We start from the raw sequence: 56,933 nt of genomic DNA on the forward strand, positions 1-56,933 counted from the left end.
CGGGCCGGTGCGCCGCAGCACGTCCCACAGCCCTTCGGCGTCCTTGGCCTGCCGCTCCGGCACGAGGGACTGCAGCTCGCCCTCGGTGCGTTCGACGGCGTCGGGGTCGAGCAGGTCGGCCAGGTCGGTGGCGCCCTGCTCGCCGAGCAGCTCGGCCAGCAGCGCGGGGTCCAGCGAGAGCGCTGCGGCACGTCGTTCCGCCAGGGGGGCGTCGCCGTCGTACAGGAACTGCGCGGTGTAGCCGAACAGCAGCGACCGGGCGAAGGGTGACGGTTCGGAGGTCGTCACCTCGACCAGCCGCACGCGCCCGGTGGCGAGGTCGGCCATGAGGGTGCGCAGGGCGGCCACGTCGAAGTCGTCCTGGAGGCACTCGCGGGCCGCCTCGAGCATGATCGGGAACTCGGGGTGCGCCGAGGCCACCTGCAACAGCTGGGCGGCTCGTTGGCGCTGCTGCCACAGCGGCGACCGGCGGTCCGGTCGACGGCGGGGGAGCAGCAGGGCGCGCGCGGCCGCCTCGCGGAACCGCGCGGAGAACAGCACCGACGAGCCCAGCTCGGCGCGGACGGCGTCGGCGACGTCGTCCGGCTCCAGCAGGAGGTCCTCGGTGGTGAGCGCCGGTGCCTGGTGGCCGGGGGACTCGATGTCCCAGGGCGAGTCCCCGGGAAGCCGCAGCACGATCCCGTCGTCGCCCGGCATGGCGGCCACGTCGGCGCCGAGGCGCTCGCGCAGCCGCGCGGCCACGACGAGGGCCCACGGGGTGTGCACCCGGGCGCCGAGCGGCGAGTGGACCACGACCCGCCAGTCCCCGAGCTCGTCGCGGAACGTCTCGACGACGACGGTGCGGTCGTCCGGCAGCCGGCCGGTGGCGGTGCGCTGCTCGGTCAGGTACTCGGCGAGGTTGTCGGCGGCCCAGGCGTCCAGCCCGGCGGCGCGCAGGTGGGCGCGGCCGGGCTGCGGGCCCTCGACGAGCGCGTCGTCGGCCTCGCGGACGAAGGCGCCCACGGCGAACCCGAGCGGGACCGGCCGGCCGGGGGCGTCGCCCTTCCAGAAGGGCAGCCTGCCGGGCAGGCCCGGGGCGGGGGTGACCACGACGCGGTCGGGGGTGATGTCCTCGATACGCCAGGTCGACGAGCCGAGCGTGAACGTGTCGCCGACCCGCGACTCGTAGACCATCTCCTCGTCCAGCTCGCCGACCCGCTTGCCGCCGCGTCCGCCGTCGTCCCCGGCGAGGAAGACCCCGTAGAGGCCGCGGTCGGGGATGGTCCCGCCGCTGGTGACGGCGAGCCGCTGGGCGCCGGGCCTGGCGGAGAGCCGCCCGGTGGCGCGGTCCCAGACGATCCGTGCGCGCAGCTCGCCGAAGTCCTCGCTCGGGTACCGTCCGGCGAGCATGTCGAGGACGGCGTGCCAGGTGGCGTCCCCGAGCCCGGCGTAGGGCGCCGAGCGACGGACGAGGGCCAGCAGGTCGTCGCTGTGCCACTCGTCCATCGCGAGCGTGGCGACCACCTGCTGCGCCAGGACGTCCAGGGGGTTCGACACCACGTGGAGCGGCTCGATCTCGCCGCTGCGCATGCGCTGGGTGACCACGGTCGCCGGGACGAGCTCCCCGCGGAAGGTGGGCAGCACCACGCCGTGGGAGACCGCGCCCACCTGGTGCCCGGCCCGGCCGATACGTTGCAGACCGCTGGCCACCGACGGCGGGGAGCCGACCTGGACCGCCAGGTCGATCGCGCCCATGTCGATGCCGAGCTCGAGCGACGACGTCGCGACGACGGCGGGCAGCCGGCCCGCCTTCAGCTCCGACTCGGTCCGGGTGCGCTCGGCCCGGCTCATGGACCCGTGGTGGGAGCGAGCCAGGACGGGAGCGTCCTCGGGCGGGGCGGCCGCCGTGCCGGACTGCCCGGGTGCCTGCGCGGCCTGGGCGGCACCCGGGTCGGCGACGGCGAGGCCCTGGCGTTCGGCCCAGGTCTCGTTGATCCGCGCGGTCAGGCGCTCCGCCCCGCGCCGGGAGTTGGTGAACACGAGGGTCGAACGGTGCGCGGCGATCAGGTCGACGACCCGGTCGGTGACGTGCGGCCAGACCGACGCCTGCCGCTGCGGTGCGGCCGCCGGGCCGGACAGGTCGGGCTCCTCGTCGCGGCCCAGGTCCGTCAGGTCGGGGACGGGGACGGCGACCTGCAGGTCCCAGCGCTTGTCGGCCGGTGGTTGCACCACCGCGACCTCGCGCCCACCCTCGGCCGGCGGGCGGCTGCCCGCGAGGAAGGCGGCGACCTCGTCGACCGGGCGGACGGTGGCCGAGAGCCCGACGCGCTGCGCGGGCTTCTCGAGCAGGGCGTCGAGCCGTTCCAGCGTGACGGCGAGGTGCGCGCCACGCTTGGTCCCCGCCACGGCGTGGATCTCGTCGACGATCACCGTCTCGACCCCGGCCAGTCCGGACCGGGCGGCCGAGGTCAGGACCAGGAACAGCGACTCCGGAGTGGTGATCAGCACGTCCGGCGGCCGGGTCGCGAACGCCCTGCGCTCGGAGGCAGGCGTGTCGCCCGTCCGCATGCCGACGCGCAGCTCGTGGGCGGTGGCGCCGTCCCGCGCGGCGGTCTGCCGGATGCCGGCCAGCGGGGTGCGCAGGTTGCGCTGCACGTCTGCGGCGAGGGCCTTGAGGGGCGAGACGTACAGCACCCGGCAGCGTCGGGCCGGGTCCCGCGGCGGCGGGGCGGAGGTGAGCCGGTCGATCGCCCAGAGGAACGCGGCGAGCGTCTTGCCGGAGCCGGTCGGTGCGACCACGAGAGCGTGCCGGTCGGCCCCGATCGCCGCCCACGCGCCGGACTGCGCCGCGGTGGGCCGCTCGAACGCGTCGGTGAACCACGCCCGGGTGGCGGGCGTGAACGCGGCGAGCGGGTCGTCCGGGGTCGGGGCCACCGCCCCATCCTGCACCGGGGCACCGACAGGCGCCTGCCGCCGTCGGGCCGGGTCGTGGCACCCTGGGAGAGTGCGCTACTCGGACTTCACCCAGCTCGTCGACGAGGTCTTCGGTCGCGCCCTCGGCCGGACCCTGGTGAGCGAGCAGGTCCTGCCCCGGCTCGGGGGCCGCACCCCGGCCGAGGCGCTCGACGCCGGTGCGGAGCCGCGCGACGTGTGGCACGCGCTGTGCGACGCGCTCGACGTGCCGGAGGGTCGCCGCTGGGGCACCGACCGGAACCGGCAGGCACCACCGCCGCGTTGATCGCGGCCGACCCGCTCCGACACGCCGTCGGTGGTCGACCACTCGAACAGATGTTCGGCTAGAGTGTGACCACAGCAGGACTCTCGCGGCCGTCGTCCACAGGGCGACAGGGTGCCGCGGGGCGTTGTCGGTGGCGCCGGGTACGGTCGTCGACAACATGAGCAGCAAGCCGAAGGCGCGCGGCCGCGCCCAGAACACGAAGGTGACGAACATGCCAGCACCGGAAGACCGTGACAAGGCCCTCGAAGCCGCGCTCGCCCAGATCGACCGCAACTTCGGCAAGGGTTCCGTCATGCGGCTCGGTCAGGAGGGGCGCGCCCCGGTGGACATCATCCCCACCGGGTCCATCGCGCTCGACGTCGCGCTCGGGATCGGCGGGCTGCCGCGCGGCCGCGTGGTCGAGGTTTACGGCCCCGAGTCCTCCGGCAAGACGACCATCGCGCTGCACGCGGTGGCGAACGCCCAGAAGAACGGCGGCATCGCGGCGTTCATCGACGCCGAGCACGCCCTGGACCCGGACTACGCCAAGAAGCTCGGTGTCGACACCGACGCTCTCCTCGTCTCCCAGCCGGACACCGGCGAGCAGGCGCTGGAGATCACCGACATGCTGATCCGTTCCGGTGCGATCGACATCATCGTCATCGACTCCGTCGCGGCCCTGGTGCCCAAGGCCGAGATCGAGGGCGAGATGGGTGACAGCCACGTGGGCCTGCAGGCACGGCTCATGTCGCAGGCGCTGCGCAAGATCGCCGGCGCGCTGAGCCAGTCGGGCACCACCGCGATCTTCATCAACCAGCTCCGCGAGAAGATCGGTGTGTTCTTCGGCTCCCCGGAGACGACCACCGGTGGCAAGGCGTTGAAGTTCTACGCCTCGGTGCGGATGGACATCCGCCGGATCGAGACCCTCAAGGAGGGGACCGACGCGGTCGGCAACCGCACGCGGGTCAAGGTCGTCAAGAACAAGATGGCGCCGCCGTTCAAGCAGGCCGAGTTCGACATCCTGTACGGCGTCGGGATCTCCCGCGAGGGTGGTCTGATCGACATGGGCGTCGAGCACGGGTTCGTGCGCAAGTCCGGGTCGTGGTTCACCTACGACGGTGACCAGCTCGGCCAGGGCAAGGAGAACGCCCGGTCGTTCCTGCGGGACAACCCCGACCTCGCCGACGAGCTGGAGAAGAAGATCAAGGAGAAGCTCGGCGTCGGAGCCAAGGTCGACGTACCGGCGGAGAGCGACGACGCCGTGCCGGCGCCGGGCGGCCCGTCCTCGGCGGTCGCGGCAGCCTCCGCGGACGAGGGCAAGGTCTCGGCCAAGGCGAAGGCGACCGCTCGGTCCACGGCTGCCAAGACCAAGAAGGCGCCGTTCTGACGGGCGCCCGCTGATGACAGCAGGACGGGGCGGTCGCGGCGAGGGGAAGCGCCGCGGCCGCCCGAGCGTGGGCGAACGCCTCGAGGCCGGGGAGATCGGCACCGAGGAGGCGGTCGAGCTCGCCCGCGAGACGGTGCTGCGCACCTTGACGGCAGCTCCCAAGAGCCGCGCAGAGCTGGCCCGCTCCCTCGCACGCAAGGGGTATCCGGAGCATGTCGTCACCCCGGTGCTCGACCGGTTCGAGGAGGTCCGGCTCGTCGACGACGCCGAGTACGCGGACATGATCGTGCGGACCCGGCACACCGAGCGCGGCCAGGCCCGCCGGGCGATCTCGGCTGAGCTCTACCGGCGGGGGATCGACGCGGACACGGCAGCCGAGGCGCTCGAGCAGATCGACGGCGACGACGAGCGCGAGGCAGCTGCCGAGCTGGCCCGCAAGCACGTCGCGCGCACGCGCGGCCTCGACCGGGACAAGCGGGTCCGGCGGGCCGTCGGAGCGTTGAGTCGCAAGGGACACAGCCCGTCGGTGGCGTTCGCTGCCGTCAAGGATGCGCTCGCCGCCGAGGGGGAGGGCTCCGACGGCGAGGACGACCACCTCGACCTCGACGACTGAGGATCAGAGCGACGACAGCGGAGGGGCCCGGGTGATCCGTCACCCGGGCCCCTCCGCAGTGCTGTCCGTCGAGCGAGGTCAGGGCGCGGAGGCGCTCTGGTCGCGACCGATGTTGTGGGGAACCGCCACCACGGCGTTCGGGTCCAGCTTGTCGGCCCGCTGTCCACGTTCCGCCAGCCGGCGGTCGACGATGATAGCCACCCGCGTCAGCGTGAAGTTGACGATGAGGTAGATGGAGAGCACCACCACGAACAGCGGGAACCGGTACTGGTCACCGAAGAACGAGTAGTTGAGCTGCATCATGCGCAGCAGCTCCTGATACCCCACGATGAAACCTAGGGACGTGTCCTTGAGGAGCACGACGAACTGGCTGATCAGGCTCGGGAGCATCAGTCGCAGCACCTGCGGGAGCTGCACGATCCGCAGCGTCTGCCAGCGGGTCAGCCCGACGGCGGTCCCGGCCTCGACCTGCCCCTTCGGCAGTGCGGCCAGGCCTGCTCGGATGATCTCCGCCACGATCGCCGCGTTGTACAGCACCAGACCGAAGATGACCGCTTCGAAGGCCGTCAGGCCCAGTGCGAGCTGCCCGAAGAACATCATCAACAGCACCGGCAGGCCCCGGAGGAGCTCGATGACGGCGGTCGCCAGTCCACTGACCAGCCGCAGCCGACTGGTGCGCAGCACCGCCAGGATGATCGCGAGGGCGAAGGCCAACGGTGCAGCGGTCGCCGCAGCCCGGAGGGTGGCGCCGAGCCCGACGACGAGGAGGGAACGCCAGACGTCAGCCGCGGACTGGCCCTTGGGCGGGTCGCTGAAGACCTCCCAGCGCGAGTCGAAGAGGCCGCGGTCGACCATGCCCTTGAACACCCAGGCGAGCACGGCAAGGAGCAGGATCGCCACTCCGATGGATGCGATCCTTTCGATGCGTCGGGTCCTGGGGCCGGGGGCGTCGTAGAGGACGGAGCCGCTCATCGGCTGAACACCACCTTTCGCTCGATGTACCCCGCGAGCGTGCCGGCGGGGATGGTGATGAGCAGGTAGAAGAACGCGACACCGAGAAGCATCCAGAGCACGTCGGCGGGGTAGTCGCGTGCCAGGCCACGCCCGGTGGCGGTGAGCTCCACGACGGCGAACCCGGCGGCGACCGACGTGTTCTTGGTCAGGGCGATGAGGACGTTGATCAGCGGTGGCACGACGGTCCGCAGCGCCTGGGGGAGCACCACGAGGGACAACGTCTGGGTGCTGCCGAGGCCGATCGCACGGGCCGCTTCGGCCTGCCCGACGCTCACGCTGTTGATGCCGGACCGTACCGCCTCGCAGACGAAGGCCGACGTGTAGACGGTCAGCGCGATGATCGCGGGCACCCGGCCCAGCGGGAGGATGTAGCCCATCGAGGGGAGGATGAAGACGAAGAAGATGAAGACGAGCGTCAGCGGGGTGTTGCGGCCGATCTCGACGATCGTCGCCCCGACGATCCGCAACGACTTCAGCGGTGAGACGCGGAACGTCGCGAGGATCGTCCCGAACACGAGGGACAGCACTCCCGAGACGACGGCCAGGAAGAGCGTCGTCGTGAAGCCGTCCCAAAATCTCGGCAGTGCTTCGATCACCGAGTCCATGGAGAGTTCCTGCACTTCCTGTGACGGGTGCGGGGAGGGACGGCAGTCCCTCCCCGCACCACGAGGGGACGACGCGCTAGTGGGCGCGTCACCGATCTGTCAACGGTCGAGCGCTCAGTAGCGGTCGACGGTCGGCGGCTCGGGGGTGTCGAGGACCTCTCCGGCGGTCGACTCCCACGCGGCGGCCCAGCGGCCGTCCTCGTAGGCGGCCTCGAGAGTGTCGTTGATGAAGGTGCGGAAGTCGTCGTCGCCCTTGGCCAGACCGATGCCGTACGGCTCCTCGGTGAACAGGTCGCCCACGATCTGGAAGTCGTCCGGGCTCTCGGCGACGTACCCGGCCAGGATGACGTTGTCGGTGGTCACCGCGTCGACCTGCCCGTTGCGCAGCGGGTCGAGGCAGTCGGTGTAGGCGCCGAACGTCACCAGCTCGGCGTCGGGGTAGTTCTGCTCGATGTTGCCGGCCGGCGTCGATCCGTCCACCGAGCAGACCGTCTTGCCGGCCAGGTCGTCCGGGCCGCTGATCTCGGTCTCGTCGGTGCGCACCAGCAGCGACTGCCCGGCCTCGTAGTACGGCCCGGCGAAGTCGATGACCTCCTTGCGCTCATCGTTGATCGTGTAGGTCGCGACGACGATGTCGACCTGGCCCTCCTGGATGAAGGGCTCACGGTTGGCCGAGACGGTCTCGACCCAGTTGATGTCGTCCTCGGCGATCCCGAGCTCGGCGGCGACCAGCTTGCCGATCTCCACGTCGAACCCGACCGGGGTCCCGTCGGGGCCGACCAGGCCGAACAGCGGCTGGTCGAACTTGGTGCCGATGGTGATCGAGCCGGCGTCGGCGAGCTCGGCCATGGTCGAGCCCTCGGGGAAGTCCGCGGCCTCGACGTCGGCCGGCTCTGTGGTCGTCTCGCCGTCGTCGCCGCAGGCGGACAGGGTCAGGGCGGCCACGGCGGCGAGAGCCACCAGCCCGGTGGAACGTCTACGCATGATTTCTCCTTCGTCGGGGCGTCCGGCTCGTGACCGGCGCACAGGGGTTACCGGTGGGTCAGTGGGTGAGGATCTTGGACAGGAAGTCCTGGGCCCGCTCGCTCTCGGGGTCGGTGAAGAACTTCTCGGGCTCGGCCTCCTCGACGATCTGCCCGGCGTCCATGAACACGACGCGGTGCGCTGCCTTGCGCGCGAAGCCCATCTCGTGGGTGACGACCACCATCGTCATGCCCTCGCTGGCGAGCTGGACCATGACGTCGAGGACCTCGTTGATCATCTCCGGGTCCAGCGCCGAGGTCGGCTCGTCGAAGAGCATGACCTTGGGCCGCATGGCCAGCGCGCGGGCGATCGCCACGCGCTGCTGCTGCCCGCCCGAGAGCTGGGCGGGCATCTTGCGGGCCTGGTTGGCCACGCCCACGCGCTCCAGCAGGGTCATCGCCTCCTCCTTGGCCGCCGCCGTCTTGGTGCCGCGCACCTTGACCGGGCCGAGGGTGACGTTCTCGAGCACGGTCTTGTGCGCGAAGAGGTTGAAGGACTGGAAGACCATGCCGACGTCGGCACGGAGCTGGGCCAGGCCCTTGCCCTCCTCGGGCAGCCGCTGCCCGTCGATGAGGATCTCGCCGTCGTCGATGGTCTCCAGCCGGTTGATCGCGCGGCAGAGCGTCGACTTGCCGGATCCCGACGGGCCGATGACGACGAGCACCTCGCCGCGGCGCACGGTCAGGTCGATGTCCTGCAGGACGTGCAGCTCGCCGAAGTGCTTGTTGACGCCCTTGAGCTCGACGAGCGGGTCTCCCAGGGAGCCTGCTGCTGCCGTCGATCCGCTGTGTTCCATTCCTTGAACCTAACCAGTCGTTGTTACACGGGCCAGCACCTTGCGCCCCAGGTCGGCAACGAATCGGTAACGACCCTTCCGTACCTGTCCCGGAGGTGGCGACGCTGCGTTCCGGGCCCCGGGGCTCGGGTCGTACCCTAGAGGGCGATGTCCACCACCATGCCTACCCCGAGCGCCACCGACTCGCCCGACCGTGCCGGGACCGATGCGCGCACCTACGTCGTGCGCACCCTCGGCTGCCAGATGAACGTGCACGACTCCGAGCACATGGCCGGGATGCTCGAGCAGGCCGGCTACAGCCGTGCCAGCGCCTCCGACGACGCCGCGAGCAACGCCGACGTCGTCGTCATCAACACGTGCGCGGTGCGCGAGAACGCCGCCACGCGGCTGTACGGCAACCTCGGTCAGCTCGCGAGCCTCAAGGCGCAGCGGCCGGGCATGCAGATCGCCGTCGGCGGCTGCCTGGCCCAGAAGGACCGGGGCGAGATCGTGGCGAAGGCGCCCTGGGTGGACGTCGTCTTCGGGACGCACAACCTTGACGCCCTGCCCGTCCTGCTGGAGCGCGCCCGGCACAACGAGGCCGCCCAGGTGGAGATCGCGGAGTCGCTGCAGGTCTTCCCCTCCACGCTGCCCACCCGGCGCGAGTCGGTCTACGCCGGTTGGGTCTCCATCTCGGTCGGCTGCAACAACACGTGCACCTTCTGCATCGTGCCGCACCTGCGCGGCAAGGAGCGCGACCGCCGGCCCGGCGAGATCCTCGCCGAGGTCCAGGCGCTCGTCGACGCCGGCGCGGTCGAGGTGACGCTGCTCGGCCAGAACGTCAACAGCTACGGCGTGGAGTTCGGCGACCGCGGTGCGTTCGCCAAGCTGCTGCGCGCCTGCGGGCAGATCGACGGGCTCGAGCGGGTCCGCTTCACCTCCCCGCACCCGGCTGCGTTCACCGACGACGTGATCGCTGCGATGGCCGAGACCGGCAACGTCATGCCGCAGCTGCACATGCCGCTGCAGTCCGGGTCGGACCGCGTGCTGCGCGCCATGCGCCGCAGCTACCGGTCCAGCAAGTTCCTCGGGATCCTGGAGCGGGTGCGTGCCGTGATGCCCGACGCCGCGATCACGACGGACATCATCGTCGGCTTCCCCGGCGAGACCGAGGACGACTTCGCCGAGACGCTGCGTGTCGTGGAGGCCTCGCGCTTCAGCTCGGCCTTCATGTTCCAGTACTCGCCGCGGCCCGGCACCCCGGCCGCCACGATGGACGGCCAGCTCCCCAAGGAAGTCGTCCAGGAGCGGTTCGAGCGGCTCCTCGCCCTGCAGGAGCGCATCAGCTCCGAGGAGTCCGCCGCCCAGGTCGGCCGCACGCTCGAGGTGCTCGTCGCCGAGGGCTCCGGCAAGAAGGACGGCGCGACGCACCGCCTCAGCGGGCGTGCCCGGGACAACCGCCTGGTGCACCTCGCGCTGCCGTCCGGTGTGCTGGCCGACGGCGGCACTCTGCCCGACCAGCCTGTCGGTCTCGACGACCCGCGGCTGGCCGAGGCCGCGGACCTCGACCCGCGGCTGCCCCGCCCCGGCGACATGGTCACCGTGGAGGTCACGCGCTCGGCGCCGCACCACCTCATCGCGGACTCGGCCGTCGACGGTGGCACCTACGCCGTCCGCCGCACCCGCTCGGGCGACGCCTGGGTGCAGCGGGAGAGGACCCGGCTCGGAGGTGGGGACGACCAGTACGGCCACGGCGCGCCCGCACCCGACGGTCCCGTCGTCCTCGGCATGCCGCGCGTCGGCACACCGGGGTAGGGCGCACCGGGTCAGGGCACGTCAGGAGGCGGGGTCGCTGAGCGGGCCCACGCTCGCGAAGAACTGCGACGCCGTGACCAGCCCGCACGAGACCGTCTCCGCGAGCTGCACGTCGGTGGCCCCGTGCTCCAGGTCGACCGACACCTCCGTGTACAGCGCGAGGCCGCTGCCCTCCGGACGGGTGTAGACCTTGGGCCAGATCCGCTCGCGGTTCCAGTCGTTGCAGGCCTGCAGGACAGCGGCTCGCGCGGTGTCCGGCACGGTGCCGGCCCAGCGCCCGCGCACCTGGAGGATCTCGGAGTCGTCGCCGAGCAGCAGGAACCAGAACCGGTTGCCGTCCCACGTGCCGGTGATGTCGCCGTCGTCGTCGGTACGGAACCGGTACCCGCGGCGTGCCAGGTCGTTGCCGACCCTCGCCAGCGTCACCGGCGTGGGGACCTCGGCGCGGATGCCAGGCTGCCCGGCGCGACCCCGGCGGCGGGCGACCTGCAGCACCGCGGCGGTGGCGCGCCGCAGCGGGCCGCTCACGGCGCGCTCCGCAGCGGGTCGGCGAAGACCTCGTCGAGATGCTCGAAGAACATGGCTGCCGTGGACAGCCCGCACTGCAGGTGCTGCCCGAGCTGGTCGTCGTTCGCCCCGTGCTCGACGCTGACGGTCACCTCCGCGCACACGACGACGGCGCCGTCGTCGCGCACGCGGGCGTAGGTCTTGGGCCAGATCCGCTCGGCGTTCCACTCGTTGCACACGTCGAGGACCTCCCCGAGCCGCTCGATGGTCGCCTCACGGTGCCACTGCCCGCGGACCTGGAGCACCTCGCCGTCCGGCCCGAGCGGGAGGAAATGGAACAGCCGGCCGTGCCACAACCCGCCGAGGTCGCCGTCCGTGTCGACGAAGTACGTGAACCCGGACCGGTCGAGCCAGGCGCTGATCCGTTCGCGGGACACCGGGGCGGGCAGCGCGCCGACGGCGTCTCCGACAGGTCCGGCCAGCAGGACGTTCTGGACGTCGGTGCGCAGCCGGTCCGGTTCGCCGCCGTCGGGAGCGGAGGACGTGGTCGACCTGGCGGCCCGACGTGATCCGAAGAACCTCACAGCACCCACGCTACACGCCCGGGTACCGTGGGGCGGTGTCCGTCCGAGCAGTGGTCCTGCCCGCCACCGTCCTGCTCGTGCCCGGAGCCGGGGGGACCGGGTCGGGGCTACCCTCGGTGCGATCGGCGGTGCTGGCTCAGCTCGGCCGGTGCACCGCGGCCGACGGGAGGCCGCCCGTCCGCTGGGGTGTGCTCGGCCCCTCCCCACGGACTCGCACCGGCCGCCGTCGCCCCTCCCTGGCGGCCGCCGGTATCGCCGACCGGTGGCTCCCGCTGCTGCGCGACGGGTGGGACCCGACCGCTGGTCCCGCAGAGCACACAGAGCCTGGCGGGGTGGCGACGTCGGTGGCCCAGCTGATGCTGGCCGAGGCCGTCGGCCCGGGGGCCGCGCGGGAGGCCGTCGTCGTCGAGCTGGCAGCCACCGTCGACGAGGCGGCCCGGCGGGCCGCGGCGGACGTCCTGGCGTCCTGCGACGCCGTCGTCGTGGCAGGCGGGGACCCCCTCGACGCGCAGGCCGGTCCGACACGCTGCGCGCCCGGCGTCGAGCAGATGCTGGCTGTGCTCGCCGAGCGGTCGGGGTGGGTGGCCACGACGCGATCGGTCGAGACGGCCGGTCCGCACCTGCCCGTCCGGTACGACGTCGTCACGTGGGGAGCCCCGGCACCGGGCCCGCGGACCGGTCGGTCCCCCGCTCAGAACGCGGTGTCCGCGAACCAGCCGACACCCGTCAGCAGCAGCCAGAAGCGGACCGTGCGCCCCACGAGGACCGTCGGCACGTAGATCGCCATCGGCACCCGCAGGGAGCCGGCCACGACCGCGATGATCATCAGCGGCGGGAAGCCGACGCAGGCCGAGGCGAGGAGGACGGCGGTCGTCAGGACCGGGCGTCCGGCGATGCGGGCGTGCCACCGCTCGTACATCAGCCGCCACCGCTCCTGGGAGAGCTTGCGCTGCAGACGACGCGACTGCATCGACCGTGCCGCCAGGAGGTACCAGGCGACCTTCGCCACCGTCTGGCCGACGCCCGCCGCGAGGGCCAGGCCAGCCAGCACGGCCGGGGAGCCTGCGGCGTCGCTGGCAGCGGCCACCCCGCCCAGGTACACCTCGACGCTGACCACCGGCACGAGCCCGGACAGCAGGCTCACGGCGAAGGTGGTCAGGAGCAGCACGCGCGGAGCCTATCCCGGCGCCGACCCGGACGGCACCGCGTCACGGGACGTGCTGAGCCGACTAGCGTGGTGCCCGTGATCGTCGCCGTCGTAGGACCCACCGCCACGGGCAAGTCTGACCTCGCCCTCGACCTCGCGGAGGCGCTGAGCGGGGCCGCTGCCGCGGAGATCGTCAACGCCGACGCCTTCCAGCTCTACCGCGGCATGGACATCGGGACCGCCAAGGTGCCGCCCGCCGAGCGGCGGGGCATCGTGCACCACCAGCTCGACGTCCTCGACCCGCAGCAGGACGCCTCGGTGGCGCGGTACCAGACCGAGGCCCGCGCCGACCTCGACGCCGCCGCCGAGCGCGGTGCGCGCGCCGTCGTCGTCGGCGGGTCCGGGCTGTACCTCCGGGCGCTGCTCGACCACCTCGACTTCCCCGGGACGGATCCCGCTGTCCGGGCGGCGTTGGAGGAGCGGGCCGAACGGGAGGGGCGGCGCACGCTGCACGCCGAGCTCGAGCGACTCGACCCGGCCGCGGCGGCGTCGATCGGCCCGTCGAACACCCGACGCATCGTGCGGGCGCTGGAGGTCATCGAGCTCACCGGCCTGCCGTACACCGCGAACCTGCCGCGCCAGGAGTACGTGCGTCCCACGGTCCAGATCGGGCTCGACTGCGACCGGGCGACGCTGGACGCCCGGGTCGAGAGCCGCGTCGAGCGGATGTGGGACGCCGGGCTGGTCGAGGAGGTCCGCGGGCTCGCGGCCCCCGCCCAGGGAGGCTCGGGAGCTGGGCTCGGCGTCACGGCGGCCCGCGCGGTCGGGTACGCCGAGGTGCTGCGCTGGTTCGCCGGCGAGACCACCGAGGCCGAGGCCCGGACCGCCGTCGTCGCCAACACACGACGGCTCGCTCGCAAGCAGATGGGCTGGTTCGGTCGCGACCCGCGCGTGCGCTGGCTCGACGCGGGGTCTGGGCACCTGCTCGACGAGGCGCTCGCCGTCGTGCGAGCGGCCGACGCCGGCACCCTGGCGGCGCCGGGCAGCGAGCCGGTACGCCGTAGTCTGGGCTCATGACCTTGCGATTCACCAAGGGCCACGGCACCCACAACGACTTCGTCCTGGTCGCCGACACCCGCGGAGACCTGGACCTGACACCGGCGCGGGTGCGGCACCTCGCCGACCGCCGCGGGGGGATCGGCGGGGACGGGGTCATCCGCCTGGCCCCGACGGCGGCTGTGGCCCGCGCCGGAGAGGCGGCGGCCGACGCCGTGCTCGCCGACGAGCCGGGTGCGATCTGGTTCATGGACTACCGCAACTCCGACGGCACGGTCGCCGAGATGTGCGGCAACGGGGTGCGCGTCTTCGCCGCGTTCGCCGAGAGCCTCGGCCTCGTCGACCTGGACGGGGGCGACGAGCTGGCCCTCGGCACGCGCGGCGGGGTCAAGCGGGTGCGCAAGGAGCCGAACGGCTGGTACGCCGTCGACATGGGGCCCTGGTCCTACCCCGGCGGTCAGGACGCCGTCGCGGCAGGGGCCGACGCGGCGGTCATGGTGGCGGGCTGGGACGCCCCTCGTCCCGCGCTCAGCGTCGACCTCGGCAACCCCCACACCGTCGTCGCGCTGTCGCGGTCGGCCGAGCTCGACGCGCTCGACCTGACCCGCGAGCCCGCCGTCGACCCGCCCCCGCCGCACGGCACGAACGTGGAGCTGGTGGTGCCGCTCGGCGAGGAGCCGGCACCCGACGGCGGCGTCGTCGGCCGGGTGCGCATGCGCGTGCACGAGCGGGGTGTGGGGGAGACGCAGTCCTGCGGGACGGGTGCGTGCGCTGCGGCGCTCGCCGTCCGGGCGTGGGCCTCTGCCGGCGCCGACCCCGATCAGGTGCCCACCACCTGGTTCGTCGAGGTGCCGGGGGGCGAGGTCCGGGTGCGGCTCCTCGACGGCGGTCACGTCGAGCTCGCCGGCCCGGCCGAGCTCGTCTTCAGCGGTGAGGTCGAGCTGCCGCAGTGAGGTGTGCCGAGCGCCTCGGCGCCCGGTTCAGCGTGTCGTGTGCAGGATCCGGAAGCCCTTCGACGACGTCGTCCGCTCGGTGGGCAGGGCGAGCTCCGTCTCGATCCAGCGGGCCAGCGAGTCCGAGCCGAGATTCTTGCTCACCACCATCCAGGCCCCGCCCGGCGCACCGCCGGGGAGTAGCCGAGGCAACCACCGGCGCAGCATCTCGTGCAGCACCTGCTTGCCGACCCGGATCGGCGGGTTCGACCACAGCGCGGCGAAGGTGACGTCGTCGGGCACCTCGTCGGGGGTGACCGCCCGCACCCGGTCCGCGACGCCGAGCCGGTCCGCGTTGCGGCGGGCCAGGTCGAGGGCCCGGCGGTTGACGTCGACCGCCCAGACTGACGCGTCCGGGTTGCGCAGCGCCATCGTCAGGGCGATCGGACCCCACCCGCACCCGAGGTCCAGCAGGTCGCCGGCAGGCGGCGCGGGCACCTCGTCCAGCAGGACCCTGGTGCCCTTGTCGAGCCCTCCGGGGGAGAAGACCCCGGAGGCGACCTCCAGCTCGACCGCCGTCCCCGCGAGGTGGACGCTGAGCGTCCGCCGCTCGGCGTCGGAGGCAGGTTCGGCCGTGAAGTAGTGGTCGCTCACCCCGGCATCGTAGTGCCGTGCCGATATTCGCTTCGGCCGGGACGAATCCGCATGGGATCCTTGTTGTGCGGACGTACCCCACCGAGAGGACCACCTTGACCCACATCCCGACCGATCCTGAGAACACCCCCGCCGTCACCGAACCCAGCGAGGCGCGTGACGCGCAGTCGATCGCGAACGACGTCGTCGCGCGGGTGCTGGCGCGGGCCGGGACCGCTCGGGCGGAGGGCACGACGGTCCACACCGCGCACGACGGCGAGCAGCTCGACCTCGCCGAGCGCGCAGCCCTGCGCCGGGTCGCCGGGCTCTCGACGGAGCTCGACGACGTCACCGAGGTGGAGTACCGGCAGCTCCGGCTGGAGAAGGTGGTCCTGGTCGGGCTGTTCCCCGGCGGCGAGGCCGCCGCGCGCGAGGCCGACGTCTCCCTGCGTGAGCTCGCCGCGCTGGCCGAGACCGCCGGCTCCCAGGTGCTGGACGGCCTGCTGCAGAAGCGTCAGAAGCCGGACCCCGGCACCTTCCTGGGTTCAGGAAAGGCCGCCGAGCTCGCCGGGATCGTCGCCGCCACCGGCGCCGACACCGTCGTGGTCGACACCGAGCTCGCCCCGTCCCAGCGGCGCGCGCTGGAGGACATCGTCAAGGTCAAGGTGGTCGACCGCACCGCCCTGATCCTCGACATCTTCGCCCAGCACGCCAAGTCCCGGGAGGGCAAGGCCCAGGTCGAGCTCGCGCAGCTGGAGTACCTGCTGCCGCGGCTGCGCGGCTGGGGTGAGTCGATGTCCCGGCAGGCCGGTGGTCAGGTCGGCGGTGCGGGTGCCGGGATGGGCTCGCGCGGACCTGGTGAGACCAAGATCGAGCTGGACCGCCGCCGGATCCGCAACCGCATGGCCAAGCTGCGTCGCGAGATCGCCGCCATGGCGCCGGCGCGTGAGACCAAGCGGCACGACCGCAAGCGGCACGACATCCCCAACGTCGCGATCGCGGGATACACGAACGCCGGCAAGTCGTCCCTGCTGAACGCTCTGACCGACGCGGGCGTCCTGGTGGAGAACGCGCTGTTCGCCACCCTGGACCCGACGGTCCGTCGCTCGAGGACGGAGGACGGGCGCGTCTTCACCTATGCCGACACCGTGGGCTTCGTCCGTCACCTGCCGCACCAGCTCGTCGAGGCCTTCCGGTCGACGCTCGAGGAGGTCGGGGACGCCGCGCTGCTGCTGCACGTGGTCGACGCGTCGCACCCCGACCCGGAGGGCCAGATCGACGCCGTCCGGGAGGTCCTGGCCGAGATCCCCGGCATGGACGACGTGACCGAGGTCGTCGTGCTGAACAAGGCGGACGTCGCCGACCCCACCGTCGTGGGCCGTGTCCAGCGGCGCGAGCGGCGCACGGTCGTGGTCTCCGCCCACTCCGGCGAGGGCATCGCCGAGCTGCGGGCGCTCATCGCGGACGAGCTGCCCCGACCGGCCGTCGAGATCGACCTGGTCGTCCCGTACAGCCGCGGCGACCTGGTCCACCGGGTCCACGAGAACGGTGAGATCTCCGGCGAGGAGCACCTCGCCGAGGGCACGCGGTTGCAGGGACGCGTCGACGCGGCGCTCGCCGCGGAGCTCGAGAGCGTCGCGGTCTGAGTCCTGTGGACGGCCCGGCACGTGCGTGCCGGGCCCGTAGGATCGTCCGGTGAACTCGTCCGCGGCGTCCGCCGAGCCCCCCGACAGCCTGCCCGAGGTCACCGAGCTGCTCGACCGCGCCGTGGCCGCCCTCGGGGGCACGCGGCGTGAGGGGCAGGACCGGATGGCGCAGGCGGTCACGGAGGCCGTCGAGTCCGGGCGGCACCTGCTGGTCCAGGCAGGCACGGGCACCGGCAAGTCCCTGGGCTACCTGGTGCCCGCGGTGCGGCACGCGGTCGCCTCGAGGCAGCGGGTGGTCGTCTCCACGGCGACGCTCGCCCTGCAGCGCCAGGTCATCACCCGCGACCTGCCCCTGGTGGCCGACGCCGTCGCGCCCCTCCTGCCGAGACCCCCCCGCGTCGCGCTGCTCAAGGGGTGGCACAACTACCTGTGCCGCCACAAGGTCACCGGCGGCTACCCGGTCGACGGCGCGACGTTGTTCGACCTCCCCGCGGACCCTGGCCCCGGTGAGGGTGCGGCGGCCGAGCAGCACCCCGCCGCCGGCGGGTCCGACGACGGTTCGCGCCTCGCGGACCACGTCCGGCGGCTGCACGCCTGGGCCCAGGAGACCGACACCGGGGACCGTGACGACCTGGTGCCCGGTGTCCCCGACCGGGCCTGGCGCCAGGTGTCGGTGACGTCGCTGGAGTGCCTGGGCCAACGGTGCCCGCTCATCGACGAGTGCTTCGGTGAGCAGGCACGAAACACGGCTCGCGAGGCGGACGTCGTCGTGACGAACCACGCGATGCTGGGCATCGCGGCGTCCGGCAACTCCAACGTCCTCCCGGAGCACGACGTGCTGGTGGTCGACGAGGCGCACGAGCTCGTCGACCGCATCACGGCCGCGGCGACGGTCGACCTGTCCGGCAGCAGCGTGGAGCACGCCGCCCGGCTGGTGCGCCGGCACGGTGGCACCCTGACGGACGACCTGGACGCCGCGGCGCAGTCGCTCGCCGGCCTGCTGGCACAGGTTCCGGCTGAGCGCTTCCCGCAGGGACTGCCGCCGGACCTGCGGTCGGCCGTCGAGGCGGTCCGTGACGCCGCCAGGTCGTTGCTCAGCGACCTGAAGCCGGACAAGGGGGCCGAGCAGGACGCCGGGCTGAAGATGGCGCAGTCGGCGATGCAGCAGCTCTTCGAGGTCGCCGAGCGGATGGCGGCCCCGGACACGAGCGACGACGTGCTGTGGTGCTCGCGCCCCCCGGCCGACGCGCCGTGGGGTGACGGCGTCGGGCGTCTGCACGCGGCACCGCTCGCCGTCGCCGGACTGATCAGCACCCAGCTGCTGGGTGAGCGCAGCGGGGTGCTCACGTCGGCGACGCTGGCGCTCGGGGGCACCTTCGACCCGGTGGCGAGATCGTTGGGGCTCGCCGCCTCGACGGGCGACGACGACGCGGCGTGGCGAGGCCTGGACGTCGGCAGCCCGTTCGACTACCGCAAGCAGGGCATCTGCTACGTCGCGAAGCACCTTCCCGCGCCGGGCCGGGAGCCGACGACGGCCGCGCAGCTCGACGAGATCGCGGGACTCGTCGAGGCGGCGGGCGGGCGCACCCTCGGGCTGTTCTCGTCACGGCGGGCGGCGACGGCGGCCGCCGAGGCGATGCGTGACCGGCTGGACGTCCCGGTGCTCTGCCAGGGCGACGACCAGCTCCCGACCCTCGTGAAGCAGTTCGCCGAGGACCCGGAGACCTGCTTGTTCGGCACCCTGTCGCTGTGGCAGGGCGTGGACGTCCCGGGGGACGCCTGCCGCCTGGTCATCATCGACAGGGTGCCGTTCCCGCGCCCTGACGACCCGGTCAGGTCGGCGCGGGCGCGTGCGGTCGAGGAGGCAGGGGGCAACGGCTTCATGCAGGTCGCGGCGTCCCACGCGGCACTGCTCCTCGCCCAGGGCGCGGGCCGGCTGATCCGGTCGGCGCAGGACCGAGGAGTCGTCGCGGTGCTCGATCCCCGCCTGGTCACGGCCCGGTACGGCTCGTTCCTCACGCGGTCGATGCCCGACTTCTGGCGGACCACCGACGGCGACCTGGCTCGGTCGGCGTTGCGTCGTCTGGCGGAGACTCCTCCCTCTGGCGCTCGGTGAGCGCGCGCCCTAGCCTGGGCGCGTGACCGTACCTCGCAGGCAGACCAAGCTCGCCGTCGTCGGTGCGGGTGCCGTCGGTGCCACCCTCGCCTTCACCGCCCTGAACCGCGGCACGGCGCGCACCGTCGCCCTGATGGACGTCAACAAGGCCAAGGTGGAGGCCGAGGTGCTCGACCTCCAGCACGGCGCGATGTTCGTCCCGCAGGCCGAGGTGATCGGTTCCGACGACGTCGAGGTCTGCCGTGACGCCGACGTGGTCGTCGTCACGGCCGGCGCGAAGCAGCGGCCGGGCCAGTCGCGGCTGGATCTCGCCGAGGCGACGATCTCGCTGACGCGCGCGATCCTGCCGGGACTGGTCGAGGTCGCCCCGCACGCCACCTTCCTGCTGGTCACGAACCCTGTCGACGTGGTGACGCGGGCCGCCCAGGAGATCTCCGGCCTGCCTCCCGAGCGGGTGTTCGGTTCGGGGACGGTGCTGGACTCGTCGCGGCTGCGTGCGGCGCTCGCCCAGCACTGCGGCGTCGCGACGGCCAACGTGCACGCCTACGTGGCCGGTGAGCACGGGGACTCGGAGATCGCCCTGTGGAGCTCGGCGCGAATCGCCGGGGTGCCGCTGCTGGAGTGGGAACCGTTGCCGGGCCGATCGCCGCTGGACGCCGAGGCGCGCAAGCTCATCGCTCGCGACGTCGTCGAGTCGGCGTACCGGGTGATCGCCGGCAAGGGTGCCACCAACTATGCCGTCGGTCTGGCCGCCACACGGATCGTCGAAGCGGTGCTCAACGACGAGCACCGGGTGATGCCCGTGTCCACGAGGATCGACGGCTTCCACGGGATCAGCGACGTGTGTCTGTCTCTCCCCACCCTGGTCGACGCCCGTGGCGCGACCACCGTCGTGGACACGCCGCTGTCCGACGAGGAGGCGGAAGGACTGCGGTCGTCGGCCGCGAGCGTCCGCGCCGTCCAGCGGCGGTTCGACCTCTGAGGCCACCGCGAGGGCTGCGGGGCGATCGGTCGTTCTAGAGGCTGCGGAGCACGGCGACCACGCGACCGAGGATCTGCGCCTCGTCGCCGGCGATCGGGTCGTACGCCGAGTTCTGGGGCATGAGCCACGTGTGGCCGCCCGACTGCTTGAACGACTTGACCGTCGCCTCCCCGTCGAGCATGGCAGCCACGATCTCACCCTGCTCGGCCACGTTCTGGCGGCGTACGACGACCCAGTCGCCGTCGCAGATCGCGGCGTCGATCATCGAGTCACCCGCCACCTTGAGCAGGAAGAGCTCGCCGTCCCCGACGACCTGGCGGGGGAGGGGGAAGACATCCTCCACGACCTGTTCGGCCAGGATGGGCCCGCCGGCCGCGATCCGACCGACGAGCGGGACGTAGGAGGGAGCCGGTGAGCCGCCCTCGCCGATCTCGGGTTCGGGCACGGCCGAGGGCGCGAGGGGCGCCGGCACGGCTGAGCGGCCCGGGTCGAGCGCGACCGGGTCCACCACCTCCATGGCGCGTGGTCGGTGGGGGTCGCGCCGCAGATAGCCCTTGCGCTCGAGCGTGGTGAGCTGGTGCTTGACGGACGACGGGCTCGCCAGGCCGACGGCCTCCCCGATCTCGCGCATGGTCGGCGGGTAGCCGCGCTGCTCGACCGACGCGCGGATCGTCTCCAGGACGCGATGCTGGCGTGCGGTGAGCCGGTCCGGGCCTGGTGTGATCTCCGAGACGGACGCAAGGGTCTCGTCGCGCATGCCGGGGTCGGCGTCGTCGGTCTCGCGTGTCGTCGTCATACGTCTCTCCCGTCGAACCTGACCTGCCGAACCAGACAAAACTGTCACCGCTCCCGTCAGCCTAGGGCAGATCGCCCCGGACATCAAACATCTGTTCGATGATTCTCGACCTCCGCGCCCTCCGCGTGGTATCTATGGGTACAGGTGTTCGTCGAACAGGTGTATGACGGACAGGTGTTCGACCGGAAGGGTATGACCGGGAGGAGCAGGGCCATGGCATCGATCACGACAGCCTCGGTGGGCGAGACACGTGGGCTCGACGGGCTACGGCTGACGGCAAGAGGTCGGCGCGCGCTCGTCGGTCTCGCGGCGTTCCTGTTGTCGGTGCCGCTCGTGGCCTGGGGTGCCGGTGCCGTGGCCGATGCTCCCCGGAGCGCCGTCGAGGTGCGGCTGCAGACGGTGGCTCCCGGGGAGACGCTGTGGCAGTACGCCGCGACGGTGGCTGCGCCGGGGGAGGATCTGCGCGACGTCGTGGCGGACCTGAAGGAGCTCAACGGGATGCGCACGGCTGCGCTCCAGGTCGGACAGGTCGTGGTCCTGCCACAGACCGGTGAGTGATCCGCGGCGGTGCGATGTTGCACGGAGGCCGCGCGTCCGCTTACTTTCGTCGGGCCGCCGGGCACAGGCCCGGCCTCGATCGCAGGAGACACCGGATGCACTGCCCGTTCTGCCGACACGGCGACTCCCGCGTCGTCGACTCGCGCACGGCCGATGACGGCTCGTCGATCCGCCGTCGGCGTCAGTGTCCGGCCTGCCAGCGTCGCTTCACCACGATCGAGACGGCGAGCCTGTCGGTCGTGAAGCGTTCGGGCGTGACGGAGCCGTTCAGCCGCGAGAAGGTGGTCTCCGGGGTGCGCAAGGCCTGCCAGGGTCGCCCGGTCAGCGCGGACGACCTGGCGCTGCTGGCCCAACGCGTGGAGGAGACGCTGCGAGGATCGGGCAGCGCGGAGATCGACGCGTACGAGATCGGCCTCGCGATCCTCGGCCCGTTGCGGGAGCTCGACGAGGTCGCCTACCTGCGGTTCGCCTCCGTCTACCAGGCGTTCGACTCGCTCGACGACTTCGATGCGGCGATCACGTCGTTGCGTGTCGAGCGTGCCGAGCGTGAGGCCTCGAACCCGTCGGACGACCCGCAGGATCTCTGAACTGCCCCGGCTCTCGGTGGAATGGCTTCGCACGAGAGGCCCGAGAGGCGCATGCTGTCCTCATGACCGAAGAGAAGAAGGCGACAGGACCCGGCGACGAGGCGAAGGCTCGTTTCAGGGAGGCACTCGAGAAGAAGAACGCAGCACAGCACCGCACGGCCGAGTCCGAGCGGAACACCGGTGCCGTGCACGGTTCGGAGACCACCGGCCCCGTCCAGCAGATGTTCCGGCGCAAGTCGGGCTGACCTGGCACCAGGACGCTGAGCGCGAGCGGCCCCCCGAGGATCCTCGGGGGGCCGCTCGCGGCGCCAGGGCGCAGGTCAGGCGGCGGCCGGCCCCGGGGGGAACTCAGGGCGGTCGAACGCATCGCGGATCCGCAGCCGGACCGTCGTGTCCATCGCCATGAGCTTGGCGGAGGCGCCGCGCTGCGTGACGTCGGAGATGTCCGTGACGACATAGCCCAGCTCGCCCCGCGTGGCGAGCATCTGTGCCTCGATGTTGGCGCCGTGGTCGGCGAAGACCTGGTTCACCGCGGCGAGCACGCCCGGGACGTTGCGATGGAGGAGCGCGATGCGACCGACGCCCGTGTGCTCCAGCTGCAGGTTCGGCAGGTTCACCGACAGGGTCGTCGAAGCGGTCAGGAAGTAGTCGCGGAGCTTCTTGGCGACGAAGTGGCCGATCGACTCCTGCGCCTCGAGCGTCGACCCCCCGACGTGCGGCGTGAGGATGACGTTGTCGAGCCCGCGCAACGGCGAGTCGAAGTGGTCCCCCCGCTTCTTCGGCTCGGTGGGGAAGACGTCCACGGCAGCACCTGCGAGATGGCCGGACAGGATGTGCTCGCGCAGCGAGGCGAGGTCGACCACGAATCCGCGCGAGAGGTTGAGGAAGATCGACCCCGGCTTCATCCGGGCGAACATGTCCCCGGTGAACAGCCCGGCGTTCCCGGCGCGGCCGTCCACGTGGATCGTCACGGCGTCGGCCACCTGGAGCAGCTCGTCCAAGGTCTCGACCCTGCGGGCGTTGCCGAGGGCGAGCTTCTCGGCCGAGTCGTAGAAGACGACCTTCATGCCGAGGTTCTCGGCGAGCACGGAGAGCTGTGAACCGATGTTCCCGTACCCGATGATCCCGAGGGTGCGGCCACGCACCTCGTGCGAGCCGTCGGCGGTCTTGTCCCACACGCCGTCGTGCAGGGCCTTGTCCCGCACCGTGAGGCGGCGTGTCAAGGAGATGATCTCCGCCACCGCCAGCTCGACCACCGAGCGGGTGTTGGAGAACGGGGCGTTGAACACGGCCACACCCCGCGAGGCGGCGGCGTCGAGGTCGATCTGGTTGGTCCCGATGGAGAACGTCCCGACGGCCAGCAGGCCGGGGACGGACTCCAGGACATGACGGGTGACCTGGGTCTTGGACCGGATGCCGAGGATCTGGAAGTCGGCGAGCGTCTCGATCAGCTCCGCCTCGTCGAGCGCGCCGGAGCGGGTCTCGACCTCGATCCCCGCATCACGGAGGATCTCGACGGCGGCAGGATGGACGTTCTCGAGGAGGAGGGCGCGCAGCACGGACCCATGGTGCGCCACCGGAGGCGCGGCCACAAGCTCGTCTCACCCAGCGTGCACGAGACCTTCGGGGAGCGCACGGGAGTGCACGACGACGAGGACCTGCGTCGGCCGTGTCATGGCCACGTAGAGGTCCCCCCACCGGCCGGGACCGGCCGCGACGTCGGCGGGCTCCACGAGCACGACGGCGTCGTACTCGAGCCCCTTGGCCTCGCGCGGGGACGTCACGACCACCTGGGCGTCCTCCGGTCGCTGCCCTGCGAGACGCGTGGCCTCGTCGGCTCCCAGGGTGTCCGAGAGCGCAGCGGCGACCTGCTCGCGCAGCCCGGGCAGCGCGTCCTGCGCGGCGATGACCGCCACCCGGCCGGAGCCGTCGGCGGCCACGTGCTCCTGAGCGAGCGCGGCCGCGCGGGTGGCGGCACGCCCGGACGGGTCGTCCGAGCGGTCGACCTGCAGGGAGTCGGGGACGTCCCGGGCCGCCGTCAGGGGCGAGACCGGGAGGCCCGCTGCGGTCGCGACGCGCTGCGCGGCGTCCGCCACGGCGGCGGGCGTCCGGTAGCTCACGGTCAGCTCGCTGAGCCGCCAGCCGTCGCGGAGCACGGGGTCGAGCGCCTGGGGCCACGACCGGGCGCCGGCCGCGGACGAGGTCTGGGCGACGTCACCCACGATGGTCAGCGACCGTGTCGGGACGCGGCGCACGATGGCGTGCCACGCCATCGGGCTGAGCTCCTGGGCCTCGTCGACCACGACGTGTCCGTACGTCCAGGACCGGTCCGAGGCGGCACGCTCCGCGGTGGTCAGGGTGGGTCCTGTCTCGGCGAACCGGTCGGCGAGCGTCTGGGCGTCGACCAGGCCCCCGCCGGCGCCGGTGGACTCCAGCACGGTCCGGGCGTACTCGAGCTCGGCGGCGCGCTGCGTCTCGGCGGCGCGGGACTCGGCCCGGGCCACGGAGTCGTCGACTCCCAACAGCTCCGCCGCCTCGTCGAGGATCGGCACGTCGGACTCCGTCCACGGAGCGTCGGGGGAGCGGCGCAGCAGGCTGCGCTCGGCGGCCGTCAGCTCCGGTGCCGCCTCCTCGAGGCGGTGCGGCTTGGCCCACAGGTCGGCGACCAGCCTCTCGGGCGTCAGGGGGAACCACGCCAGGTTGACGGCGACCCGGACGTCGCGGTCCGCGCGCAGGTCCTCCTGGAGCACCGCCACGTCGTGGTCCGACAGCTCGGAGTCGGTGCGCTCGCGGTACTGGTCGACGAGCTTGGCGAGCATCTCGCGCACGAACGTCGCACGCGCCTCGTTGTGAGGCTTGTGCGTCCGGCGTGCCCGGGCGATCGCCTCGCGCACGTCCCGCCGGCGGATCGACAGGTCGACGCCGTCCACCCGTACGGCGACGTCGCGCACGGGAACCCGTTCCCGGGCGCGTACGGCGCGACGGACCGCCGCACGCCACAGCAGGCGGCCCTTGATCTCGGCGACCGGGCCGTCGTCGACGTCGGTGGCTCGCAGGCCCGGCAGCAGCTCGCCGACGGTGGTGGACACGACACCCGTCTCGCCGAGGGAGGGCAGCACCTGGTCGATGTAGCGCAGGAAGGCCCGGCTGGGACCCACGAGCAGGACGCCCGAGCGTTCGAGCACCCGGCGGTGGGCGTAGAGCAGGTAGGCGGCGCGGTGCAGCGCGACGGCGGTCTTGCCGGTCCCCGGGCCGCCCTGGACGACCAGGGCGCCACCGAGATCGTCGCGCACGATCCGGTCCTGCTCGCCCTGGATGGTCGCGACGATGTCCGCCATGCGACCGGTGCGGCGGGTGGCGAGCGAGGCGAGGAGCGCGCCCTCTCCGGACAGCGACGACACGTCCATCCCGTCCGTCACGGCGTCCAGGTCGAGCACCTCGTCCTCGTACCCGGTGACGGTCCGCGCGGAGGTGACCACGTGTCGACGACGCCGTACGCCGTCCGGGTGGCGGGCCGTGGCCCGGTAGAACGCTCGCGCGGCGGGTGCGCGCCAGTCGGTGAGGAGCGAGCGGTGCTCGTCGTCGGCCAGGCCCAGGCGACCCACGTAGCGGACCTCGCCGTCCTCGAGGTCGAGGCGACCGAAGGCGAGCCGGTCCTCGACGGCGTCGAGCTGGGCAGCACGGTCCGCGTAGAGGGTCGCGAAGGCGTCCCGCTCGCTGCGGTTCTGCGGCGAGCCCGACGGCCCCTCGCGTCGTACCTCGGCGAGCCGTGCGCGCGCGACGGCGCGCAGCTCGTCGAGGCGGGCGTACAGCCGGGTGACGACCGCCTGCTCGCGTGCCAGCTCCTCGTGCCTGCCCGCCACGCGTCCTCCTGGTGCTCCTCGATGTGCGGCCGACCATCATTCCACGCGCGGGCGGTGCGGCGCGCCGACAGGGGTACCCACGACCGACGCGCCGGGGCCCGTCGGCGATGACGCGAGCGGTCGCGACGACATAGGATCATGGTCATGATCAGCGGCGACGGGGGACGCGCCGGGTCCGGGGACGGTGAGCCGACGGGACCGGCGGTGGTGCTGCTCGTCGAGGACGACGACGGCGACGCCCTCCTCGTGACCGAGCTGCTCGCCGACGCGGAGGTCGAGATCGAGGTGCGGCGGGCGACGTCGGTCGCGGGGGCGGCCGAAGAGCTGGACAGGACGCGCGTCGACTGCCTGATCGTCGACCTGGGCCTGCCGGACGCGGTGGGGCTCGACGCCATCGAGCGCCTGCGTCGGTCCACGCAGCGCCACGAGGTCCCTCCGGCCCTCGTGGTGCTCACGGGGCACGCCGGGATCGACCAGGGGGTGCGCGCGGTCGCCGCCGGTGCCGACGACTACCTCGTCAAGGGTGAGACGGGCGCGGACCTGCTCGGACGTTCGCTGCGCTATGCCCTGCAGCGGCGACGGTCGGCGGCCCAGCAGCGTGCCCTGTACCGCAGCGAGGTACGTGCGGCCGAGACCGCGCGGCTGGAACGGGCGCTGCTGCCCAAGCCGCTGGTGGAGGACTCGACGGTCTCGGTGATGGTCGGCTACCTCCCGGGTGGGAACGGTCTGCTGGGTGGCGACTTCTTCGACTCGGTCCAGACGGCGGACGGCACGGTGCTGTCGATGATCGGCGACGTGGCCGGCCACGGGCCGGACGAGGCGGCCCTCGGTGCGACCCTGCGCACGGCGTGGCGCACGCTCGTCCTGACCGGGACACCACCGCAGGACGTGCTCGGTCACCTGGAACGCGTCCTGGTGACCGAACGTCCTCGCCCGGAGATCTTCGTCACGCTCTGCCAGGTGGCGGTGACCCCTGACCGGCACGGGATCGACCTGTACCTCGCGGGACACCCCGCGCCGATGCTGCTGACGGGACCGGTCGGCGCCGTGCGCTGCGACGACCTGCAGCCGACGGCCCGGGGGCGCGCGCTCGGTATCCCGATCGACGGCGGCTGGCGTGCGCAGCGCGTGGAGGTCGACGGCCCGTTCGCCGTGCTGATGTACACGGACGGGCTGGTCGAGGCCTCCGTCGTCGACGGAGCGGGCGCGCCGGTCCGGCGGGGCCGACGAGGGGCGCAACGGGTCGGGTTCGACGGTCTGCTCGGCCTGGTGCAGGCCGAGCTCGACGAGTCCGGGTTCGTCGGGGTCGTCGAGCGGGTCCTGCGCCGGGTGCGCGCAGCGCACGGCGGCCCGTTGGTCGACGACGCGGCGATGCTCGTCGTCGGGTGGACCGGTGCTCGGGAGGTCGTCGGCGAGAGGTCGTCGACGCTCGCCGACTCGGCAGAGTGGGCGCGTCCGTGAGCCGGCCGCGTTCCGTGCTGCACGGGCTGCGCCGACTCCTGCGCGGCGCAGGCCTGGTGCTCCTGCTGGTCCTGGTCGTGGCCTTCACGGCGATCTTCGTCTCGTTGCGTCTGCTGACGACCGAGGCGGACGCCGAGACCATCGCCCTCGCCCGCCGGTGGAACGAGGTGGTGCTGGTCGTCGTGGGCGTGCTCGGCGTCGTGTCGGTGGTGCTGGGCTGGATGGTCTGGCAGGCGGTGCAGCGCGGGGTGACGGCACCGCTCGGCACGCTCGCGGCCGAGGTCCGCAAGGCCAGCAGGGGGGAGCACGACCACGAGATCCCACGGGTCGGCACCGGCGAGGTCGCCGCGCTGAGCAGCGATGTCGAGGACATGCGCCGTGAGCTGGTCCAGCAGGTCGCCGAGGCGCGCGGGGCGCACGCCGAGGCCGAGGACGCGCAGGTGCGGCTGCTGGAGCAGGCCAGAGAGCTGGAGCGCTCGAACCGCGACCTCGAGCAGTTCGCCTACGTCGCCTCGCACGACCTGCAGGAACCGCTGCGCAAGGTCGCCAGCTTCACCCAGCTGCTGCAGAAGAGGTACGGGGGCCAGCTCGACGACCGGGCCGACCAGTACATCGCCTTCGCGGTGGACGGTGCGCACCGGATGCAGCGGCTCATCCAGGACCTGCTGAGCTTCTCTCGTGTCGGACGGTCGGGGGCGGCCCCGGAGGACGTCGACCTCGGTGCCCTGATGGGCCAGGTCCTGGCAGACCTCTCCGACCGGGTCGAGGAGGAGGGCGCCGAGGTCACGTACGACTCGTTGCCAGTGGTCCGCGGCGAGCGGGGGCTGCTCCTCCTGCTGCTGCGCAACGTGGTGGGCAACGCGCTGAAGTTCCGGCACCCGGACCGGGTTCCCCGCGTCCACGTCTCGGCCGAGCCGACGGCCGGCGGCGCCTGGGAGCTGTCGTGCCGTGACAACGGCATCGGCATCGACCCGCAGTATGCCGAGCGGGTCTTCGTCATCTTCCAGCGGCTGCACCCCAAGGAGGTGTACAGCGGCACCGGGATCGGGCTGGCCCTGGTCAAGAGGGTCGCGGAGCATCACGGGGGTCGGGTGTGGATCGACACCGGCGCCACGCAGGGGACGACGATCCGGTGGACGCTCCCCGGGTCCGCATAGGGTGGCGGGATGACTGAGCAGCAGGTCGGCATCGAGGTCCTCCTCGTCGAGGACGATCCGGGTGACGTCCTCATGACGCGTGAGGCGTTCGCCGAGCACAAGGTCGCGAACCGGCTCTCGGTGGTCTCCGACGGTGTGAGCGCGATGGAGTTCCTGCGGCGCGAGGGCGACCACGCCGAGGCGCCCCGACCGGACCTCGTCCTGCTCGACCTCAACCTGCCGCGCATGGACGGCCGTGAGGTGCTGGCGCTGGTCAAGGAGGACCCGGTGCTCAAGCACATCCCGGTGGTCGTGCTGACCACGTCCGAGGCGGAGGAGGACGTGCTGCGCTCCTACGCGCTGCACGCCAACGCCTACGTGACCAAGCCGGTGGACTTCGAGCGGTTCATCGACGTCGTGCAGCAGATCGACGACTTCTTCCTCTCGGTGGTGCGGCTCCCGCGGCACTGACCACGGGAAGAACCTGGGGCTCCACCTGGTTGACGCTCGTGCGACGCCGACGCGTCGCTGTCGAGACGAGGAGGCACGGTGCTGGACCCCCAGGGGATCTACGAGGTCGACGACGAGGCGCTCGCGCGCACGCTGGGTGACGAGACGTCCCTCGCCGGCGAGCCGTCCGGACCGGTGCTCGTCCATGCGCTACGAGGATTCGTCGACGCCGGCGCGGCCGGCGAGATCGCGGTCGAGCACCTGGTCGAACGGTTCGCCGTCACCCGCCTGGTCACGTTCGACGTCGACCGCCTGGTCGACTACCGGTCCCGCCGACCGGCGATGACGTTCGACGCGGACCGGTGGGCCGACTACGACGAGCCGTCGCTCGTGCTGGACCACCTCACCGACGACGAGGGGGCAGGATTCCTCCTGCTGCACGGGATCGAGCCGGACCTGCAGTGGGAGCGGGTCGCTGCCGCGGTGCGCGAGCTCGTGGAGCGGTTCGGGGTCTCGTTGACGGTCGGCGTGCACGGTATCCCCATGGGGGTGCCCCACACCCGCCCGCTGTCGTTGACGGCCCACGGGACCCGCGAGGGCCTCGTGGAGGACTACACGTCGTTCTTCGGGCGCGTCCGGGTCCCGGGTGCGCTCGCCGCCCTGCTGGAGCTGCGCCTGGGGCAGACGGAGCACGACGCGCTGGGCGTGACGGTGCACGTCCCGCACTACCTGGCGCAGTCTCGCTACGTGCCGGCCGCCGTCGTCGCGCTGCAGCACGTCGAGAAGGCCACCGGGCTGGCGCTCGGGACGTCGGCGATGGCCGAGGCCGCGACCGAGGCGCAGGTGGAGGTCGCCGAGCTGGTGGCGCAGAACGAGGAGGTCGCGGCCGTGGTGCACCAGCTCGAGGAGCAGTACGACGCCTTCACCCGGTCCGTCGGCCGGACGAACCTGCTGGCCGAGGACGCCGCGCTGCCGACGGCCGAGGAGCTCGGCGCCGAGTTCGAGAGGTTCCTCGCCCAGCGGGACGAGGGCTGACCGGCCAGCGACGGAGCCGTCACTCCGTGCGCGTCGGAGTGACCCGTGCCACACTGTCGGGCGTCGCACCTGCTCACCGGCGTACGGCCGGCTCCGCGGGCCGGTGCGTCGGCGGGTGCCCGTCCGGTGCACCCGTGCATCGGACGGAAGGTCGAAGGATCAGCATGGCGCAGGGTTCTGTGAAGTGGTTCAACTCCGAGAAGGGCTACGGGTTCATCGCCCAGGACGGCGGCGGCGCCGACGTCTTCGTCCACTACTCGGAGATCCAGACGCAGGGGTACCGCACGCTCGACGAGGCCCAGCGCGTCGAGTTCGAGATCGCCCAGGGTCCGAAGGGCCCGCAGGCGGAGCAGGTCGTCCCGCTCTGACCTGCAGCAGCTTGACGAGGGGTCGTCGCCCAGCACGGGGCGACGACCCCTCCTGCGTCAGGCGCCCAGCCCTGCGAAGCGGGCGACGTCGTCGGTCGTGAGCAGCCGCGCGGGGACCGGCAGGCTGCGCAGGGCACGAGCGAGTCCCGCGTCGCGCAGGTCGACGGACTCCGTGTCGCCGGTCGCGCGGTCGTCGGGGGCGCGGACGGCGGCCAGCACCACGTTGCCGTACCGGCGGCCCTTGAGGACCGAGGGCTCCGCGACGAGACCGAGCCGGCCCGACCTGGCGCTGTCCGTCCCGAAGGCGTCGGCGAGCGAGGACGCCTCCTGGCGGGCGAGCCGGAGCGGTGGGCGGTCGGCGCAGTTGACGAGCAGGACGCCCCCGGGGCGCAGCACCCGTCGGGCGGCCTCGGCGAACTCGCCGCCGACGAGGTGGTCGGGCGTCCGGTCGCCGTCGAACACGTCGCGCACGACGACGTCGAACGATGCGTCGGGCAGCCCGGCCAGCGCACGGCCGGCGTCCTCGGCGCGCAACCGCAGACGCGGCGACCGCGGAAGGTCGAACCACTGGCGCACGAGTGTGAGGAGGTGTGCGTCGACGTCGATCCCGAGCTGGCGCGAGTCGGGTCGCACGTGCTCGACCTGGCGCGGCAGGGCGCACCCTGCGGCGCCCAGGTGCAGGGCACGGACGGGGCCCGGGGGGAGCAGCTCGATCACCGCCGCCATCTGCTGGAGGTACTCGAAGGCGAGGAACCCGGGGTCGGCGAGGTCGAGGCACGAGCTCGGCACCCCGTTGACGTGCAGGGTCAGCCGCGCCGGATGGTCCGGGTCGTGCTCGACGTGCGCCGTGCCGGTGTCGATCTGCACGGGTCCGGCGGGAACTGTCGGTGCCTCGCGGGAGGATCTCTGAGGACGGGTCGTGCGGGAACGGCGGGCCATGGGACCAGTCTCCCTCGCCGGGCCTCTTCTCCGGGGCGGCCTTGACAGGATCGAACAGGCGTTCGAAGATGCGGTGAGGAGGGTCCCCCCGCGTGGTCAGGAGGTGCGCGATGACAGCACGAGGCGGTGTACCGGTGCCCCAGCGTGTGGAGAGCCTGCTGGTGCGGGCGGACGCGGAGCTGGCGGCGGCCGTCCTCGCCACGGATCCGGGCGAGCGGTTCGTCCACGCCCACCTGGCGGCGCTGCGCTCGGCGGCGGCGGTGGTCGCGCTCCGCGGGGACGCGCCGCGCGGTCGGGCTCGCGCCGTCTGGGACCTGCTGGCGCGCATGGAGCCGGAGCTGGCGGCGTGGGGTGTCTACTTCGCCTCGGGGGCGCGACTTCGTGCTGCCGTGGATGCCGGGCTCGGCGACGAGGTGTCGCCGGCGCGCGCGGACGAGCTGCTGGCGTGCGCCGAGGACTTCCGCGACGAGGTCGGGCTGAGGGTGGACCCGGCGGCAGGGTTCGCGCTGCGGTCGACGCGGGCCGCGACGGCGGCCTCGTGAGCCGTGGCCCGCGCTCTGCCGCCGTCCGGCGCGACTGGGGTCAGGACGAGGACGGGGCCTGCGTCCTGCACGTCGACATGGACGCCTTCTTCGCGTCGGTCGAGCTGAGGCGTCGTCCCGAGCTGCGCGGCCGCCCGGTGATCGTCGGTGGGCGCGAACGGGGGGTGGTGCTGGCGGCCACCTATGAGGCGAGAGCCTACGGCGTCCGGTCGGCGATACCGATGTCACATGCCCTGCGACGGTGCCCGGAGGCGGTCGTCGTTCCCCCCGACCACAGGCTCTACCGTGACGTCTCCCGGTCGGTCATGGCGATGCTGGGGGACGTGACGGCGGTGGTCGAGCAGGTCTCCGTCGACGAGGCCTTCCTCGACGTCGCCGGTGCTCGGCGCCGCCTCGGGCCGCCGACGCGGATCGGGGCCGCCCTGCGCGAGCGGGTGCGCACGGAGCACGGCATCACGTGCTCGGTCGGCATCGGCCGGAACAAGCTGGTCGCCAAGCTGGCCTCGACCCACGCCAAGCCGGACGGGATGCTGCTGGTGCCGGCGTCGGCGACGGAGGCCTTCTTGCGGGAGCTGCCGGTCGGCGCGTTGTGGGGCGTGGGGGAGAAGACGGAACAGGTGCTGGCGCGGTGGGGCATCACGACGGTGGCCGGGCTGGCGGACACCGAGCTGGACATCCTGCAGGCGGCGGTCGGCAAGGTCACCGGCGCGCACCTGCACGACCTGGCGTGGGGGAGGGACCCGCGGCCCGTCGTCGCCGGACGGGCCGAGCGCAGCATCGGTGCGGAGTCGACGTTCGGGCAGGACGTGCGCGACCTCGACGAGGTGGCTCGTCGGTTGCGCGAGCTGTGCGACCGCGTGGCAGGTCGGCTGCGGCGGCAGGGCCTCGTCGCGCGCACGGTCGCGCTGAAGGTCCGCACGAGCGACTTCCGGACGATGACCCGGGCACGCACGCTCGACGTACCCACCGACGTGGCTCAGGAGGTCTATGGCGTCGCGCGCGAGCTGCTCGGCGCGGTCGATCTGGGAGGTCTGCCGGTGCGCCTGGTGGGGGTGCGAGGAGAGAACCTGCGCGAGCGCGCCGACCTCAGCTCGCAGCCCACGCTCTTCGACCAGGACGGGGCGCAGCACGGTGCCCGTCGCGAGGCGGAGCTCGCCGTCGACGCCGTCCGAGAGCGGTTCGGGTCGGCGGTCATCGCTCTGGGGACCCCGTCGACTACCGTCGGGCGCTCAGCAGGCATATCCTAGGGGTAGGCCACGAAACTACAGCGAGATCGGGGGGCCCGATGCCTCTGTCCGAGTACGAGCAGCGCGTGCTGGAGCAGATGGAGCGCGCGCTGGAGAGCGACGACCCCCGGCTGGCTACGACGCTCCAGCGGTCCAGCCATCGATCCCCCCTGCGCTACGTCCTGGCCGGGTTGTGCGTAGTCCTGGGACTGGTGCTGCTGGTCATCGGTGTGGCGTCGTCGCTGACGCTGCTCGGGGTGGCCGGCTTCGTTCTGATGTTCGCCGGGGTGGTGTACGCCTTCTCGGCCCCCCGCAAGAAGGGTCCGCAGGGCGTCGTCGGTGCCGACGGCACGGTGCACCCGTCCTCCGCGAAGCAGCAGCCGGGTTCGTCCTCGGCGAAGGGTCCGGGTTTCCTCACCCGGCTCGAGGAGCGCTGGGACCGTCGTCGTGAGCAAGGGCGCGGGTGAGGTTCGGCGTTCGTGAGAAGGGGCGCTAGTCCCGGCTCGCCAGCTGCTCGGTGACCCTGGTCGCCACCTCGGCGAGGTCCGGTCCCTGGTTGTCGGTCTGCTCGGTCGGGGAGGCGTACCGCGACCGCTCGACCGCGAGGGCCAGGGTCTCCAGGTCTTCACGAATCTGCGTCGGGGCCTGGCCCCGCCTGTGCTCGACGGCGTCGATCACGGCCTGCGGAGCCTGACGAGGGGTCGTGGGAGCGGGAAGCGTGACGCCGTCCCGCTCGAGCGTGGTGATCACGCGCTGCCAGGCGCTCTCGGCGTCCACCGGTCCCGTGGCGCGCCGACGTCGCCGCCAGAGGAACGCGGCGCTCCAGCCCCCCGCGACGAGGGTGATCGCGACGAGGATCCAGACCCACGCCGGCGCGGCGTCACCCGGCTCGGGGCCGACGGCGACCGCCGGCTCTGTCGGGGCCGCGGTGGTCTCCTCCGGCTCGGGTCGCTCGGCGGCAGGTGGTGGCAGCTCCTGCGGCTGGTCCGCGGGAGCGGGTGCCGCAGCCGTGGCGGTCGTGTACTCGGGTGCCGCACCGGTCTGCGTCGCCGGCGTCGGCTCGAAGCGGACCCAGCCGATCTGGTCGAAGTAGAGCTCGGGCCAGGCGTGCGACTCCTGCCCGGTCACCTGCCAACGCTCCTCCCCGGTGGCGGGCTCCTCGACGGAGTCGCCGGGGAGGAAGCCGACGCCGAGGCGCGTGGGGATGCCCAGGGTGCGCGCCATGACCGACATCGTGGTCGCGAACTGGACGCAGTACCCGGTGCGATGCTGCAGGAAGTCCCAGACCGGGTCGCCCGTGCCGCCTCGGGGCAGCTGCGTGGAATAGGTGAACGTGGCGGGGTCGCGCAACCACTGCTGGAGTGCGACGGCCTGGTCGTAGGCGTTGTCGGTGCCGGCGACGACGTCGGCGGCGATCGCCGCCACCTCCTCCGAGTGCTCGGTGTCCGGGACCGCGAGGTAGGCGTCCTCGGCGACGCCAGGGCCGGCGTCGCGCAGGCGCTCGGGGTCGAGCTCCCGGTGGCGCACCCCGAGCACGTAGACGTCGCCCACGTCGGTCCGGTCGCCGACGACCTCGTCGCGCAGCGGGTCGTAGCCCCACGTCCCACCGGCATCGACACGCCGCGGCTCGACCGTCACGGGGAGCTGGTCGTCGCGCAGCGCCCCCACGGTGACGGCCACGTCCTGACGGCTTCCCAGGGTGCCCGTGTCCAGGTCGTCGGGCCAGAGCAGCGACTGCGCCTCGAACGGTTGGCCCGAGCGCTCCTCACCACGCTGCCAGCGGCGACCGTCGAAGGCGGTCGCCGTGTACGTGCGCAGCGGCCCGAGGTCCTGGCCGTCGCCGGTGTACGTCAGCACCACCTCGTGGGAGCGTTCGGTGAGGCTGCTCAGGACGTCGAGGTCCTCCGCGAGCTGGATCGTGTCGCCCGTCGTCGTGAAGCTCTGGTACCAGGCACCCGCGTACCCGGGCAGGTTGCTCGAGGCGGCGGCGACGCCGCCCGCGGCGACGGCGACCACCACGGCGACGGCGGTCGTCGTGACGGCTCGGGCGCCCTCGGCGCGGCGAACGGGAGCGGGCGGGCGTTCGGTGCGCGCCGGCCTGCGGTCGTCGATCGAGACCGACAGGATCAGCAGCAGGGAGGCGACCACCACGACGAAGACGGCGGTGGGCACCTCGCCGACCAGCACGAGCGGCGGGCACCAGAGGGCCAGCAGGGGCAGACCGGCCGCAGCGGGCCAGCGCAGGCCACCCACCAGCGCGTCCGCCAGCAGGAGCACCGCGAGCGTCCCCCCGACGGCCAGCAGGGCGATCGGCAGCGTCCCGGGCACCGGCGCCACCTCGGAGCGGATGACATCGCCGGCGTCACCGAGGCGGTCGACCACCCGGCCCAGGCTGTCGGGGCCCACCACGAGCTGCGGCCGGGACGTCGGAGCGCCGAAGTGCGCCGAGACGTACCACGAGGCCACGAGGGCGCCGGCGAGGGTGGGGACCGCCGACCCCGCTCCTGCGTCGTGGTGGCCCCGCCGTCGGGAGCGTCGGTCCAGCAGGATGCGGGCCGTGCCGGTCGACAGGGCCACGGCCATGACACCGACGAGGCCGGTGCGGACCCAGTCGCCGGGCAGCACCAGTGCGGTCAGGGCGAGCATCGACGCGGCGACCGCGACCGCCACGAGGGCGGACGTGGCAGCGATCCGGGCAGCGGGGCCCGCGTACGCGGGGATCATGCGGCGACCTCGGCGAGAGATGCCCAGGTGCGCTCGACAGGGGTGCCGGGCCGGCAGGCGGAGACGCGCCACCCCGCCGCGCGCAGGCCGTCCACGGTCGGTTCGACGTCGTGGTCCTTCCCTGTCCCGCGAGGCGTCACGACGAGCGCCCAGGCGACCCCGTCGGCGCCGAGCGCTGCGACCGCGGGCCGCAGGGAGGCGCCCATGGCGCCGAGCACGGCCACGGTGATCTCGGAGCGCACCCGGTCCGCTCGCAGCACCTGAACCGTCGTGGACAACGCCTCGTCGGCGGTCGCCCCCCGCAGCCCGGTGAGGTCGACGGTCGCGTCCAGGAGCTGGGAGCGGCCGCTGCGGCGTCCGGAGGTGTGCTCGGTCCGGGTCGGCACCGTGCTCGTGGCGACCAGTCGTGTCGGGTGCCCGGCCTCGAGGAACGAGGTGGCCACCGAGGCGGCCAGCTCGACGGCCCACTCGCCGTCGTCGATGTCGACCCTGGACGCAGGGCGCGCTCCGGGGCGACCGTCCGGGGGCGGTGCGAGCAGCCCCAGGTCGAGCAGGACCGTCACGGGTCGCAGGCCGGCGCTCTCGTCCGCGCGAACCATGATCCGTCCCTGCCGGGCGGACCCGGCCCAGTGGACGCGACGAGGATCGTCGCCGGGGACGTACTCACGCAGGACGGAGTCGTCGCTGGAGGCCAGACGCGCTCCGACGGCGGCGCGGTCGATGTCGCCGAGTGCTGCGGTGCGGGCCGGCAGCTCCACGGTCCGTGGCCAGACGGACACCCGGGTCGTGCCGCCGAGGGGCTGGGTCGTGCGGGCGAGCCCGAAGACGTCGGTGCGGGTCGTCAGAACCGGGCCCAACGGCCACCTGCCGCGTCGCGCGGGAGCGAGCGAGTACTGCACCGCGATGTGGTCGGGATGGGTGCGCACGCGGGCGCGGATGCCCGAGGGGCCGGCGAGCTCGTGCGCGGCCTGCTCCGACAGGCGCAGGCGGGCGAGCCGTTCGTAGGCGGCACCGGTCCGGGCGCGTACCCTCACGACCAGCCGGGTCGTGGCGGACCGGCCGGCGACGACGGGGTCCGGGTCGATGCGGCGTTCGACGTCGAGGGCCCCTCGCCCGGTGTCGAGCCGTTGCCAGGCCAGGGTCGACCACGCGGCGGCGACGGTCATCACCGCCGCCGCCCCGAGGCCGACGAGGTCGGGCAGGTCGAGCACGATCCCACCCGCCGCCAGCACCAGCCCGACGGCGACGAGGGCCGCACCCCGTCCGGTCGGACGGACACGCGCCGGCCGTCGCGACGTGAGCACCCCCTCGCGCCGGGGGGACCGCCGGGCCACCTCAGCGGCTCGGGTCGGCGAGCCTGCCGGCCGCCGGTCGCCGTGCGACGCTCCCGACGGTGCCGGGCCCGGCGGGGATGGCGGTCCGTTCGACGATGTCCTGCACCACCTCGGTGGCGCTGACCCCGGCCAGGCGGGACTCCGTCGAGAGGATGAGGCGATGCGCCAGCACAGGCACGGCGAGCGCCTGCACGTCGTCCGGCAGGACGTGCTGGCGGCCGGCCATCGCCGCATGGGCCTTCGCGACCCGGAGCAGCTGGAGGGACGCCCGCGGCGAGGCACCCAGCCGCAGCCCAGCGTGGTCGCGGGTGCCGACGGCGAGGTCGATGATGTACTGCTTGACGGCGGGGGCTGCGTGCACGGCTCGGGTCCAGGCGGTGTAGCGGGTCATCGCCTCCGCCGTGGTGACGGGCTCGAGGTGTGCGAACGGGTCGGCGGACTGCTGCGCGTCGAGCATGGTCATCTCGGCGGCGTTGTCGGGGTACCCGACGGCGAGCCGCGCCATGAAGCGGTCGCGCTGCGCCTCCGGCAGAGGGTAGGTGCCCTCCATCTCCACGGGGTTCTGCGTCGCGACGACGAGGAAGGGCCGTGGCAGCGTGTACGTGGTCCCGTCGATCGTGGTCTGGCCCTCTTCCATGCACTCCAGGAGCGCGGACTGGGTCTTGGGGGAGGCACGGTTGATCTCGTCGCCGATCACGACGTTGTTGAAGACAGGCCCGGGGCGGAACTCGAACTCACCGCTGGTGGACCGGTAGATGTTGACCCCGGTGAGGTCGCTCGGCAGCAGGTCGGGCGTGAACTGGACCCGGCCGACGCGGCAGTCGATGCTGCGTGCGAGTGCCTTGGCCAGGGTCGTCTTGCCGACTCCCGGGACGTCCTCGACGAGGAGGTGACCTCCGGCCAGGAGCACGGCCACGGTGACCCGGACGAGGTCGGGGCGGCCGGTCACCACGGTCTCGAGCGCCTGTCGCACCCGGCCGGTGGCAGCGACCAGCTCGCCGAGGCCTGCGCGGAGCGCGTCGGGGCCGGGTTCTGCGGGCGGGGCAGGAGGGTGGCCGGCGCTGACGGCGCTGGTGGCGTGGTCGGTCTGCACGGGTGGGCCCTCCGGATGGTGCGTCAGGTGCTGTGAGCAGCCTAGTCGCTCCGTGACCTGCGCGTGACCTCGGTCACGCCACGCCGCTCACCTCCCTCCACCGCGCTCCACCAGCACCACAGCGACCTGACCTGGGGTGATGTCGGGACAGGGCGCGGGATGGGTACCTCTGCCCATGTCGTGACGCGCCTGGTGGAGGAAAGTGGAGTAGCGTGGAGTGAGCGGGAGCCCGAGGGGAGGTGCGGACCGTGGCAGGAGCACTGGGGGACCAGTTCCCGGGCACGGGGCTGCTCCTCGGCACGTACACCCCTCGGCTCGACGAGAAGGGCCGGCTCATCCTCCCGGCGAAGTTCCGTGCTCGGCTCGCCGCAGGGCTCGTCATGACGCGGGGTCAGGAGCGATGCCTGTTCCTGCTGCCGATGGACGAGTTCTCCCGCATGTACGAGCAGGTCCGGCAGGCGCCGGTCACCAGCCGGCAGGCACGCGACTACCTGCGTGTGTTCCTGTCGGGGGCGAGCGACGAGGTGCCGGACAAGCAGGGGCGCGTGGTGATCCCCGCGGCGCTGCGCGAGTACGCAGGCCTCGACCGGGACGTCGCCGTGATCGGCGCCGGCACCCGGGTGGAGATCTGGGACGCCGGTGCCTGGGAGGCCTACCTGGCCGCGCAGGAGTCGTCCTACTCCGACGTGGCCGAGGAGATCTTCCCCGACCTCCAGTTCTGAACCGGCACGAGCACGACGACAACAGCACGAAGCACTCGGGCGGCCCGCACGGCGAGGCCTCCTCCCGCGAGGGTCTGGCGCCACTTCCCCGGCGGCAGAACGGCGCGGAGGGAGACCTGGTCGGGTGGGCCGCGAGGGCCCCAGGACCGCCACAGCACGGAAGGAGGCGCGATGAGCACGGACGACGACGGTGCGCGACCCGCGCACGAGCGGCACGTGCCCGTGCTGCTGCAGCGATGCGTCGACCTGCTGGCGCCGGCGCTCGCCGCGCCGGGCAGCGTGCTCGTGGACTGCACCCTCGGCATGGGTGGGCACACCGAGGCGGTCCTGGAACAGCTCCCCGGGGCCAGGGTGGTGGGTATCGACCGTGATCCCCAGGCGCTCGAGCTCGCCTCGGCCCGGCTGGCACGGTTCGGCGACCGCTTCATGCCCGTGCACGCCGTCTACGACGACGTCGCCGACGTCGCGGCCGAGCACGCCGGGAGCGACGACGGCCTCGTGCAGGCGGTCCTCATGGACCTCGGGGTGTCCTCGCTGCAGCTCGACGAGGCGGGACGGGGGTTCGCCTATGCCCAGGACGCCCCCCTGGACATGCGGATGGACCAGTCCCGCGGGCTGACGGCGGCGGACGTGCTCAACACCTACGAGGAGCGGGAGCTGGCCCGGATCCTGCGCGTCTACGGCGAGGAGCGGTTCGCGCCGCGGGTCGCGCGAGCGCTGGTGCGCCGCCGGGACGAGCGGCCCTGGGAACGCACGGCCGAGCTCGCCGAGGTGGTACGGGCGGCGATCCCGGCCGCCGCGCGCAAGACGGGGGGGAACCCGTCGAAGCGGACCTTCCAGGCTCTCCGCATCGAGGTCAACGGTGAGCTGGAGGTGCTCGAGCGCGCGGTCCCCGCGGCGATCGAGTCGCTCGCCGTGGGCGGCCGGATCGTCGTGGAGTCCTACCACTCGCTCGAGGACCGGATCGTCAAGCGGGCGATCGCCCGCGGCCTCACGTCGAGCGCTCCGGCCGGGCTCCCTGTCGAACCCGAGACGCACCGGCCGTACCTCGAGGCGCTCACCCGCGGTGCCGAGGAGGCCGACGCCGCCGAGCTCGAGCGTAACCCGCGGTCCGCGTCGGTCCGGCTCCGCGCCGCTCGACGCCTTCGCCCGACCCCCGACCACATGATCCGTACATCGCACGGCAAGGAGTCGCGATGAGCGCCCTGCGAGCACCCGCACCGCTGCCCGAGCGTCGTGGCGACCCGACGCCGCGTCGCGCGCCGCTGACCGCTGTCGAGGGCGGCGGTGGCCGCCGCCTCGATGCCGTCCGGGCACCGCTGCAGGCCACCTCCGGCGTCCCGTTCATGATGCTCTGCGCGCTGGTGCTCGTCACGGCCCTGCTCTCCGCGCTGCTGCTCAACACCTCCATGGCCCGAGGCTCCTACGAGATGTCGCGGCTGCAGCGTGAGGTCGGCCTGGTCGCGCAGGACGTCCAGGAGGTCCAGGCCCAGCTGCGCGAGGCCGAGGCGTCGCTGCCGCAGGAGGCGACGAGGCTCGGCATGGTCCCTGCCGAGGACATGACGATGCTCTCGGTGACCGACCGCGCGGTGGTCGCGGGGGTCGGACAGGGGTCGTGAGCGCGACACGCCCGGGCCGGCCCCGTGGATCGGGGGCCGCGCGGACGCAAGATCGAGGTGTGAGCAGACGCACGACCGCACGAGGGCGGGCCACCACCCGGTCGACAGGTTCGTCGGCCGGCGTGGTGCCGCGACGCCGGCCGGCGGGTCGTCGGCCCTCCGCGCGCCGTGAGCCCGGCGACCCCGCCCGGCGCCAGCGGTGGCTCATCGTCCTGGTCGCGATCCTGCTGACGGTCTTCGTCGGGCGCTTGGTCCAGGTCCAGGTGGTCCAGGGGCCGGCGCTGGCGTCGACGGCGCAGCAGGCGCGGCTGGCCACCCAGGTCACGCCGGCGCATCGCGGTGACATCCTCGACAGGGACGGCACCGTCCTGGCGACGTCGGTCGACCGGTACACGATCATCGCCGACCAGGACGCGATCCAGGACTTCCGCGCCAACGGCCGTCACGACGCCGACGGTCAACCGGTGCAGGACGGCGCGCTGGGTATCGCCCAGCTCCTGGGGCCCGTCCTCGGCGAGACCGAGGCGACGCTCGCCGCTCGGCTCAACGGCGAGAGCCGGTACGTCAAGCTCAAGCAGGGTGTGGTGCCCGAGGTGCAGCGGGCCGTCGCCGAGCTCGACCTGCGGGGGTACGTCTACGCCGAGCTGAGCTCGAAGCGGACGTACCCCTCGGGCGCCGTCGCCGGGCCGATCCTCGGGTTCGTGAACTCCGACCTGGAGGGACAGGGCGGCGCCGAGGCGGCGTTCGACGAGGTGCTGGCCGGGACCGACGGCACCTACACCTACGAGCGCGGACGTGACGGCGTGCCCATCCCCACCTCCGAGATCGAGTCCGTGGCAGCGGTGCCGGGCCAGGACGTGCGCCTGACGATCGACGCGGACGTGCAGTGGAAGGCGGAGGAGCTGCTGGACGAGGCCGTCCGCGACACGGGGGCCGAGTACGCCGTGGCGGTCGTCCACGACCTGCGGACCGGTGAGGTCGTGGCGATGGCCGACTCGGGGGACGTCGACCCCAACGACCGGTCCACGGCGGCCGTCGCCGATGGCTCGCGGGCCGTGAGCGTGGTCTTCGAGCCTGGGTCGACGGGCAAGGTCATCGCGATGGCCGCGGCGCTGGAGGGAGGCTACTGGGAGCCCGACGACCAGTTCGAGGTGCCGGACACGTACACCGTGGACGGCGAGACGTTCCGTGACTCCCACCCGCACCCCGTCGAACGATGGACGCTCGCAGGGCTCTTCGCCCAGTCGTCGAACACGGGCACCGTGATGATGGGCGAGAAGATCCCCTTCGCCGTCCGCTACGACTACCTGCGCAAGTTCGGGTTCGGCGAGCGCACCGCGCTGGGGCTCGGTGGCGAGAGCGCCGGCCTCCTGCCGGCCGAGGACATCGACACGGTCGAGAACCGCACGCCCTACACCATCCTCTTCGGGCAGGGGGTGGCGGTCAACGCCGTGCAGGCCACCCAGGTGTTCTCCACCATCGCCAACGGCGGGGTGCGGATGCCGGCCACGATCCTGGCCGGTACCCGGACCGCCGACGGCGTCACGACCGACGCCGAGCCGGGCGAGGGCACCCGGGTCGTGTCCGAGGAGACGGCCGCCGACGTCATGACCATGATGGAGGCCGCCACGAGCGAGGAGGGCACGGGCTCGAGGGCCCAGGTGCCGGGCTACCGGGTGGCCGGCAAGACGGGCACCGCCCAGATGTTCGAGGGCGGCGGCACCACGTACGTCGCGTCGTACATCGGCGTGGCCCCCGCGGACGACCCACGCTTCACCGTCTCCGTCTTCCTCAAGAGCCCGCGGTCGTCGATCTTCGGCGGCGTGGTCGCCGCGCCCGTGTTCAGCGAGCTCATGGGCTACACGCTGCGCAAGGAGGGTGTGCCGCCCTCGCGCGAGCCCGTCGACCAGTTCCCGCTGACCTGGTGACCTGCTCGCAGCAGGTAGGTTCTACCCCGTGACATCCCCGACCGACCGCATCCGACCTGCGGATCCCGTCCCACGTCGGCTGGCCGACCTGGTCGCGGCGTTCGACCTGGCCACGGCCCCCTCGGCGTCGACCGCGCCGGACGCCGCGACGTCCCGCACCACGGTGTCGGCCGTGGCGAGCGACAACCGGACCGTGGCACCGGGCGACCTCTTCGTCGCCCTGCCCGGAGCCCGCAGCCACGGTGCGCGGTTCGCCGCGGACGCGGTGCGGCGCGGAGCCACGGCGGTGCTCACCGACCCTGCGGGCGCGGCAGGTCTCGCGGACCTCGCGGTCCCCGTCCTGGTCACCCAGGACCCCCGGCTGGTGCTCGGACCGGTCGCGGCCTGGGTGCACGGTGAGCCGGCCGAGCACCTGGCGACGTTCGCGGTCACCGGGACGAACGGCAAGACGACGACGACGTACCAGCTCGACCATCTGCTGCGTGGGCTGGGGCACCGGGCCGGCCTCGTGGGTACCGTGGAGACACGGGCGGGCGACCAGGTCCTGCCGAGCCGCCTGACGACCCCCGAGGCGGCCGACCTGCAGGCGCTGCTGGCGACGATGCGCGAGGTCGGGGTCGACGCGCTGGCGATGGAGGTCTCGTCCCACGCGATCGCGATGCACCGCGTCGACGGCATCGTCTACGACGTGGCCGGGTTCACCAACCTCAGCCAGGACCACCTGGACTTCCACGGTGACCTGCCGACGTACTTCGCCGCCAAGGCCGACCTGTTCACGCCGCAGCGCTCGCGGCGCGGCGTCGTGGTGGTGGACGACGCCTGGGGCGAACGGATGGCGGCCACCGCCGGCGTGCCGGTCGAGACGGTTCGCACCGTCCCGGCCCGCGGCGACGCCCCGGCCGCGGACTGGACCGTCGGCGACGTCACGCCCCATGGCACCGGTTCGGCCTTCACCCTCACCCACGCCGACGGACGTGCCGTGCGCACCTCCACGTCGCTGCCGGGCGACTTCAACGTGTCCAACGCGGCCCTCGCGGTCGTCATGGTGCTCGCCTCCGGGGTCCCCCTGGACGAGGTGGCCACCGCGCTCGCCGGGGTCGACGGGCTGTCCGCCCGCGTACCCGGGCGGATGGAGGTCGTCGGTGCGGGCGGCGACGGTCACCCGCGGGTGGTCGTCGACTTCGCGCACAACACCGACGCGCTCGAGCTCGCGCTGGCAGCGCTGCGCCCGACGACGCCGGGCCGGTTGGTGGTGGTCTTCGGCGCGACCGGTGACCGTGACCCGGGCAAGCGGCCGGCGATGGGATCGGCGGCCGTCGCCGGTGCCGACGTCGTCGTGCTGACGGACGACGACCCGCACGACGAGGACGCCGCGAAGGTCCGTGCCGAGGTGCGGGCCGGCGCGACCGCCGCCCAGGAGACCGCGCGGGCGGCAGGACGTGACGTCGACCTCGTCGAGGTGGCCCCCCGCGGCGAGGCGATCCGGCGGGCGGTGCTCGAGGCCGGTCCGTCCGACACCGTGCTCGTCGCCGGTCGCGGGCACGAGACCATCCAGGAGGTCAGGGGCGTCGACCTCGAGCTGGACGACCGTCTCGAGGCACGCAGCGCCCTGCGTGCCCGCGCAGAGAGGACCCCTTCCGCATGATCGAGCTCACCGCCGCCGAGGTCGCCGCCGTCACCGCCGGCTCGCTGCACGCGGACGCCGCCGTGGCTGTGACGGGACCGGTGGTCGTCGACTCGCGGCAGGTCGTCCCCGGAGCGCTGTTCGTGGCCGTGGCCGGCGAACGGGTCGACGGTCACGGCTTCGCTGCCGCCGCGGTGGAGGATGGTGCTGCCCTCGTCCTGGCGACGCGGCCGGTGCACGGCGTGCCGTGCGTCGTGGTGGACGACGTCCAGGTCGCGCTCGGAGCGCTCGCCCGCACGGTGCTCGCCCGGTTGCGGGAGTCCGGCGAGGTGCGGGTCGTGGCCGTCACGGGCTCGGTCGGCAAGACGACGACCAAGGACCTGCTCGGCCAGCTCCTCGCCCCGGACACGGGCGCCGAGGCGATCGTCGTGCCGGCAGGGTCGTTCAACAACGAGATCGGGCTCCCGCTGACGGTCCTGCGGGCGACGCCGGCGACCCGGGTCCTGGTGCTGGAGATGGGTGCCGACGCCCCGGGCAACATCGCCGACCTGACGGGTATCGCCCCGCCCGACGTCGGCATCGTGCTCGCGGTCGGCACGGCGCACCTGGGCCGGTTCGGCGACGTCGAGACCATCGCGCGGACCAAGGGGGAGATGGTCGAGGGGGTGCTGCCCGGCGGCACGGTGGTGCTCAACGTCGACGACTCGCGCGTGGCGGCGATGGCCGGCCGTGCCGCGCCGTCGACGGCGGTGGTCACCTTCGGCACGATCTCCTCGGCCGACGTGCGTGCTCGCGGCGTGGAGGTCGACGCCGGCCGGGCACGGTTCACCCTGGTCACCCCGGAGGGCGAGGCACCCGTGGCGCTGCGTCTGGTGGGGGCGCACCACGTCACCAACGCCCTGGCAGCTGCCGCGGCCGCCCGTCGGCTCGGCGTCTCTCTCGAGGACGTCGCCGCGCGGCTCTCGACGGCGACGCCGCTGAGCCCGCACCGCATGGCGGTGACCGAGCGCGGCGACGGGGTCACGATCGTGGACGACTCGTACAACGCCAACCCGGACTCGATGCGGGCCGCGTTGCGTACCCTGGCCGTGATGGCGGGGCGCACCCGCCGGTCGGTCGCCGTCGTCGGGGAGATGCGCGAGCTCGGCGACGCCGCGCGCGTGGAGCACGACGCGATCGGACGGCTCGCGGTCCGGCTGAACGTCAAGCGTCTCGTCGTCGTCGGCGAGGGGGCGTACCACGTCCACGAGGGAGCCCAGCAGGAGGGCTCCTGGGGAGAGGAGTCGGTGTTCGTGCCCGATCTGGAGACCGCCCGTGCGGTCCTGGCGGCCGAGCTGACGGCCGGTGACGTGGTCCTGGTCAAGGCGTCCCAGGGCTCCGGCCTGTGGCGGCTGGCCGACCAGCTGGTGGAGGCCGACGCGTGATCGCCGTCCTCGCTGCCGCCGGGGTGTCGCTGCTCGTCGCGCTGCTCGGCACACCGCTGTTCATCAAGTTCCTGATACGCCGCAACTACGGGCAGTTCGTCCGGCAGGACGGTCCGACGGCGCACTTCACGAAGCGTGGCACTCCCACGATGGGTGGTGTCGTCATCATCGGGGCCACGCTGCTCGGCGTGGCGGCGTCGATGATCCTCGCGGGCCGGCCCCCGAGCGCCTCGGCGCTGCTGGCGCTGTACCTCATGACGGGGCTGGGGCTCGTCGGCTTCCTCGACGACTTCACCAAGATCCGCAAGCAGCGCTCCCTCGGGCTGACGGCGCGCGCCAAGATCGTCGGCCAGGGGTTCGTGGGGATCTCGTTCGCCGTGCTCGCCCTGCAGTTCCCCAACGCGAACTCCCGCACCCCGGCCTCGACCCGGATCTCGTTCCTGCGCGACACGAACCTGGACCTCGCCTTCGCCGGGGCGACGGTGGGGCTGATCCTGTTCGTGATCTGGGCCAACTTTCTCATCACGGCGTGGTCGAACGCCGTCAACCTCACCGACGGGCTCGACGGCCTGGCCACGGGGTCGTCGCTGATCGTCTTCGGCGCCTACGTGCTGGTCGGCATCTGGCAGCTCAACCAGTCGTGCCAGCGCCTCGCCGCGGCCGGTCCGGGGTGCTACGAGGTGCGCGACCCGCAGGACCTGGCGGTCGTCGCGGCCGCGATCATGGGTGCGTGCGTCGGCTTCCTGTGGTGGAACGCGAGCCCGGCGAAGATCTTCATGGGCGACACCGGCTCGCTCGCGCTGGGTGGCGCCCTGGCCGGGCTGTCGATCCTCAGCCGGACCGAGATCCTCGCGGCGATCATCGGTGGGCTGTTCGTCATCATCGTGATGAGCGACATCATCCAGATCGGCTCGTTCAAGATGACCGGCAAGCGGGTGTTCAAGATGGCCCCGCTGCACCACCACTTCGAGCTGTCCGGGTGGGGCGAGGTGACGATCGTCATCCGCTTCTGGCTCATCGCCGGGTTCTTCGCGGCGCTGGGGATGGGGATCTTCTACGCCGAGTGGGTCGTCAGTTGACCCAGGACGCCGGTCCCTCCGCCGGGGCGGGCGGGGCGGTCGACCTCGTCGACGGCCGCCGCGTGGTGGTCGCCGGGCTCGGGGTCACCGGACGGGCCGTCGTCTCGGCGCTGCAGGGCCGGGCGGCCTCGGTCACGACGGTGGACGCCCGGGCCGTGGACGCCGACGTGCGCGGGGCGGACGCCTCGGACCCGCAGGTCGTCGCGCGCCTCCTGACCGGCGCGGACCTCGTGGTCGTCTCGCCGGGGTGGCCACCGACGGCGCCGCTGCTGTCGGCGGCACGGGCCGCGGGCGTGCCGGTGTGGAGCGAGGTCGAGCTCGCCTGGCGGCTGCGCGCCGGCGCGCCGTGGCTGGCGGTGACCGGGACGAACGGCAAGACCACGACCGTGCAGATGCTCGCCTCGATCCTCACGGCAGCCGGGCTGCGGACCGCCGCGGTGGGCAACGTCGGCACCCCGGTGCTGCAGGCTGCGCAGGATCCCGGCCTCGACGTGCTCGCCGTCGAGCTGTCCAGCTTCCAGCTCCACCACACGTCGTCCATGGCGGTCGAGGCCGGCGCCGTCCTCAACGTCGCCGCCGACCACCTGGACTGGCACGGGTCGCTGGACGCCTATGCCGCCGCCAAGGGTCGCGTCTACGCCGGCGCGCAGGTCGCCTGCGTCTACAACGTGGCCGACCCGCGCACCGAGCAGCTGGTGCGCGACGCCGACGTCGCCGAGGGGGCGCGGGCCGTCGGCTTCACGCTCGGCGCCCCGGGGCCGGGTCAGCTCGGCGTGGTCGAGGACGTCCTGGTGGACCGTGCGTTCCACGCCCCTGCGGACGCCCGTGACAGGCTCCGGACCGCCGCCGAGCTGGGGACCCTGGCCGACCTGGCCCACCTGGGACCGGACGGGGCACCGCCGCACGTGGTCGCGGACGCTCTCGCCGCCGCGGCGCTCGCCCGTGCCCACGGGGTGGAGGCCCGGGCCGTGCGCGACGGTCTGCGGGCGTTCCGTCCCGACGCGCACCGTGCCGCCGTCGTCCGCACGCTCGACGGCGTGGCCTACGTCGACGACTCCAAGGCCACGAACGCCCACGCGGCTGCCGCGGCGCTGGCGGCCTGCGCACCCGGGACCGCCGTGTGGATCGCCGGGGGGATGGCCAAGGGCGCCTCCTTCGACGACCTGGTCTCGAGCCGGGCCGACCGGCTGCGAGCGGCCGTCGTCCTCGGGACGGACCCTGCCCCCTGGACGGACGCCCTGGCGCGACACGCACCCGAGGTCCCGCTGGTCGTGGTCGATCCCGGCGACACTGGGACCGTGATGCACCGGGCGGTCAGCGCCGCGCGGGAGCTCGCCGTCCGCGGCGACACCGTGCTGCTCGCACCCGCCGGGGCGTCGATGGATCAGTTCTCGTCCTACGCCGAGCGGGGTGACGCCTTCACCGCCGCGGTGCGGGACCTGGCGTAGGGAGCACGATGGCCACCACCACCGGGGCACGGACCGAGGTCCGGCCGTGGCTCGGCCAGTGGAACTCCACGGTGACCAGCTACTACCTGCTCGTGGGTGCGACCGGACTGCTGCTCGTCATCGGGCTGGTGATGGTCTTCTCGAGCACGGCCGTCACCTCCATCGCCGCCGGGGACTCGCCGTACGCCGCCGGACTGGTCCAGGCGCGCTTCGCGCTGGTCGGCATCCCGTTCATGGTGGTGGCCATGCGGCTACCGGTGCGTTGGTACAAGCGTCTCGCGTGGCCGGGGCTCGTGGTCGCGCTCGGCCTGCAGTCGCTGACGCTGGTGCCCGCCTTCGGGCTGGGCAAGGGCGGCAACGTCGGCTGGGTGCACCTGGGCGGCGGCGTCGTCATCCAGCCCGCGGAGGTGAGCAAGGTGGCGCTCGCCGTGTGGCTCGGGGCCGTGCTCGGGCGCAAGCAGCACCTCCTGGGCTCGTGGGGTCACGTCTTCCTGCCGGCGGTTCCCGGCGCGCTCGTGCTGCTCGGCCTGGTGCTCGGGGGCCACGACCTCGGCACCGTGCTGGTGATGGCGGGTCTCGTGGCCGGCGCGCTGTGGGTCTCCGGCGCCCCGGCCAGGATGCTGGCCCTCGGCGGAGCTGTCGCGGCGTTCGTCGTCGTGGCGTTCTTCGTGGTCGGCAACGACAACCGCATGCAACGGATCACCTCGACCTACGGCGGCTGCACGGATCCGCAGGGCGACTGCTACCAGGCGCTGCACGGGCTCTACGGGCTCGGCACCGGTGGGTTCTTCGGGGTCGGGCTCGGCGCGAGCAGGGAGAAGTGGCGGTACCTGCCGGAGGCGCACAACGACTTCATCTACGCCATCATCGGCGAGGAGCTCGGGCTGCTGGGCACCCTGCTGGTGCTCGCCCTGTTCGCCGTGCTGGGCGTGGCGATGGCACGGGTGATCCGCCGGCACCCGGACCCGTTCGTGAAGATCACCACGGCCGCCGTCGCCTGCTGGGTGGTGGGGCAGGCGCTGCTCAACATCGGGGTGGTCATCGGGCTCCTGCCCATCATCGGCGTGCCGCTCCCGCTCGTCTCCGCCGGAGGGTCCGCGCTGGTGACCACGATGGCCGCGCTCGGGATGGTGATGAGCTTCGCCCGTTCGGAACCGGGGGCCGCCGAGGCCTTCGCCGCCCGGCGGGGGGTCGTGCGGCGCTCGATGACGGTGCTCGGCCGGGGTCGCGTCGCGGCCCGGTAGGGTCCGTGGGGTGAACAGCTCCTCAGTGCGATCCGTCGTGCTGGCCGGCGGCGGGACCGCCGGCCACGTCAACCCCTTGCTCGCCGTCGCCGACGAGCTCCGAGCCCGTGAGCCCGAGGCGTCGTTCCTCGTCCTGGGCACCGCCTCCGGGCTGGAGGCCGAGCTCGTCCCGGCCCGCGGCTACGAGCTGCGCGAGGTCCCCCGGGTGCCGCTGCCGCGGCGCCCGAGCGTGGACCTGCTGCGGCTGCCCGGCCGGCTGGGCGTCGCCGTCCGGGCGGCCGAGGCCGCGATCGACGAGATCGACGCGCAGGCGGTCGTCGGTTTCGGCGGGTACGTCTCGACGCCCGCCTACCTGGCTGCCCGACGGCGAGGCGTGCCGGTGGTGATCCACGAGCAGAACGCGCGCCCCGGGCTGGCGAACCGGCTCGGAGCCCGGTGGGCGGCAGCCGTGGCGACCACGTTCGAGCAGACCGCGCTGCCGGGGGCGACCTGCGTCGGGCTGCCGCTGCGCGCGGAGATCGCCGCGCTGGTCGACGCCCGGCAGGACGACGCCGTCGCAGCGCGGGCGCGGGCTGCGGACGTCCTGGGGCTGGACCCGTCGCTGCCGACCCTCCTGGTGACGGGCGGTTCGTCAGGGGCCGTGCGCGTGAACGAGGCCGTGGCCGGGGCGGCCGGGGCGCTCCTCGGCGCCGGCGTGCAGGTCCTGCACCTGACGGGCAAGGGCAAGGACGCGGCGGTGCGCGACGTCGTCGACCGTGCGGTGGCTGCCGGCGGGCACGAGGCGTCGCGCTACCAGGTACGCGAGTACCTGCCCGAGATGCACGAGGCGCTGGCCGCGTGCGACCTGGTCGTGGCGCGGTCCGGTGCCGGCACGGTCTGCGAGCTGGCGGCCCTGGGGCTGCCCGCCGTCTACGTCCCGCTGCCCGTGGGCAACGGTGAGCAGCGTCTGAACGCCGCCGGGGTCGTCGGGGCGGGCGGCGGCCTCCTGGTCGAGGACGCGCAGTTCGACGCGGCCTGGGTCGCGGACTACGTGCCGGGCCTCGTGGTCGACGCCGACCGGCTCGGGCCGATGGCCGACGCGGCGCGCTCGGTCGGGGTCCGCGACGCCGCCGCGCGGGTGGCGGACCTGGTGGCCGGTGCTGTCGCCGGACGCGCCCGATGAGCGACGCCGCGAGCCCCGGTCCGGTGCCGTTGGCCGAGCTCGGCCGGGTCCACCTGGTGGGTGTCGGTGGGGCCGGGGTGTCGGTGGTCGCGCGGCTGCTGGCGGCCCGAGGGGTCCACGTCCAAGGTTCGGACGCGGCGGAGAGCCCCGCGCTGGCCGCTCTGCGTGCTGACGGGGTACGGGTCTGGGTGGGGCACGACGCGTCGCACGTGCTCGACGCCGACGGCCGCGCGGTGGTCGACACCGTCGTGGTGTCCTCGGCGGTGCGTGAGTCGAACCCGGAGCTCGCGGCGGCGCGAGCCGCCGGGCTGCGTGTGCTGCACCGGTCCGAGGCGCTGGCCTCGCTGATGGCCGACCGGCGCGCGATCGCGGTGGCCGGGGCGCACGGCAAGACGACGACCTCGGCCATGGTGGCAATCGTCCTGCGTGCCGGCGGGCTGGACCCGTCGTTCGCGATCGGTGGGACGGTGCGTCTCGACGGTGGTCGAGCCGTACCCGGCGGGCATGCCGGTTCCTCGGACGTCCTGGTCGCGGAGGCTGACGAGTCGGACGGCTCGTTCCTCAACTACGCCCCGACGGTCGCCGTGGTGACGAACGTCGAGGCCGACCATCTCGACCACTACGGCTCTCAGGAGGCGTTCGAACGAGCCTTCGTCGACTTCGCCGCCAGGATCGTCCCGGACGGCTGGCTCGTGGCCTGCGCCGACGACCCCGGGTCGGCGGCGCTCGCGACGGCCCACCGCGACGCCGGTCGGCAGGTCGTGACGTACGGCACCCGGGAGGATGCCGACGTCGTCGTGGGGGACGTCGTCGTCGGCGCCGGGACGGTGCGTGCCACGGTGGCCGGGGGGCCGCTCGGTCGGGAGCCCCGAGCGCTGGAGCTGCAGGTACCCGGTGCGCACAACGCGCTGAACGCCACGGCGGCGGTCGTGGTGGCGACGCTGCTGGGTGTCCCGGCGGCCACCGCCGTGCACGGGGCGACCGGGTTCGTCGGCACCGGCCGGCGGTTCGAGCCCCGGGGCGAGGTGGACGGTGTGCGGGTCTTCGACAGCTACGACCATCACCCCACCGAGGTCGAGGCGCTGCTGCGTGCAGCCCGCCCGGTCGCGGGGGAGGGGCGGGTGGTCGTCCTGTTCCAGCCGCACCTGTACTCGCGGACGCGCGCCTTCGCGGGGCGGTTCGCCGACGCGCTCGCGCTCGCCGACGAGGTGGTGGTCACCGGTGTGTACCGGGCGCGCGAGGACCACGACCCGACCGTCACGGCACGGACCATCACGGACCTGTCGCGCGGGACGGGCTCGGGAGGTGCGCTGCGGCCGGTCGAGGACCGCGTGGAGGCGGCTCGGGTCGCCGCCGACCTGGCACGTCCGGGGGACGTGCTGCTCACCGTCGGGGCGGGCGACGTGACCGAGCTCGGTGGGGTGATCCTCGACCACCTCGCCGCGCGGTCCGGCGTGGCGCGCGACGACCGGGGGCCCGACGGCGCGACCATGGGGTGATGCGTCCGCCACCCCGTCCTCGCACGCCCCAGCGCCCGTCGCGTCCTGCGTCGGGCGGGGGGGAGACCGCGACGTCCGCGGGCAGCGCGGCGTCGGCCCGGAGCGCGTCCTCGCCTGAGCCCCCGCACCGTCCGAGGACGTCCGCCGGCCGGGAGGTCGAGCGCGTGCCGTCCGGGACGCGTGCGGCGCGAGCCCCGAGGAGCACGGCGCGTGAGGACCGGGTCACGGGGGCGATGGCGGACCGGCTCGCCGAGCGGTCGGCGATGCGGCGGCACCGCTCGTGGCGGATGGTCGTCGCCGCCGTCCTCGCCCTCGTGCTGCTCGGTGGCGCCGGGTGGGTGGTCGGCTGGTCGGACCTGCTGGCGTTGGAGAGCGGCGGCGTGACCGTGTCCGGCGAGGGCAGCACCGTGGACGCGGACGCCGTCCGGGAAACGGTCGAGGCTGCCGTCGGGACGCCCCTGGTGCGGGTGGACACGGGGGCCCTGCGGGACGAGATCCTCGCGATGCGCGGTGTCAAGGACGTCACGGTCGCACGATCCTGGCCGCGGGGGATCGACGTCGCCCTGACGGCCAGGGTGCCGGTGGCGGCGGTTCCGGACGGCGGTCGCTACGTGCTGCTGGACGACGAGGGGGTGCGGGTCGGCTCACGCAAGAAGGTGCCCTCGAGCCTCCCCGTCGTGTCGGTGCCCCTGGACGAGGAGTCGGCGGGGAGCCTGCGGGCGGCGCTGGCGGTCGTCTCGGCCCTGCCTGCGGACCTGGCGCGCGAGGTCGAGCAGGTCAGCGCCCAGACCCAGGACGATGTCGAGACCCTCCTGCGCGACGGCGTGAGCGTGCGATGGGGCGGCGAGACGAACCTGCCGTTGAAGCTGGAGGTCGTCCTCACGCTGCGGGAGGTCGCGCAGGACGCCGGCGTGATCGATGTCTCGTCTCCCGAGCTGCCGGTGACACGGTGACACGAACGGGCGACACCGTGGCATGCTGCGCCCGGCCGCTCGCGACACGCCGGGCCACGTGCGGGCGGCACCGGTCACGGCGACCTACCGTCGTCACAGCAGCAACCTGACATAACTCTCACCTTCGACTACAACCTGAGGGTTGGCGGCGGTGAGGTCAGGACCCGGATCGACCCGAGAGGCAACGACGTGGCAACTCCGCAGAACTACCTGGCAGTGATCAAGGTGGTCGGCATCGGCGGTGGCGGCGTGAACGCCGTGAACCGCATGATCGAGGTCGGCCTCAAGGGTGTCGAGTTCATCGCCATCAACACCGACGCCCAGGCGCTGCTGATGTCGGACGCCGACGTCAAGCTCGACGTCGGGCGCGAGCTCACCCGTGGACTGGGTGCCGGCGCCGACCCCGAGGTCGGGCGCAAGGCCGCCGAGGACCACGAGGAGGAGATCGAGGACGTCCTGCGCGGGGCGGACATGGTCTTCGTCACCGCGGGCGAGGGAGGCGGCACGGGGACCGGCGGGGCTCCCGTGGTGGCCCGGATCGCCCGCTCCCTCGGTGCGCTGACCGTGGGGGTGGTGACGCGGCCGTTCACCTTCGAGGGCCGGCGACGCTCGGTCCAGGCCGAGCAGGGGATCGAGGCGCTCCGCGAGGAGGTGGACACCCTCATCGTCATCCCCAACGACCGCTTGCTGTCGATGTCCGACAAGAGCGTCTCGGCGATCGCCGCGTTCCACTCCGCCGACCAGGTGCTGCACTCCGGCGTGCAGGGCATCACCGACCTCATCACGACCCCCGGCCTGATCAACCTCGACTTCGCCGACGTGAAGTCGGTGATGCAGGGAGCCGGTTCGGCGCTGATGGGCATCGGGTCGGCCCGAGGCGAGGACCGCGCGGTGCAGGCCGCCGAGCTCGCGATCTCCTCGCCGCTGCTCGAGGCGTCGATCGACGGTGCGCACGGCGTGCTGCTGTCCATCCAGGGCGGCAGCGACCTCGGTCTGTTCGAGGTGCACGAGGCGGCTCGGCTCGTCCAGGAGGCCGCCCACCCCGAGGCCAACATCATCTTCGGCACCGTGATCGACGACGCCCTCGGCGACGAGGTCCGTGTGACCGTGATCGCCGCCGGGTTCGACGGCGGCCTGCCGAAGGCCCGGGAGGACTCCCGGGCGCTGGGGCAGGTCAGCGGTGCCGGTGCCTCGCCGTTCGGCGACGGCGCCCGGACGGCGCCGGCGCCCTCCGGGACCTCCCCGGCGGGAGCGTCCCCGGCCACCGCACCGGTTCCCGCCGCGGAGCCCGCGCACGCGCGGCCCCGGCCGATCCCGGCGGACCCGGACGACGTGCCGGCCAGCCTCCAGCCCGTCGGCACCACGCAGGCACGCCCGGCGTTCACGGTGGTCGAGAACGGCGAGGGCGTGACGGTGGAGCGTCCGGTCGAGGTGCCGCGCGTGGCCGAGCGTCCGCGTCCCGAGGTGGAGCTCGACGTGCCCGACTTCCTGAAGTGACGTCGTCGACGACCTGGGCCCAGGAGGCGCTGTTGCCCGCGGACCTCGGAGCCGGCCTCCTGCGCGCGGACCTCGGTCCGGGCGTGGTGGCCGGCTTCACCACGCGGCACGGCGGTGTCTCGCCGGCGCCGTGGGCGTCGCTCGACCTCGGCACGTCGACGGGCGACGAGGAGGCCCGGGTGCGTCGCAACCGCGAGCAGGTCGCCACGTGGGTGGGTGCGCCCGTCGCGTTCGCCACGCAGGTGCACGGCGAGGCGGTGCTCACCCTCGGGGCGGCCGAACGTGCCGAGTGGGAGTCCGTCGCCGCTCCGCTCAGCGCAGGGGAGGCCGACGGTCTCGTCACGGCCGAGGCGGCGCTCGGGCTCGGTGTGCTCGTCGCCGACTGCGTGCCGGTGCTGCTCGCCGACCCGGTCGCGCGCGTCGTCGGTGCCGCGCACGCCGGGCGGCGTGGTCTCGTGCTCGGCGTCGTCGACCGCGTGGTCGACGCGATGCTGGCCCGGGGCGCACGGGTCGGCGACCTGCGTGCCGCCGTCGGGCCCGCTGTCTGCGGGGGGTGCTACGAGGTGCCGCACGCCCTGCGCGAGGAGGTGTCCGCCGTCGTCCCCGCGACGTGGGCGACCACCGACCGGGGGACCCCCGGCCTCGACCTGCCGGCCGGCGTCGTGGCGCAGCTGTCGGCCCGCGACGTCCCGAGCGCGCGGGTGGACCGGTGCACGCTCACCGACCCCGACCTGTTCTCGCACCGGCGCGCCACCGCCGCCGGGACCGTGGCAGGCAGGCAGGCGGGTGTGGTGGTCCTCGCCTGAGTCGCGCCCGGTGTGCCGTCGCGTCGAGGGCTTGCCCGGCGTGTCGTACCTCGACTAGCGCCTCGTCGTGGTTACCGTCAAGTCACGGATCTACCGACGAAACGGAGCAGGGCGATGGGCGGAGCGCTTCGCAAGACCATGCTGTACCTGGGGCTGGCCGACGACCAACGCCCCGACGGGGAGTACCTCGACGAGTTCGACGAGGAGCTGGAGCCGGTGCGGGACGACGACTACCAGGCCGAGGTCACGCCGCTGCACCGGGACGGAGCACCGATGGACGCGTTCGCCGGGGGAGACCTGCGGCGGATCACGACGATCCACCCGCGGTCGTACAACGACGCCCGGCTGATCGGCGAGGCGTTCCGTGGTGGCACCCCGGTGATCATGAACCTGTCCGACATGGACGACGCCGACGCCAAGCGTCTGGTCGACTTCTCGGCGGGGCTCATCTTCGGCCTGCACGGTTCGATCGAGCGCGTCACCAACAAGGTGTTCCTTCTCTCTCCCGAGCACGTGGAGATCACCGGCGAGGAGCAGGTCGCCGAGCGTCCGGACCCGCGTGCCGGAGCCTTCTACAACCAGAGCTGACGACTTCCTCACGCACGGCCCGGGAACGCCCCCCGGGTCGTGCGTCGTGCGTCGGGTAGGTTGCCCTCGTGAGTGTGATCTTCGGCATCGTCTCCTTCGTCCTGTTCCTGTTCCTCGTGTGCCTGATCGTGCGCCTCGTCTTCGACTGGGTGCAGGTCTTCGCCCGCGACTGGCGCCCGCGCGGCATCGTGCTGATCCTGGCCGAGGCGGTGTACACGGTCACCGACCCGCCGCTGCGGGCGCTGCGCCGCGTCATCCCGCCGCTGACGCTCGGCAGCATCCGGCTCGACCTCGCGTTCCTGGTGCTGTTCTTCGCCACGTCGATCCTCATGAACCTCGCCCGGGCACTGGCGGGCACCGTCGCCTGAACCGAGGACTGTGCGACACGCGGGACCATGTCCCGTGCGACCTGTGAAGAGACCGTGAGTGCGCGGTCCCCGGGGGGCCCCTGCTGCGGGTGTCCGCTACCGTGGGCTTCCACGGACGCTCCGGGTCCGTGCACTGGACCGCGCTACGGCAACGAGGTGACACGATGGCACTGCTGACGGCAGAGGACATCCTCAACAAGAAGTTCTCGGCGACGAAGTTCCGTGAGGGCTACGACGTCGAAGAGGTCGACGACTTCCTCGACGAGGTGGTCCGCACGCTCACCTCCGTGCAGGAGGAGAACGACGACCTGCGCTCCAAGCTGGCTGCGGCCGAGCGTCGTGTGGGTGAGCTGAGCCGCAGCGATGCCGCCCAGCAGTCCGTGGTCGAGCAGCCCGACGTCGCGGCGCAGGTCCAGGCCGCGGCCGCTGCCGCGGCCGCCGCTCCGCCCGTCGGAGACGCGCAGCCCGCAGAGCCCGAGTCCGCCACGGGGATGCTCCAGCTCGCCCAGAAGCTGCACGACGACTACGTGCGCTCGGGCCAGGAGGAGGGCGACCGCCTGATCTCCGAGGCCAAGTCCGAGGGCAGCAGGATCGTCCGTGAGGCCGAGGAGACGAGCCACCGCACGCTCTCCCAGCTCGAGCAGGAGCGCTCGCTCCTCGAGCGCAAGATCGACGAGCTGCGGCTGTTCGAGCGTGACTACCGCACCCGTCTCAAGAGCTTCCTGCAGAACCTCCTGGGCGACCTGGACGCGCGCGGGTCGGCACTGCCGCCGCAGCGTCAGAACGCGAGCGCAGGGCGTTCCCAGGAGCTCTGAGCACGACCCGGAGC

At 73.1% G+C, this 56,933-nt stretch carries 54 protein-coding genes (1 of these 54 running past the window's edge); 38 read left to right on the forward strand and 16 right to left on the reverse strand.

From position 1 onward, the window contains the following. Window positions 1-2,913, reverse strand: partial view of an ATP-dependent helicase gene (locus tag HDG69_RS07245; protein WP_171782999.1) — the 5' portion only. It extends 1,797 nt beyond the left edge of the window; 2,913 of the gene's 4,710 nt are visible here — the first part of the coding sequence; the start codon lies at window positions 2,911-2,913; the stop codon falls past the left edge of the window. Window positions 2,914-2,983: 70 nt separating this feature from the next. Between HDG69_RS07245 and HDG69_RS07250 the strand changes: the two genes are divergently transcribed. The 3 genes from HDG69_RS07250 to HDG69_RS07260 all read left to right on the forward strand — a co-directional run bounded on the left by HDG69_RS07250 (window position 2,984) and on the right by HDG69_RS07260 (window position 5,196). Further along, a complete protein-coding gene (locus HDG69_RS07250; RefSeq protein ID WP_171783000.1) occupies window positions 2,984-3,217 on the forward strand; it encodes a DUF3046 domain-containing protein in 234 nt (77 codons plus the stop codon). A gap of 211 nt (window positions 3,218-3,428) precedes the next feature. Beyond that, window positions 3,429-4,583, forward strand: coding sequence for a recombinase RecA (recA, locus tag HDG69_RS07255; RefSeq protein ID WP_171783234.1), 1,155 nt, complete (start codon window positions 3,429-3,431; stop codon window positions 4,581-4,583). A 13-nt stretch (window positions 4,584-4,596) separates the two neighbouring features. Continuing rightward, window positions 4,597-5,196, forward strand: coding sequence for a regulatory protein RecX (locus tag HDG69_RS07260; protein ID WP_171783001.1), 600 nt, complete (start codon window positions 4,597-4,599; stop codon window positions 5,194-5,196). A 78-nt stretch (window positions 5,197-5,274) separates the two neighbouring features. Here HDG69_RS07260 and HDG69_RS07265 read toward each other — a convergent pair whose 3' ends face one another. The 4 genes from HDG69_RS07265 to HDG69_RS07280 form a co-directional block, all read right to left on the reverse strand. Further along, on the reverse strand, window positions 5,275-6,168 hold the full coding sequence (locus HDG69_RS07265; protein WP_171783002.1) for an amino acid ABC transporter permease: 894 nt from the start codon (window positions 6,166-6,168) through the stop codon (window positions 5,275-5,277). Then, window positions 6,165-6,815 carry an amino acid ABC transporter permease gene (locus HDG69_RS07270; RefSeq protein WP_171783003.1) on the reverse strand — a complete coding sequence of 217 codons (651 nt, stop codon included), beginning with the start codon at window positions 6,813-6,815 and terminating at the stop codon, window positions 6,165-6,167. Before HDG69_RS07270 ends, HDG69_RS07265 begins: the two co-directional genes overlap by 4 nt. A 114-nt stretch (window positions 6,816-6,929) precedes the next feature. Then, window positions 6,930-7,799, reverse strand: a complete 870-nt coding sequence (locus HDG69_RS07275; protein ID WP_171783004.1) for a glutamate ABC transporter substrate-binding protein — start codon at window positions 7,797-7,799, stop codon at window positions 6,930-6,932. 58 nt (window positions 7,800-7,857) lie between these two features. Then, entirely contained in the window at window positions 7,858-8,634 is a 777-nt protein-coding gene (locus tag HDG69_RS07280; RefSeq protein ID WP_171783005.1) for an amino acid ABC transporter ATP-binding protein, read from the reverse strand. Window positions 8,635-8,781: 147 nt separating this feature from the next. On the opposite strand from HDG69_RS07280, the gene miaB reads away from it, so the two are divergent. Then, a complete protein-coding gene (miaB, locus tag HDG69_RS07285; RefSeq protein ID WP_171783006.1) occupies window positions 8,782-10,428 on the forward strand; it encodes a tRNA (N6-isopentenyl adenosine(37)-C2)-methylthiotransferase MiaB in 1,647 nt (548 codons plus the stop codon). Between the two features lie 21 nt (window positions 10,429-10,449). Here miaB and HDG69_RS07290 read toward each other — a convergent pair whose 3' ends face one another. Together HDG69_RS07290 and HDG69_RS07295 are read right to left on the reverse strand one after the other, a co-directional pair. After that, entirely contained in the window at window positions 10,450-10,956 is a 507-nt protein-coding gene (locus tag HDG69_RS07290; RefSeq protein WP_343036303.1) for a type III secretion system chaperone family protein, read from the reverse strand. Next, window positions 10,953-11,519: a YbjN domain-containing protein gene (locus tag HDG69_RS07295; RefSeq protein WP_343036304.1), complete on the reverse strand. Its 567-nt coding sequence runs from the start codon at window positions 11,517-11,519 to the stop codon at window positions 10,953-10,955. Before HDG69_RS07295 ends, HDG69_RS07290 begins: the two co-directional genes overlap by 4 nt. A gap of 35 nt (window positions 11,520-11,554) precedes the next feature. Between HDG69_RS07295 and HDG69_RS07300 the strand changes: the two genes are divergently transcribed. Further along, complete coding sequence (locus HDG69_RS07300) at window positions 11,555-12,298, forward strand: hypothetical protein (protein WP_171783008.1); 744 nt, start codon at window positions 11,555-11,557, stop codon at window positions 12,296-12,298. Here HDG69_RS07300 and HDG69_RS07305 read toward each other — a convergent pair. Next, a complete protein-coding gene (locus tag HDG69_RS07305; RefSeq protein WP_171783009.1) occupies window positions 12,211-12,687 on the reverse strand; it encodes a hypothetical protein in 477 nt (158 codons plus the stop codon). The genes HDG69_RS07300 and HDG69_RS07305 overlap by 88 nt on opposite strands. Window positions 12,688-12,753: 66 nt before the next feature. On the opposite strand from HDG69_RS07305, the gene miaA reads away from it, so the two are divergent. Together miaA and dapF are read left to right on the forward strand one after the other, a co-directional pair. After that, window positions 12,754-13,743 (forward strand): tRNA (adenosine(37)-N6)-dimethylallyltransferase MiaA, encoded by a 990-nt coding sequence (gene miaA, locus HDG69_RS07310; protein ID WP_171783010.1) that lies wholly within the window; start codon window positions 12,754-12,756, stop codon window positions 13,741-13,743. Then, window positions 13,740-14,675: a diaminopimelate epimerase gene (dapF, locus tag HDG69_RS07315; protein WP_171783011.1), complete on the forward strand. Its 936-nt coding sequence runs from the start codon at window positions 13,740-13,742 to the stop codon at window positions 14,673-14,675. The genes miaA and dapF overlap by 4 nt, the downstream gene beginning before the upstream one ends. Before the next feature lie 27 nt (window positions 14,676-14,702). On the opposite strand, the gene HDG69_RS07320 is transcribed toward dapF, so the two are convergent. After that, a complete protein-coding gene (locus HDG69_RS07320; protein WP_171783012.1) occupies window positions 14,703-15,308 on the reverse strand; it encodes a methyltransferase in 606 nt (201 codons plus the stop codon). A gap of 95 nt (window positions 15,309-15,403) precedes the next feature. Here HDG69_RS07320 and hflX point away from each other — a divergent pair, with 95 nt between their 5' ends. Genes hflX through HDG69_RS07335 form a run of 3 tightly spaced genes read left to right on the forward strand, consistent with a single transcriptional unit; the run spans window position 15,404 to window position 20,031 of the window. Then, the gene (gene hflX, locus HDG69_RS07325; RefSeq protein ID WP_171783013.1) at window positions 15,404-16,933 is read left to right on the forward strand and encodes a GTPase HflX; all 1,530 of its coding nucleotides are present in this window, start codon (window positions 15,404-15,406) and stop codon (window positions 16,931-16,933) included. A 49-nt stretch (window positions 16,934-16,982) separates the two neighbouring features. Beyond that, window positions 16,983-19,049 carry a helicase C-terminal domain-containing protein gene (locus tag HDG69_RS07330; RefSeq protein ID WP_171783014.1) on the forward strand — a complete coding sequence of 689 codons (2,067 nt, stop codon included), beginning with the start codon at window positions 16,983-16,985 and terminating at the stop codon, window positions 19,047-19,049. A gap of 22 nt (window positions 19,050-19,071) precedes the next feature. Beyond that, entirely contained in the window at window positions 19,072-20,031 is a 960-nt protein-coding gene (locus HDG69_RS07335; protein WP_171783015.1) for an L-lactate dehydrogenase, read from the forward strand. A gap of 34 nt (window positions 20,032-20,065) precedes the next feature. Here the strand turns inward: HDG69_RS07335 and lexA are convergent, their stop codons facing one another. After that, window positions 20,066-20,788, reverse strand: a complete 723-nt coding sequence (lexA, locus tag HDG69_RS07340; protein ID WP_216645408.1) for a transcriptional repressor LexA — start codon at window positions 20,786-20,788, stop codon at window positions 20,066-20,068. 252 nt (window positions 20,789-21,040) lie between these two features. On the opposite strand from lexA, the gene HDG69_RS07345 reads away from it, so the two are divergent. From HDG69_RS07345 to HDG69_RS07355, 3 genes are all read left to right on the forward strand, one after another. Continuing rightward, on the forward strand, window positions 21,041-21,385 hold the full coding sequence (locus HDG69_RS07345) for a LysM peptidoglycan-binding domain-containing protein (RefSeq protein WP_171783017.1): 345 nt from the start codon (window positions 21,041-21,043) through the stop codon (window positions 21,383-21,385). 95 nt (window positions 21,386-21,480) lie between these two features. After that, the gene (nrdR, locus tag HDG69_RS07350) at window positions 21,481-21,972 is read left to right on the forward strand and encodes a transcriptional regulator NrdR (protein WP_171783018.1); all 492 of its coding nucleotides are present in this window, start codon (window positions 21,481-21,483) and stop codon (window positions 21,970-21,972) included. A 62-nt stretch (window positions 21,973-22,034) separates the two neighbouring features. Beyond that, window positions 22,035-22,217, forward strand: coding sequence for a DUF5302 domain-containing protein (locus tag HDG69_RS07355; RefSeq protein WP_171783019.1), 183 nt, complete (start codon window positions 22,035-22,037; stop codon window positions 22,215-22,217). Window positions 22,218-22,292: 75 nt separating this feature from the next. Here HDG69_RS07355 and serA read toward each other — a convergent pair whose 3' ends face one another. After that, entirely contained in the window at window positions 22,293-23,531 is a 1,239-nt protein-coding gene (serA, locus tag HDG69_RS07360; protein WP_171783020.1) for a phosphoglycerate dehydrogenase, read from the reverse strand. A 42-nt stretch (window positions 23,532-23,573) separates the two neighbouring features. After that, window positions 23,574-25,835, reverse strand: coding sequence for an AAA family ATPase (locus tag HDG69_RS07365; protein WP_171783021.1), 2,262 nt, complete (start codon window positions 25,833-25,835; stop codon window positions 23,574-23,576). Window positions 25,836-25,979: 144 nt separating this feature from the next. On the opposite strand from HDG69_RS07365, the gene HDG69_RS07370 reads away from it, so the two are divergent. The 5 genes from HDG69_RS07370 to HDG69_RS07390 all read left to right on the forward strand — a co-directional run bounded on the left by HDG69_RS07370 (window position 25,980) and on the right by HDG69_RS07390 (window position 30,285). Continuing rightward, window positions 25,980-27,296, forward strand: a complete 1,317-nt coding sequence (locus HDG69_RS07370; protein WP_171783022.1) for a PP2C family protein-serine/threonine phosphatase — start codon at window positions 25,980-25,982, stop codon at window positions 27,294-27,296. Then, complete coding sequence (locus HDG69_RS07375) at window positions 27,293-28,453, forward strand: sensor histidine kinase (RefSeq protein WP_343036305.1); 1,161 nt, start codon at window positions 27,293-27,295, stop codon at window positions 28,451-28,453. The genes HDG69_RS07370 and HDG69_RS07375 overlap by 4 nt, the downstream gene beginning before the upstream one ends. A 9-nt stretch (window positions 28,454-28,462) precedes the next feature. Further along, entirely contained in the window at window positions 28,463-28,903 is a 441-nt protein-coding gene (locus HDG69_RS07380) for a response regulator (protein ID WP_171783023.1), read from the forward strand. 78 nt (window positions 28,904-28,981) lie between these two features. After that, window positions 28,982-29,917: a PAC2 family protein gene (locus HDG69_RS07385; protein WP_171783024.1), complete on the forward strand. Its 936-nt coding sequence runs from the start codon at window positions 28,982-28,984 to the stop codon at window positions 29,915-29,917. A gap of 164 nt (window positions 29,918-30,081) precedes the next feature. Beyond that, window positions 30,082-30,285 (forward strand): cold-shock protein, encoded by a 204-nt coding sequence (locus tag HDG69_RS07390; protein WP_171783025.1) that lies wholly within the window; start codon window positions 30,082-30,084, stop codon window positions 30,283-30,285. 57 nt (window positions 30,286-30,342) lie between these two features. On the opposite strand, the gene HDG69_RS07395 is transcribed toward HDG69_RS07390, so the two are convergent. Then, on the reverse strand, window positions 30,343-31,152 hold the full coding sequence (locus tag HDG69_RS07395) for a spermidine synthase (protein WP_343036306.1): 810 nt from the start codon (window positions 31,150-31,152) through the stop codon (window positions 30,343-30,345). A 206-nt stretch (window positions 31,153-31,358) separates the two neighbouring features. On the opposite strand from HDG69_RS07395, the gene HDG69_RS07400 reads away from it, so the two are divergent. From HDG69_RS07400 to HDG69_RS07410, 3 genes are read left to right on the forward strand one after another with little or no spacing between them, the layout of a single operon-like run. Next, entirely contained in the window at window positions 31,359-31,766 is a 408-nt protein-coding gene (locus HDG69_RS07400; RefSeq protein ID WP_343036307.1) for an SAV_6107 family HEPN domain-containing protein, read from the forward strand. Continuing rightward, window positions 31,763-33,013 carry a DNA polymerase IV gene (locus HDG69_RS07405; protein WP_171783028.1) on the forward strand — a complete coding sequence of 417 codons (1,251 nt, stop codon included), beginning with the start codon at window positions 31,763-31,765 and terminating at the stop codon, window positions 33,011-33,013. Before HDG69_RS07400 ends, HDG69_RS07405 begins: the two co-directional genes overlap by 4 nt. A 38-nt stretch (window positions 33,014-33,051) precedes the next feature. Beyond that, entirely contained in the window at window positions 33,052-33,459 is a 408-nt protein-coding gene (locus HDG69_RS07410) for a DUF3040 domain-containing protein (RefSeq protein WP_171783029.1), read from the forward strand. Window positions 33,460-33,484: 25 nt separating this feature from the next. Here HDG69_RS07410 and HDG69_RS07415 read toward each other — a convergent pair whose 3' ends face one another. From HDG69_RS07415 to HDG69_RS07425, 3 genes are all read right to left on the reverse strand, one after another. Next, on the reverse strand, window positions 33,485-35,716 hold the full coding sequence (locus HDG69_RS07415; RefSeq protein WP_171783030.1) for a transglutaminase TgpA family protein: 2,232 nt from the start codon (window positions 35,714-35,716) through the stop codon (window positions 33,485-33,487). Continuing rightward, the gene (locus HDG69_RS07420) at window positions 35,713-36,927 is read right to left on the reverse strand and encodes a DUF58 domain-containing protein (RefSeq protein WP_343036308.1); all 1,215 of its coding nucleotides are present in this window, start codon (window positions 36,925-36,927) and stop codon (window positions 35,713-35,715) included. Before HDG69_RS07420 ends, HDG69_RS07415 begins: the two co-directional genes overlap by 4 nt. A 124-nt stretch (window positions 36,928-37,051) precedes the next feature. Next, window positions 37,052-38,143, reverse strand: coding sequence for an AAA family ATPase (locus tag HDG69_RS07425; protein ID WP_425484015.1), 1,092 nt, complete (start codon window positions 38,141-38,143; stop codon window positions 37,052-37,054). A gap of 248 nt (window positions 38,144-38,391) precedes the next feature. Between HDG69_RS07425 and mraZ the strand changes: the two genes are divergently transcribed. From mraZ to HDG69_RS07510, 17 genes are all read left to right on the forward strand, one after another. Then, window positions 38,392-38,865, forward strand: a complete 474-nt coding sequence (mraZ, locus tag HDG69_RS07430) for a division/cell wall cluster transcriptional repressor MraZ (RefSeq protein WP_171783031.1) — start codon at window positions 38,392-38,394, stop codon at window positions 38,863-38,865. 171 nt (window positions 38,866-39,036) lie between these two features. Continuing rightward, window positions 39,037-40,065 (forward strand): 16S rRNA (cytosine(1402)-N(4))-methyltransferase RsmH, encoded by a 1,029-nt coding sequence (rsmH, locus tag HDG69_RS07435; RefSeq protein ID WP_171783032.1) that lies wholly within the window; start codon window positions 39,037-39,039, stop codon window positions 40,063-40,065. Next, a complete protein-coding gene (gene ftsL, locus HDG69_RS07440; protein WP_171783033.1) occupies window positions 40,062-40,484 on the forward strand; it encodes a cell division protein FtsL in 423 nt (140 codons plus the stop codon). The genes rsmH and ftsL overlap by 4 nt, the downstream gene beginning before the upstream one ends. Before the next feature lie 59 nt (window positions 40,485-40,543). After that, a complete protein-coding gene (locus HDG69_RS07445; RefSeq protein WP_343036309.1) occupies window positions 40,544-42,412 on the forward strand; it encodes a peptidoglycan D,D-transpeptidase FtsI family protein in 1,869 nt (622 codons plus the stop codon). 28 nt (window positions 42,413-42,440) lie between these two features. Further along, window positions 42,441-44,057 carry a UDP-N-acetylmuramoyl-L-alanyl-D-glutamate--2,6-diaminopimelate ligase gene (locus HDG69_RS07450; RefSeq protein WP_171783035.1) on the forward strand — a complete coding sequence of 539 codons (1,617 nt, stop codon included), beginning with the start codon at window positions 42,441-42,443 and terminating at the stop codon, window positions 44,055-44,057. Continuing rightward, entirely contained in the window at window positions 44,054-45,460 is a 1,407-nt protein-coding gene (locus tag HDG69_RS07455) for a UDP-N-acetylmuramoyl-tripeptide--D-alanyl-D-alanine ligase (RefSeq protein ID WP_171783036.1), read from the forward strand. The genes HDG69_RS07450 and HDG69_RS07455 overlap by 4 nt, the downstream gene beginning before the upstream one ends. Continuing rightward, window positions 45,457-46,539 (forward strand): phospho-N-acetylmuramoyl-pentapeptide-transferase, encoded by a 1,083-nt coding sequence (gene mraY, locus HDG69_RS07460; RefSeq protein ID WP_171783037.1) that lies wholly within the window; start codon window positions 45,457-45,459, stop codon window positions 46,537-46,539. Before HDG69_RS07455 ends, mraY begins: the two co-directional genes overlap by 4 nt. Then, window positions 46,536-47,987, forward strand: coding sequence for a UDP-N-acetylmuramoyl-L-alanine--D-glutamate ligase (gene murD / locus HDG69_RS07465; protein WP_171783038.1), 1,452 nt, complete (start codon window positions 46,536-46,538; stop codon window positions 47,985-47,987). Before mraY ends, murD begins: the two co-directional genes overlap by 4 nt. Window positions 47,988-47,995: 8 nt before the next feature. Then, window positions 47,996-49,231, forward strand: coding sequence for a peptidoglycan glycosyltransferase FtsW (locus HDG69_RS07470; protein ID WP_171783039.1), 1,236 nt, complete (start codon window positions 47,996-47,998; stop codon window positions 49,229-49,231). 10 nt (window positions 49,232-49,241) lie between these two features. Next, window positions 49,242-50,393, forward strand: a complete 1,152-nt coding sequence (gene murG / locus HDG69_RS07475; RefSeq protein ID WP_171783040.1) for an undecaprenyldiphospho-muramoylpentapeptide beta-N-acetylglucosaminyltransferase — start codon at window positions 49,242-49,244, stop codon at window positions 50,391-50,393. Continuing rightward, window positions 50,390-51,892 (forward strand): UDP-N-acetylmuramate--L-alanine ligase, encoded by a 1,503-nt coding sequence (gene murC / locus HDG69_RS07480; RefSeq protein WP_171783041.1) that lies wholly within the window; start codon window positions 50,390-50,392, stop codon window positions 51,890-51,892. The genes murG and murC overlap by 4 nt, the downstream gene beginning before the upstream one ends. A gap of 164 nt (window positions 51,893-52,056) precedes the next feature. Then, window positions 52,057-52,845 (forward strand): cell division protein FtsQ/DivIB, encoded by a 789-nt coding sequence (locus HDG69_RS07485; protein ID WP_343036310.1) that lies wholly within the window; start codon window positions 52,057-52,059, stop codon window positions 52,843-52,845. Between the two features lie 189 nt (window positions 52,846-53,034). Then, window positions 53,035-54,342: a cell division protein FtsZ gene (ftsZ, locus tag HDG69_RS07490; protein ID WP_171783042.1), complete on the forward strand. Its 1,308-nt coding sequence runs from the start codon at window positions 53,035-53,037 to the stop codon at window positions 54,340-54,342. Further along, window positions 54,339-55,148: a peptidoglycan editing factor PgeF gene (gene pgeF / locus HDG69_RS07495; RefSeq protein WP_171783043.1), complete on the forward strand. Its 810-nt coding sequence runs from the start codon at window positions 54,339-54,341 to the stop codon at window positions 55,146-55,148. Before ftsZ ends, pgeF begins: the two co-directional genes overlap by 4 nt. A gap of 114 nt (window positions 55,149-55,262) precedes the next feature. Then, entirely contained in the window at window positions 55,263-55,736 is a 474-nt protein-coding gene (locus tag HDG69_RS07500; protein ID WP_106267961.1) for a cell division protein SepF, read from the forward strand. A gap of 68 nt (window positions 55,737-55,804) precedes the next feature. Further along, complete coding sequence (locus tag HDG69_RS07505; RefSeq protein ID WP_171783044.1) at window positions 55,805-56,104, forward strand: YggT family protein; 300 nt, start codon at window positions 55,805-55,807, stop codon at window positions 56,102-56,104. Window positions 56,105-56,268: 164 nt separating this feature from the next. Next, window positions 56,269-56,919, forward strand: coding sequence for a DivIVA domain-containing protein (locus tag HDG69_RS07510; protein ID WP_171783045.1), 651 nt, complete (start codon window positions 56,269-56,271; stop codon window positions 56,917-56,919). Window positions 56,920-56,933: the final 14 nt, after the last annotated feature.

The organism is Isoptericola halotolerans, from assembly GCF_013149785.1.
Lineage (GTDB): Bacteria > Actinomycetota > Actinomycetes > Actinomycetales > Cellulomonadaceae > Isoptericola > Isoptericola halotolerans.

What these genes read in the sequence shown, in the direction of transcription:
- recA (WP_171783234.1), top strand. Translation starts at nt 3,429, where the DNA reads ATGCCAGCACCGGAAGACCGTGACAAGGCCCTCGAAGCCGCGCTCGCC.
- HDG69_RS07260 (WP_171783001.1), top strand. Translation starts at nt 4,597, where the DNA reads ATGACAGCAGGACGGGGCGGTCGCGGCGAGGGGAAGCGCCGCGGCCGC.
- HDG69_RS07265 (WP_171783002.1), bottom strand. Translation starts at nt 6,168, where the DNA reads ATGAGCGGCTCCGTCCTCTACGACGCCCCCGGCCCCAGGACCCGACGC.
- HDG69_RS07270 (WP_171783003.1), bottom strand. Translation starts at nt 6,815, where the DNA reads ATGGACTCGGTGATCGAAGCACTGCCGAGATTTTGGGACGGCTTCACG.
- HDG69_RS07275 (WP_171783004.1), bottom strand. Translation starts at nt 7,799, where the DNA reads ATGCGTAGACGTTCCACCGGGCTGGTGGCTCTCGCCGCCGTGGCCGCC.
- HDG69_RS07280 (WP_171783005.1), bottom strand. Translation starts at nt 8,634, where the DNA reads ATGGAACACAGCGGATCGACGGCAGCAGCAGGCTCCCTGGGAGACCCG.
- miaB (WP_171783006.1), top strand. Translation starts at nt 8,782, where the DNA reads ATGTCCACCACCATGCCTACCCCGAGCGCCACCGACTCGCCCGACCGT.
- dapF (WP_171783011.1), top strand. Translation starts at nt 13,740, where the DNA reads ATGACCTTGCGATTCACCAAGGGCCACGGCACCCACAACGACTTCGTC.
- lexA (WP_216645408.1), bottom strand. Translation starts at nt 20,788, where the DNA reads ATGCGCGACGAGACCCTTGCGTCCGTCTCGGAGATCACACCAGGCCCG.
- HDG69_RS07345 (WP_171783017.1), top strand. Translation starts at nt 21,041, where the DNA reads ATGGCATCGATCACGACAGCCTCGGTGGGCGAGACACGTGGGCTCGAC.
- nrdR (WP_171783018.1), top strand. Translation starts at nt 21,481, where the DNA reads ATGCACTGCCCGTTCTGCCGACACGGCGACTCCCGCGTCGTCGACTCG.
- HDG69_RS07355 (WP_171783019.1), top strand. Translation starts at nt 22,035, where the DNA reads ATGACCGAAGAGAAGAAGGCGACAGGACCCGGCGACGAGGCGAAGGCT.
- HDG69_RS07370 (WP_171783022.1), top strand. Translation starts at nt 25,980, where the DNA reads ATGATCAGCGGCGACGGGGGACGCGCCGGGTCCGGGGACGGTGAGCCG.
- HDG69_RS07380 (WP_171783023.1), top strand. Translation starts at nt 28,463, where the DNA reads ATGACTGAGCAGCAGGTCGGCATCGAGGTCCTCCTCGTCGAGGACGAT.
- HDG69_RS07390 (WP_171783025.1), top strand. Translation starts at nt 30,082, where the DNA reads ATGGCGCAGGGTTCTGTGAAGTGGTTCAACTCCGAGAAGGGCTACGGG.
- HDG69_RS07410 (WP_171783029.1), top strand. Translation starts at nt 33,052, where the DNA reads ATGCCTCTGTCCGAGTACGAGCAGCGCGTGCTGGAGCAGATGGAGCGC.
- HDG69_RS07415 (WP_171783030.1), bottom strand. Translation starts at nt 35,716, where the DNA reads ATGATCCCCGCGTACGCGGGCCCCGCTGCCCGGATCGCTGCCACGTCC.
- rsmH (WP_171783032.1), top strand. Translation starts at nt 39,037, where the DNA reads ATGAGCACGGACGACGACGGTGCGCGACCCGCGCACGAGCGGCACGTG.
- ftsL (WP_171783033.1), top strand. Translation starts at nt 40,062, where the DNA reads ATGAGCGCCCTGCGAGCACCCGCACCGCTGCCCGAGCGTCGTGGCGAC.
- HDG69_RS07455 (WP_171783036.1), top strand. Translation starts at nt 44,054, where the DNA reads ATGATCGAGCTCACCGCCGCCGAGGTCGCCGCCGTCACCGCCGGCTCG.
- HDG69_RS07470 (WP_171783039.1), top strand. Translation starts at nt 47,996, where the DNA reads ATGGCCACCACCACCGGGGCACGGACCGAGGTCCGGCCGTGGCTCGGC.
- murC (WP_171783041.1), top strand. Translation starts at nt 50,390, where the DNA reads ATGAGCGACGCCGCGAGCCCCGGTCCGGTGCCGTTGGCCGAGCTCGGC.
- HDG69_RS07500 (WP_106267961.1), top strand. Translation starts at nt 55,263, where the DNA reads ATGGGCGGAGCGCTTCGCAAGACCATGCTGTACCTGGGGCTGGCCGAC.
- HDG69_RS07510 (WP_171783045.1), top strand. Translation starts at nt 56,269, where the DNA reads ATGGCACTGCTGACGGCAGAGGACATCCTCAACAAGAAGTTCTCGGCG.